The 56401-nt window shown below is 71.4% G+C and carries 55 protein-coding genes and 2 pseudogenes (1 of these 57 cut by a window edge); 34 read left to right on the forward strand and 23 right to left on the reverse strand.

Going from position 1 to position 56401, the window contains the following annotated elements; all coding sequences use genetic code 11:
• The first annotated feature begins 104 nt into the window (after positions 1–104).
• The 5 genes from BN2279_RS00005 to BN2279_RS00020 all read left to right on the forward strand — a co-directional run bounded on the left by BN2279_RS00005 (position 105) and on the right by BN2279_RS00020 (position 3020).
• Complete coding sequence (locus tag BN2279_RS00005; protein ID WP_059005606.1) at positions 105–662, forward strand: NADPH-dependent FMN reductase; 558 nt, start codon at positions 105–107, stop codon at positions 660–662.
• A gap of 65 nt (positions 663–727) precedes the next feature.
• Positions 728–1756 (forward strand): NADP-dependent oxidoreductase, encoded by a 1029-nt coding sequence (locus BN2279_RS00010; RefSeq protein ID WP_059005607.1) that lies wholly within the window; start codon positions 728–730, stop codon positions 1754–1756.
• A 4-nt stretch (positions 1757–1760) separates the two neighbouring features.
• Positions 1761–2351 carry an NAD(P)H oxidoreductase gene (locus tag BN2279_RS00015; RefSeq protein WP_059005608.1) on the forward strand — a complete coding sequence of 197 codons (591 nt, stop codon included), beginning with the start codon at positions 1761–1763 and terminating at the stop codon, positions 2349–2351.
• A complete protein-coding gene (locus tag BN2279_RS28955) occupies positions 2348–2509 on the forward strand; it encodes a trypco2 family protein (RefSeq protein ID WP_159037004.1) in 162 nt (53 codons plus the stop codon). The genes BN2279_RS00015 and BN2279_RS28955 overlap by 4 nt, the downstream gene beginning before the upstream one ends.
• Positions 2510–2639: 130 nt before the next feature.
• The gene (locus BN2279_RS00020; protein WP_059005609.1) at positions 2640–3020 is read left to right on the forward strand and encodes a hypothetical protein; all 381 of its coding nucleotides are present in this window, start codon (positions 2640–2642) and stop codon (positions 3018–3020) included.
• Positions 3021–3100: 80 nt separating this feature from the next.
• Here BN2279_RS00020 and BN2279_RS00025 read toward each other — a convergent pair whose 3' ends face one another.
• Positions 3101–3472 carry an SH3 domain-containing protein gene (locus tag BN2279_RS00025; protein WP_059005610.1) on the reverse strand — a complete coding sequence of 124 codons (372 nt, stop codon included), beginning with the start codon at positions 3470–3472 and terminating at the stop codon, positions 3101–3103.
• 289 nt (positions 3473–3761) lie between these two features.
• On the opposite strand from BN2279_RS00025, the gene BN2279_RS00030 reads away from it, so the two are divergent.
• Positions 3762–4751, forward strand: coding sequence for a sensor histidine kinase (locus tag BN2279_RS00030; protein ID WP_059005611.1), 990 nt, complete (start codon positions 3762–3764; stop codon positions 4749–4751).
• A complete protein-coding gene (locus BN2279_RS00035; RefSeq protein WP_059005612.1) occupies positions 4748–5422 on the forward strand; it encodes a response regulator in 675 nt (224 codons plus the stop codon). Before BN2279_RS00030 ends, BN2279_RS00035 begins: the two co-directional genes overlap by 4 nt.
• A 29-nt stretch (positions 5423–5451) precedes the next feature.
• Here the strand turns inward: BN2279_RS00035 and BN2279_RS00040 are convergent, their stop codons facing one another.
• From BN2279_RS00040 to BN2279_RS00065, 6 genes are all read right to left on the reverse strand, one after another.
• Positions 5452–6300, reverse strand: a complete 849-nt coding sequence (locus tag BN2279_RS00040) for an alpha/beta hydrolase (protein WP_059005613.1) — start codon at positions 6298–6300, stop codon at positions 5452–5454.
• 143 nt (positions 6301–6443) lie between these two features.
• Positions 6444–7151, reverse strand: coding sequence for an ABC transporter ATP-binding protein (locus BN2279_RS00045; RefSeq protein ID WP_059005614.1), 708 nt, complete (start codon positions 7149–7151; stop codon positions 6444–6446).
• A gap of 2 nt (positions 7152–7153) precedes the next feature.
• A complete protein-coding gene (locus tag BN2279_RS00050) occupies positions 7154–7867 on the reverse strand; it encodes an ABC transporter ATP-binding protein (RefSeq protein WP_059005615.1) in 714 nt (237 codons plus the stop codon).
• Complete coding sequence (locus BN2279_RS00055; RefSeq protein WP_199827576.1) at positions 7864–8874, reverse strand: branched-chain amino acid ABC transporter permease; 1011 nt, start codon at positions 8872–8874, stop codon at positions 7864–7866. The genes BN2279_RS00050 and BN2279_RS00055 overlap by 4 nt, the downstream gene beginning before the upstream one ends.
• Position 8875: 1 nt before the next feature.
• A complete protein-coding gene (locus BN2279_RS00060; protein WP_059005616.1) occupies positions 8876–9736 on the reverse strand; it encodes a branched-chain amino acid ABC transporter permease in 861 nt (286 codons plus the stop codon).
• Positions 9733–10980, reverse strand: coding sequence for an ABC transporter substrate-binding protein (locus BN2279_RS00065; protein WP_079031678.1), 1248 nt, complete (start codon positions 10978–10980; stop codon positions 9733–9735). Before BN2279_RS00065 ends, BN2279_RS00060 begins: the two co-directional genes overlap by 4 nt.
• 358 nt (positions 10981–11338) lie before the next feature.
• Here BN2279_RS00065 and BN2279_RS00070 point away from each other — a divergent pair, with 358 nt between their 5' ends.
• From BN2279_RS00070 to BN2279_RS00085, 4 genes are all read left to right on the forward strand, one after another.
• Positions 11339–12850 carry an FGGY family carbohydrate kinase gene (locus BN2279_RS00070; protein WP_059005617.1) on the forward strand — a complete coding sequence of 504 codons (1512 nt, stop codon included), beginning with the start codon at positions 11339–11341 and terminating at the stop codon, positions 12848–12850.
• Between the two features lie 258 nt (positions 12851–13108).
• Complete coding sequence (locus tag BN2279_RS00075; RefSeq protein WP_199827577.1) at positions 13109–13828, forward strand: response regulator; 720 nt, start codon at positions 13109–13111, stop codon at positions 13826–13828.
• Between the two features lie 385 nt (positions 13829–14213).
• Positions 14214–15035 (forward strand): alpha/beta hydrolase, encoded by an 822-nt coding sequence (locus BN2279_RS00080; RefSeq protein ID WP_407702172.1) that lies wholly within the window; start codon positions 14214–14216, stop codon positions 15033–15035.
• Positions 15036–15227: 192 nt separating this feature from the next.
• Positions 15228–16130, forward strand: a complete 903-nt coding sequence (locus BN2279_RS00085) for a poly(ethylene terephthalate) hydrolase family protein (protein ID WP_059005619.1) — start codon at positions 15228–15230, stop codon at positions 16128–16130.
• A gap of 88 nt (positions 16131–16218) precedes the next feature.
• Here BN2279_RS00085 and BN2279_RS00090 read toward each other — a convergent pair whose 3' ends face one another.
• Positions 16219–18150 carry an AMP-dependent synthetase/ligase gene (locus tag BN2279_RS00090; protein ID WP_059005620.1) on the reverse strand — a complete coding sequence of 644 codons (1932 nt, stop codon included), beginning with the start codon at positions 18148–18150 and terminating at the stop codon, positions 16219–16221.
• Positions 18151–18323: 173 nt separating this feature from the next.
• Here BN2279_RS00090 and BN2279_RS00095 point away from each other — a divergent pair, with 173 nt between their 5' ends.
• Positions 18324–19733: a carboxylesterase/lipase family protein gene (locus tag BN2279_RS00095; RefSeq protein ID WP_059005621.1), complete on the forward strand. Its 1410-nt coding sequence runs from the start codon at positions 18324–18326 to the stop codon at positions 19731–19733.
• 49 nt (positions 19734–19782) lie between these two features.
• On the opposite strand, the gene BN2279_RS00100 is transcribed toward BN2279_RS00095, so the two are convergent.
• The 4 genes from BN2279_RS00100 to BN2279_RS00115 all read right to left on the reverse strand — a co-directional run bounded on the left by BN2279_RS00100 (position 19783) and on the right by BN2279_RS00115 (position 23572).
• Positions 19783–20727 carry an alpha/beta hydrolase gene (locus BN2279_RS00100; RefSeq protein WP_059005622.1) on the reverse strand — a complete coding sequence of 315 codons (945 nt, stop codon included), beginning with the start codon at positions 20725–20727 and terminating at the stop codon, positions 19783–19785.
• 186 nt (positions 20728–20913) lie between these two features.
• The gene (locus tag BN2279_RS00105) at positions 20914–21585 is read right to left on the reverse strand and encodes an AIM24 family protein (RefSeq protein WP_059005623.1); all 672 of its coding nucleotides are present in this window, start codon (positions 21583–21585) and stop codon (positions 20914–20916) included.
• 67 nt (positions 21586–21652) lie between these two features.
• Positions 21653–22468, reverse strand: coding sequence for an SDR family NAD(P)-dependent oxidoreductase (locus BN2279_RS00110; protein ID WP_059005624.1), 816 nt, complete (start codon positions 22466–22468; stop codon positions 21653–21655).
• Between the two features lie 114 nt (positions 22469–22582).
• Positions 22583–23572, reverse strand: coding sequence for an alpha/beta hydrolase (locus tag BN2279_RS00115; protein ID WP_199827578.1), 990 nt, complete (start codon positions 23570–23572; stop codon positions 22583–22585).
• A 176-nt stretch (positions 23573–23748) separates the two neighbouring features.
• Between BN2279_RS00115 and BN2279_RS00120 the strand changes: the two genes are divergently transcribed.
• The 9 genes from BN2279_RS00120 (at position 23749) to BN2279_RS00160 (ending at position 32505) form a co-directional block, all read left to right on the forward strand.
• Positions 23749–24495 (forward strand): MerR family transcriptional regulator, encoded by a 747-nt coding sequence (locus BN2279_RS00120; protein WP_059005625.1) that lies wholly within the window; start codon positions 23749–23751, stop codon positions 24493–24495.
• Positions 24496–24698: 203 nt separating this feature from the next.
• A complete protein-coding gene (locus tag BN2279_RS00125) occupies positions 24699–25919 on the forward strand; it encodes a helix-turn-helix domain-containing protein (protein WP_059005733.1) in 1221 nt (406 codons plus the stop codon).
• A 147-nt stretch (positions 25920–26066) separates the two neighbouring features.
• On the forward strand, positions 26067–27269 hold the full coding sequence (locus tag BN2279_RS00130; protein WP_059005626.1) for a helix-turn-helix domain-containing protein: 1203 nt from the start codon (positions 26067–26069) through the stop codon (positions 27267–27269).
• An 854-nt stretch (positions 27270–28123) separates the two neighbouring features.
• Complete coding sequence (locus BN2279_RS00135) at positions 28124–29299, forward strand: cytochrome P450 (RefSeq protein ID WP_059005627.1); 1176 nt, start codon at positions 28124–28126, stop codon at positions 29297–29299.
• A gap of 296 nt (positions 29300–29595) precedes the next feature.
• Positions 29596–29787 (forward strand): hypothetical protein, encoded by a 192-nt coding sequence (locus BN2279_RS00140; RefSeq protein ID WP_059005734.1) that lies wholly within the window; start codon positions 29596–29598, stop codon positions 29785–29787.
• A complete protein-coding gene (locus tag BN2279_RS00145) occupies positions 29771–30295 on the forward strand; it encodes a DUF6879 family protein (protein WP_059005628.1) in 525 nt (174 codons plus the stop codon). Before BN2279_RS00140 ends, BN2279_RS00145 begins: the two co-directional genes overlap by 17 nt.
• Positions 30292–31122, forward strand: a complete 831-nt coding sequence (locus tag BN2279_RS26885) for a helix-turn-helix domain-containing protein (protein WP_079031680.1) — start codon at positions 30292–30294, stop codon at positions 31120–31122. The genes BN2279_RS00145 and BN2279_RS26885 overlap by 4 nt, the downstream gene beginning before the upstream one ends.
• Before the next feature lie 147 nt (positions 31123–31269).
• Positions 31270–31752 carry a hypothetical protein gene (locus tag BN2279_RS00155; protein ID WP_059005630.1) on the forward strand — a complete coding sequence of 161 codons (483 nt, stop codon included), beginning with the start codon at positions 31270–31272 and terminating at the stop codon, positions 31750–31752.
• A 90-nt stretch (positions 31753–31842) separates the two neighbouring features.
• Positions 31843–32505 (forward strand): class I SAM-dependent methyltransferase, encoded by a 663-nt coding sequence (locus tag BN2279_RS00160; protein WP_059005631.1) that lies wholly within the window; start codon positions 31843–31845, stop codon positions 32503–32505.
• A gap of 71 nt (positions 32506–32576) precedes the next feature.
• Here the strand turns inward: BN2279_RS00160 and BN2279_RS00165 are convergent, their stop codons facing one another.
• A complete protein-coding gene (locus tag BN2279_RS00165; RefSeq protein WP_059005632.1) occupies positions 32577–33731 on the reverse strand; it encodes an acyl-CoA dehydrogenase family protein in 1155 nt (384 codons plus the stop codon).
• Positions 33732–33894: 163 nt separating this feature from the next.
• On the opposite strand from BN2279_RS00165, the gene BN2279_RS00170 reads away from it, so the two are divergent.
• Both BN2279_RS00170 and BN2279_RS00175 read left to right on the forward strand, forming a co-directional pair.
• Positions 33895–34569: a TetR family transcriptional regulator gene (locus BN2279_RS00170; protein ID WP_059005633.1), complete on the forward strand. Its 675-nt coding sequence runs from the start codon at positions 33895–33897 to the stop codon at positions 34567–34569.
• Between the two features lie 97 nt (positions 34570–34666).
• Positions 34667–35527, forward strand: a complete 861-nt coding sequence (locus tag BN2279_RS00175) for a 3-hydroxybutyryl-CoA dehydrogenase (RefSeq protein WP_059005634.1) — start codon at positions 34667–34669, stop codon at positions 35525–35527.
• Positions 35528–35566: 39 nt separating this feature from the next.
• Here the strand turns inward: BN2279_RS00175 and BN2279_RS00180 are convergent, their stop codons facing one another.
• Both BN2279_RS00180 and BN2279_RS00185 read right to left on the reverse strand, forming a co-directional pair.
• Positions 35567–36811: an ABC transporter substrate-binding protein gene (locus BN2279_RS00180; RefSeq protein ID WP_059005635.1), complete on the reverse strand. Its 1245-nt coding sequence runs from the start codon at positions 36809–36811 to the stop codon at positions 35567–35569.
• 380 nt (positions 36812–37191) lie between these two features.
• Positions 37192–38655, reverse strand: a complete 1464-nt coding sequence (locus BN2279_RS00185) for a DUF6882 domain-containing protein (RefSeq protein ID WP_059005636.1) — start codon at positions 38653–38655, stop codon at positions 37192–37194.
• Between the two features lie 144 nt (positions 38656–38799).
• Between BN2279_RS00185 and BN2279_RS00190 the strand changes: the two genes are divergently transcribed.
• Positions 38800–39267, forward strand: a complete 468-nt coding sequence (locus tag BN2279_RS00190; RefSeq protein ID WP_059005637.1) for a Pycsar system effector family protein — start codon at positions 38800–38802, stop codon at positions 39265–39267.
• Between the two features lie 27 nt (positions 39268–39294).
• Here BN2279_RS00190 and BN2279_RS00195 read toward each other — a convergent pair whose 3' ends face one another.
• Positions 39295–39684 carry a VOC family protein gene (locus tag BN2279_RS00195; RefSeq protein ID WP_059005638.1) on the reverse strand — a complete coding sequence of 130 codons (390 nt, stop codon included), beginning with the start codon at positions 39682–39684 and terminating at the stop codon, positions 39295–39297.
• Between the two features lie 125 nt (positions 39685–39809).
• Between BN2279_RS00195 and BN2279_RS00200 the strand changes: the two genes are divergently transcribed.
• The gene (locus BN2279_RS00200; protein WP_059005639.1) at positions 39810–40091 is read left to right on the forward strand and encodes a hypothetical protein; all 282 of its coding nucleotides are present in this window, start codon (positions 39810–39812) and stop codon (positions 40089–40091) included.
• Positions 40092–40177: 86 nt separating this feature from the next.
• Here the strand turns inward: BN2279_RS00200 and BN2279_RS00205 are convergent, their stop codons facing one another.
• On the reverse strand, positions 40178–40699 hold the full coding sequence (locus tag BN2279_RS00205; RefSeq protein ID WP_159037005.1) for a hypothetical protein: 522 nt from the start codon (positions 40697–40699) through the stop codon (positions 40178–40180).
• Positions 40700–41006: 307 nt separating this feature from the next.
• Here BN2279_RS00205 and BN2279_RS00210 point away from each other — a divergent pair, with 307 nt between their 5' ends.
• Genes BN2279_RS00210 through BN2279_RS31295 form a run of 5 tightly spaced genes read left to right on the forward strand, consistent with a single transcriptional unit; the run spans position 41007 to position 48038 of the window.
• A complete protein-coding gene (locus tag BN2279_RS00210) occupies positions 41007–43142 on the forward strand; it encodes an ATP-binding protein (protein ID WP_159037006.1) in 2136 nt (711 codons plus the stop codon).
• Positions 43143–43181: 39 nt separating this feature from the next.
• Positions 43182–43949 (forward strand): alpha/beta hydrolase family protein, encoded by a 768-nt coding sequence (locus BN2279_RS00215; RefSeq protein ID WP_059005642.1) that lies wholly within the window; start codon positions 43182–43184, stop codon positions 43947–43949.
• Complete coding sequence (locus BN2279_RS00220) at positions 43928–45658, forward strand: SUMF1/EgtB/PvdO family nonheme iron enzyme (protein WP_159037007.1); 1731 nt, start codon at positions 43928–43930, stop codon at positions 45656–45658. The genes BN2279_RS00215 and BN2279_RS00220 overlap by 22 nt, the downstream gene beginning before the upstream one ends.
• Entirely contained in the window at positions 45655–46971 is a 1317-nt protein-coding gene (locus tag BN2279_RS00225; RefSeq protein WP_159037008.1) for an aspartate aminotransferase family protein, read from the forward strand. Before BN2279_RS00220 ends, BN2279_RS00225 begins: the two co-directional genes overlap by 4 nt.
• On the forward strand, positions 46968–48038 hold the full coding sequence (locus BN2279_RS31295; RefSeq protein WP_079031682.1) for a Gfo/Idh/MocA family protein: 1071 nt from the start codon (positions 46968–46970) through the stop codon (positions 48036–48038). The genes BN2279_RS00225 and BN2279_RS31295 overlap by 4 nt, the downstream gene beginning before the upstream one ends.
• Positions 48039–48084: 46 nt before the next feature.
• Here the strand turns inward: BN2279_RS31295 and BN2279_RS00230 are convergent.
• A pseudogene (locus BN2279_RS00230) lies at positions 48085–49104 on the reverse strand (ABC transporter permease); the annotation flags it as partial.
• A 61-nt stretch (positions 49105–49165) separates the two neighbouring features.
• Here BN2279_RS00230 and BN2279_RS00235 point away from each other — a divergent pair.
• Entirely contained in the window at positions 49166–49609 is a 444-nt protein-coding gene (locus BN2279_RS00235; RefSeq protein WP_059005645.1) for a MarR family winged helix-turn-helix transcriptional regulator, read from the forward strand.
• A 45-nt stretch (positions 49610–49654) separates the two neighbouring features.
• Here the strand turns inward: BN2279_RS00235 and BN2279_RS00240 are convergent, their stop codons facing one another.
• Together BN2279_RS00240 and BN2279_RS00245 are read right to left on the reverse strand one after the other, a co-directional pair.
• Positions 49655–50647, reverse strand: coding sequence for a glycine betaine ABC transporter substrate-binding protein (locus BN2279_RS00240; RefSeq protein ID WP_059005646.1), 993 nt, complete (start codon positions 50645–50647; stop codon positions 49655–49657).
• 60 nt (positions 50648–50707) lie between these two features.
• Positions 50708–51472: an ABC transporter permease gene (locus BN2279_RS00245; protein ID WP_059005647.1), complete on the reverse strand. Its 765-nt coding sequence runs from the start codon at positions 51470–51472 to the stop codon at positions 50708–50710.
• A 116-nt stretch (positions 51473–51588) separates the two neighbouring features.
• Here BN2279_RS00245 and BN2279_RS00250 point away from each other — a divergent pair, with 116 nt between their 5' ends.
• Positions 51589–52353, forward strand: coding sequence for an ABC transporter permease (locus BN2279_RS00250; RefSeq protein WP_059005647.1), 765 nt, complete (start codon positions 51589–51591; stop codon positions 52351–52353).
• A gap of 60 nt (positions 52354–52413) precedes the next feature.
• Positions 52414–53406, forward strand: a complete 993-nt coding sequence (locus tag BN2279_RS00255) for a glycine betaine ABC transporter substrate-binding protein (protein WP_059005646.1) — start codon at positions 52414–52416, stop codon at positions 53404–53406.
• Positions 53407–53451: 45 nt separating this feature from the next.
• On the opposite strand, the gene BN2279_RS00260 is transcribed toward BN2279_RS00255, so the two are convergent.
• Positions 53452–53895 carry a MarR family winged helix-turn-helix transcriptional regulator gene (locus tag BN2279_RS00260; protein WP_059005645.1) on the reverse strand — a complete coding sequence of 148 codons (444 nt, stop codon included), beginning with the start codon at positions 53893–53895 and terminating at the stop codon, positions 53452–53454.
• A 4-nt stretch (positions 53896–53899) separates the two neighbouring features.
• On the opposite strand from BN2279_RS00260, the pseudogene BN2279_RS30065 reads away from it, so the two are divergent.
• Positions 53900–54970 (forward strand): annotated as a pseudogene (locus BN2279_RS30065) (ABC transporter permease); the annotation flags it as partial.
• Positions 54971–54987: 17 nt separating this feature from the next.
• Here the strand turns inward: BN2279_RS30065 and BN2279_RS00275 are convergent.
• Positions 54988–56037, reverse strand: coding sequence for an ABC transporter ATP-binding protein (locus BN2279_RS00275; protein ID WP_079031683.1), 1050 nt, complete (start codon positions 56035–56037; stop codon positions 54988–54990).
• A protein-coding gene (locus BN2279_RS00280; RefSeq protein WP_059005651.1) for an ABC transporter permease crosses the window boundary here: on the reverse strand, positions 56034–56401 show its 3' portion. Its footprint extends 277 nt past the window's final position; 368 of the gene's 645 nt are visible here — the last part of the coding sequence; its start codon lies off the right edge, out of view; its stop codon occupies positions 56034–56036. Before BN2279_RS00280 ends, BN2279_RS00275 begins: the two co-directional genes overlap by 4 nt.

Genomic DNA, 56401 nt, shown 5'->3' on the forward strand with positions numbered 1-56401 from the left:
CGAAGGAGAATGAGGAACGGACCCCCAGGAAATCGTGCGCGGGCCCCGGCAGAGTGCGCCGTGTCGAGACCGATCCCGGACCGAACGGCGAGAGGAACAGCCGGATGAACGAGCACCGCACACGGGTCGTGATCATCGTCGGCAGCGTCCGGCGCGGCCGGTTCGGCCCCACCGTGGCCGACTGGTTCGCCTCCGTGGCCCGCCGGCGCGGCGACATCGAGGTGGACGTCGTGGATCTGGCCGAGGCGTGGCTGCCCGGCGTGCTGCCGGAGGACGGCGGGCCCGTACCGGCGGCCGTGCGGGACCTGGGCCCGTGGCTGGCGGCGGCGGACGCGTTCGTGATCGTGACGCCGGAGTACAACCACAGCTTCCCCGCCGCCCTGAAGAACGCCATCGACTGGTACCGCGAGGAGTGGCGGGCCAAGCCCGTCGCGTTCGTCTCCTACGGCGACGCGGCGGGCGGGGTCCGGGCCGTGGAGCAACTCCGGCTGGTGTTCGCCGGCCTGGAGGCGGTGACCGTCAGGGACGCCGTCCGCTTCCACGACTGCCGCGCCTGTTTCGCCCCCGCCGCCGCCGGTCCGGCCGCCGAGCGGATGCTCGACCGGCTCCTGTGGTGGGGACGCGCCCTGCGGCCCGCCCGGAGCGTCCCCGTCACCGCATAGCGATCCGTCGCCCCAGGCAGACAACTCCGGGCCGCCGCCCGGACATCACCGAGCAGGAGATCACCATGTCCGTTCCCACCCACCGCACCGTCACCAGCCGCGAGATCCGGCTGGCCGCCCACTCCGCCGGCGAGGTCGGCCCCACGGCCTTCACGCTGGCCCGTGCCGAGGTGCCCCCGCCCGCCGAGGGGCAGATCCTCGTCCGCAACACCTGGATGTCCGTCGACCCGTACATGCGGCAGCGGATGATCGACGCCCCGTCGTTCCTCCCGCCGTTCCGGCTCGGCGCCGCCCTGGAGGGCGCGGCGGTCGGCGAGGTCGTGGCCTCCGCCGCCCCGGCGATCCCGGTCGGCACGACCGTCACCCACTTCCTGGGCTGGCGCGAGTACGCCGTGCTGGACGCCGCCGAGGCGACCGTCGTCGACACCCGGCTCGCGGCGCCGGAGGACTACCTGGGAGCCCTGGGCACCACCGGGCTGACCGCCTACGCGGCGCTGACCGAGGTGGCCCCGGTCCGGGAGGGCGACACCGTGTTCGTCTCCGCCGCGGCGGGGGCCGTGGGCAGCGTCGCCGGGCAGGTGGCCCGCAAGCTCGGGGCGGCCCGGGTGATCGGCTCGGCGGGCGGCCCGGAGAAGAGCGAACGGCTGCTGACCCGGTTCGGGTTCGACGCCGCGATCGACTACCGGGCCGGTTCGGTCGCGAAGCAACTGGCCGCCGCCGCCCCCGAGGGCATCGACGTCTACGTGGACAACGTCGGCGGCGACCATCTCGTCGCGGCGATCGACGCCCTGCGCCACGGCGGCCGGATCGCCATGGTCGGCGCGATCAGCGCCGCCAACGCCACCGAGCCCGTCCCCGGCCCCCACAACCTGTTCGCGCTGGCCCCCAAGGACGCCACCCTGCGCGGCATGCTGGTCAACTCGTACTTCCCTCTCTTCCCCGAGTGGATCACCAAGGCCGCGGGCTGGCTGGCGGAGGGCTCCCTGGTCACCGAGTTCACCGTCGCCGAGGGCATCGAGCGGGCGCCCGCCGCGTTCCTGGACATGATGCGCGGCGCCAACGTCGGCAAGATGCTCGTGCGGCTGGGGAGGTGACGTCGTGACACCGAGGACGCGCACGGCGCTGCTGGTCGTGGCCCATCCCCGGTCGCGTTCGCTCACGGCGCGGGTCGCGGCCCGCGCCCGGGAGCGGCTGGAGGGGGCCGGCTTCGCCGTCGATCTGCTCGATCTGCACGCCGAGGGATTCGACCCGAGGATGACGGTCGCGGACGAGCCGGACTGGGGCGACCGCGACAAGACGTACTCCGCCGGGACCGAGACGCACATGCGGCGGCTGGCGGCGGCCGACACGATCGTCGTCGTCTTCCCGGTCTGGTGGTTCGGCCTGCCGGCCATCCTCAAGGGCTGGATCGACCGGGTCTGGAACCACGGCTTCGCGTACGGCGGCGGCCGGTCCCGGCTGCGCGGCAAGCGGCTCCTCTGGCTCGGACTGGCCGGCTACTCCGAGGAGCGCTTCACCGCCGGCGGCTGGGACACGTTGCTGACACGGCAGCTCACGCAAGGCATCGCGGGGTTCTGCGGCATCGAGGACGTGACCGTCCGGCTGCTGTACGGCACGGTCCCCGAAGGCACCGCCGGCGACGACCACGTCAAGGCCGTCCTCACCGCCGCCGACGCGGCACTGCCGTGACCCCACGCCCGGATCGGTCCGCGCGCGGCGTCCGGGCGGGGCTGCGGATCGGCGTTCTCACCGCCGATGTCGGCGGCGGCGTGGCGCGGGACACCACGCATCGCGTGCAGGTCGAACTGCTTCCGGAGGGCGGCATGCTGCTCGTCGGCCGTTCTTGAACCGGGGACGATCGCCGGGCCGGGTACCGGAGTTAACGGGTCGGCAATTCGCTTGCGCCGTCGCGCCCGACGCGGATCATGGTCGGGGGTGTCGGCCGGAACGCGGCACGGCAGCGACCGAGGGGGATGCATGAGGAAGCGTGTACTGGGTGTCGCGGCGGCCACCGCCGCGACGGTGCTGGGCGGTCTGGCGACAGCGGCTCCGGCCCATGCCACCGGCCACGGGCCCGGCAACTACGGCGTCTGGGCGTCGAACGTCAACGTCCGCGACAACTGGGGCAACCCGGCGGCCTGCGAGAACTATCCGTCGCCGACGAACTGCCCCAACGTGCTGGTGAAGCTCAGCCCGCCCGCGCAGGTGTACGTGCAGTGCCAGACCGTGGGCCAGACCGTCGGCGGCAACCCGTACTGGGTGCGGGTGTTCGTGTCCTCGGCCTCCGAGACCGGGTACATGGCCAGCTACTACATCGACAACGCGACGAACTGGATCGACGGCGTGCCGGCGTGCTGAGCGCCGCGCCCGACCAGCGGCCAGGTTGACGGTCTCCCGCCGCGTGGCGCGTGCCGCGCGGCGGGAGAGCGGTCGTACGGCTAGCAGCCGTTCAGCGGGGCCTCCCGGTACACCAGCGAGGACGACACCCATCCGGTGACACCGGTGGTGTTGTCGGTCAGGTAGTACCAGGAGTGGTTGGGCTCCGGTGCCACGAAACAGTGGACCGTCACCGAGTGGTTGCGGTAGCCGAGACCGGCGACCCCGTACTGGAGGCCGGGGCCGGTGCGGATCCGGACACCGTCCTCGCGGAACTGGCCCCAGATGGAGGCGGACACGTCGGTGGCGGTGACGTCGGTGGCCACCTGCGTGGGCGCGGCGGGCGCGGCGGCCTGCGCGGTGCCCGCCCCCAACAGCGCGACGGGTACGGCCAGGCCGATGGCCAGGACGAGACGCGAGACATGGCGTCGCATGGAGAGATCCCCTCGTGATGGGTGAAGCCGGTCGGCCGCTGGAACTGCTCGCAAGACGGTGCCCCTGGATCCCTCATTGTTCGCCATCGCGACGGCCGACGAGCCGGTCGGGCCAGAGCATAGACGCCAAGTCACCCCAGAGCACCACCTCTTACACCAATCCCCTCATCCAGGCAGGAATCCCCACAAGGGGAATGCCCCCTTCTCCCTCGCGAAGGGACGCGACGCCGGGCTGTCACCGCTCGTCGGCTTCGGGGTCGGCCCGCCTGGGGGCGGGTTAGCATCCGGCATGCGGATCTTGGAGATGCTGGACGGGCTCGGTGACGGAGCGTTCGTCGTCGATCGCGCGGGGCTTGTCCTGGCCGCGAACGAGACCGCCGGCCGGCAGGCCGGGGCGGGTCCCGCGGGCATGGCCGGCGTCCCGGTGTGGCGGTTCGGGGGGCCGAGCGCGCTCCAGTACCGGGCCGCGGTCACCGCCGCGGTGCGCGGGAAGCCGGCCGGCGGGATCGTCGCCGCGTGCGGCGAGCGGTGGCTGGAGGTCGTCTGCCGCCCCCTTGAGGACGGGGAGGTGCTGGTCGTGCGGCGGGACGTCACCGCGCGGGTGGCGGCGCAGGAGGAGGCGAAGTCGCTGCGGACCCGGCTGCTGACGGTGCAGGACCAGGAACGGTCCTCCGTCGCCCGCGACCTCCACGACGACGTGGGGCAGAGCATGACGGCGCTGCTGATGGAGCTGCGGTCGCTGGAGGGCCCGTTGGACGAGGCGGCACGGCTGGAGCGGGTGCGGTCCGCGACGGGGCTGGTCCGGGCCGCGATGCGGGGACTGCGCCAGGTGCTGTACCGTCTGACCCCGCCCGCGCTGGAGACGACGCCGCTGCCGCAGGCCGTCGAGGACTACGGCCGCGCGTTCGGCTCGATCAGCGGGTTCGAGGTGTCGGTGCGGGCCTCGGAGCTGCCGCACCTGACGCTGGACCAGCAGCGGGCGCTGTACCGCCTCCTTCAGGAAGGGCTGAACAACGTGGCCAAGCACGCTCAGGCGTCCAGCGCCCGGGTGACCCTGGGCGCGGCGGGCGACCGGGTCAGCCTGGAGATCGCGGACGACGGCCGGGGGTTCGACCCGGTCTCGGCCCGGGCCCGGGGCACCGGCCTGGGGCTCAACGGCATGGCCGAGCGATTCCGGGCACTGGGCGGGCGGCTCGACGTCGAGGCCGCGCCCGGCGAGGGCGCGCGGCTGCGCGGCACGCTGCCGGTGTCCGGCACGGCGGAAGCGGGTGTCCGGTGACCGCCGTCCCGGTGCTGGTCGTGGACGACCACGCCGTCGTGCGGGCGGGCGTGGCGCGGCTGATCGGCGACCACCCGGAGCTGGAGGTCGTGGCGGAGGCGTCCGACGCGGAGTCGGCGCTCGGCGCGGCGGCCCGTTTCGCGCCGCGCGTGGTGGTGCTGGACCTGTCCCTGCCCGGCGGGCCGCAGCCCACCGCGGAACGCGCCGACCCGGCGGTCGGGCTGCGCACGATCCGCGCGCTGCGTGACCTGCCCGAGGGCGCGCCGGACGTGGTGGTGCTGTCGATGCACGGCGAGCCGGCGGTGGTCCGGCAGGCGCTGGCGGCCGGCGCGGTCGGCTATGTGATGAAGCAGTCCGTGACGTCGGAGCTGCTGGCAGCGGTGCTCGCGGCGGGGCGCGGCAGTGTGTACCTCAGCGCGGAGGTCTCCCACGTGCTGACGGGGGGGGTGACGCCCGGCACCCGCACGGCGGCGGACCGGCTGTCCGCGCGGGAACGGCAGGTCGTCGCGCTGATCGTCGAGGGGCACTCGACGCGGGAGATCGCGGCCCGGCTGGCGGTGAGCCCGAAGACGGTGGAGAAGCAGCGCCGGGACGCGATGCACAAGCTGGAGGTCACCAACGTGGCGGGGCTGGTGCGGGCCGCGCTGGAGGCCGGTCTCGGCGACGCCTGAGCGGCCCCGGACGCGGGGCCGCCGGGCCGTCAGGCGGTCACGCGGTTGATCCAGCGGGTCAGGTCGGCCACGACCTCGTCGCGGTTCAGCTCGTTGAGGACCTCGTGCCGGGCCTCCGGGTAGACGCGGTACGTCAGGTCGGTGAGCCCGGCGTCGCGGTAACGGCCGACGACGAGGTCGCTGAGGGTGAGCCCGGCGTTGAGGGGGTCACGGTCGCCGACGACGACGTACAGCGGCAGGTCGGCGGGGATGCCACGCGGCTGGGCGAGTCGCTGGGCGGCGGTGGCGAGTTCGGCGGTGCCCTCGGGGTCGAGGGTGAAGCCGCACAGCGGGTCGGCGAGGTACGCGTCGACCTGCCGTTCGTCACGGCTGAGCCAGTCGAACGGGGTGCGCACGGGGTGGAACGCGTCGTTGAACCGCGCGAACAGGTCCTCGTCCCGCGCGGGGGCGTCCGGGTCGGCGAAGCGGCGGTCGGGCGCGGTGGTGCCGGAGAGGGCGGCGCCGGCGAGGAGGTCCGCGTTGTCCAGCAGGTACTGCTGGAGCGCGAACGATCCCATGCTGTGGCCGAGCAGGATCAGCGGCAGGCCGGGGTGGCGTTCCCGGGCGGTGCGCGAGACGGTGACCATGTCCTGGACGAGGAGGTTCCAGCCGTCCTTGCCGAGGCGTCCTGGGCCGGCGTGCATGCTGAGACCGTGCCCGCGGTGGTCGTTGGCGTAGACGATGTAGCCGGTGGCGTTGAGGGACTCGGCCAGAGGCGCGTAGCGGCCCGCGTGCTCACCCATGCCGTGGGCGATCTGGACGATGCCGCGCGGCGCGATCCGGGGGTGCCACTCGTGCACGTGTATCCGGACGTCGTTCTCGCTGGTGAATTCGAACATCGAAGCTTCCTTCAGGTGTGCTGCCCGGCGGACGGCACCGGCCGGGGCCGGCGCCGTCCGGGTACGGCGGGCGCGGAGGGCTTCCGCGGCCAGGGCCTGTCTTCTGGATCTGCGTGGCCCCGCGGAGATCCAGAAGAGAGGCCCTACGCCCCGGTGCCGAGGTAGGCGTCCGACACGGCGTCGGCGTCGAGGAGTTCGGTGACCGGGCCGCTGGCCGCGACCTGGCCGTGGGCCAGCACGTAGGCGGTCGAGCAGAGCTTCTCGACGAGCCGGACGTTCTGTTCCACCAGGAGCATCGCGGTGCCGTCGCGGGCGATGTCGCGGAGCGTCTCGCCGACCTCGTCGACGGCGACCGGTGACAGGCCGCTGGAGGGTTCGTCGAGGAGGACGAGCTGCGGGTCGGACATCAGGGCGCGGGCGATGGCCACGGTCTGCTGCTGGCCGCCGCTGAGCCGCCCGGCGGCCTCGGCGCGGCGGTCGTGGAGCCAGCCGAACCGCTCGTAGGCCCGCCCCAGCCGCTCCTGCCGCGTCTTCCGCCCCTGCCCGTAGGCGCCGAGCAGGAGGTTGTCCTCGATGCTCATGTTGGGGAAGAGCCTGCGGTTCTCCGGGCACAGGGCGATGCCCGCGCGGACGAGGGCGCCGGTGCCGTGGTCGGTGACGTCGTGGCCGTTGAACACGATCCGGCCGCTCTGCCGCGGGACGCGGCCGAGGATGCCGAGCAGGGTGCTCGTCTTGCCGGCGCCGTTGGCCCCGAGGATGCCGGTGACGGTCCCGGCCTCGGCGCGCAGGCTGACGTCGCGGACCGCGACGGTGGGGCCGAAGGCGACGGTGAGGTTCTGGACGGTGAGCATGGTCAGGCTCCTCCCAGGTAGGAGGCGATGACCGCCTTGTCGGATCGGTTCTCCTCGGGGGTGCCGGTGGCCAGCACCTTCCCGGCGGCGACCACGAGGACGGTCTGGGCCAGCGGCATGAGGAACTTCATGTTGTGGTCCACGACGATGACGGCGACGTCGAGTTCGCCGGCGACCCTGCGGACCGCCTCGGCGAGCGCGCCCGCCTCGTCGCGGTCCATGCCGACCGCGGGCTCGTCGAGCAGGAGCACGCGGGGGCCGGTGGCCAGGGCGAGGGCGATCATGGACAGGCGCTGGGCGGCGCTGGTGAGACTGGCGCAGGGCCGGTCCAGCATGCCGTCGATCCCGAGCAGGGCCGCCAGTTCCTCGTCGGACCAGAACGGGCGGTCGTCCTTGCGTTCCCCGTGGGCGAGCCGCAGGCTCTCGCGGAGCGTCCAGGTGGGGAACAGGCGGGTCGTCTGGAAGGTGCGGGCGATGCCGGCGCGCGCCGCGCGGTGCGCGCCGCGGCCGGAAGCGGTCTTCCCCTCCAGGGTGACGGTGCCCTCGGTGGGCGCGAGGGTGCCGGCGAGCATGCTGAGGAGCGTGGTCTTGCCGGACCCGTTGGGGCCGATGAGGCCGAGGATCTGGCCGGCGTCGAGGGTGAAGGACACCCCGTTGACGGCGGCGACCCCGCCGAACTTCTTGACCAGCCCCTCGACGGTCAGCAGCGTCGTCATGACGTCGCCTCCTTCGGGCGCAGCCGCCGCCACAGAGCGGCGAGACCGCCCAGGATGCCGTTGGGGACGACAAGGGTGACGACGATGAACAGGACGCCGAGCACGATCTGGCTGACGCCGGGACCGAGGTCGATGAGCTGGGTGAGGCTCAGCACCACGGCGCTGCCGACGACGGGGGCCAGCAGCCGCCCGTATCCGGCCAGTCCGATGGCGACGAACATCAGGAAGCTCTGCGCGTAGGTGAACTGGGAGGGTGCGACCACGCCGTTGTACTGGGCGAACAGCACACCGGCCCAGGCGCCGAAGCCGGAGGAGATCACGATCGCCATCAGCTTCACGCGCGCCGTCGGCACGCCCACGTGCTGGGCGAGGTCCTCGTCCTCGCGGATGGCCCGCAGCCGGGCCCCGAACCGGCTGAGGGACATCGCGTAGAACAGGGCCAGGCCCACGGAGAGGGAGGCGGCCAGCAGGACCAGCGTCTGGTCGAGCGAGTAGCCCAGATCGACGGGGCGCCCCAGGGGGCCGCCGGTCCACTCGGCCGCGTTGGTGAAGACCAGGGTCATCACCGCGGTGAAGAAGAGCGTGCCGATCGCGAAGTACTGACCGCGCGTGCGGCTGAAGACCAGCGCGACGACGAGGCCGCCGAGCATGGTCACCACCACGGCGAGGGGCGCCGCGAGGCTCATCGGCATCCCCTTCTCCAGGAAGATCGCCGAGAGGTACGCGCCGCCGCCGTAGAAGGCGGCGTGCGCCAGGCTCGGGTATCCGCCGAGCCCCTGGACCAGGTTGAGGCCGGTGAGCGCGATGGTCCACACGACGGCCAGCAGCGCGACCTGCGCCTGCTCACCCTCCAGACCGGTCAGGAGGGAGTGCGCCAGGATGCCGAGGGCGACGATCCCGGCCAGGACTCCGCCATGCCGCGCGGCGGCGTTCGGCGTCACCCGGATCCGCCGCTCCGGCTTGGCCGCCGGCGCGGACGCCTCGGCCGGGGGTGCGGTGGTGTGCACGTCAGGCCACCCTTCTGGCATTCGTGCCGACGAGCCCGCCGGGCCGCAGCACGAGGACGATCACGAGCAGGAGGAATCCGAAGGCGCTCTGGTAGGCGGAGCTGATGTAGGCGGCGCCGAGGCTTTCGACGACTCCGAGCACCAGCCCGCCGGCGACTGCCCCGGCCACGCTGCCCAGGCCGCCGAGGACCACGACGACGAACGCGCTGAGCAGCACCTCGTCGGCCATGTAGGGCGAGACCTGATAGGTCGGGCCGTACGCGACGGCGGCGACGCCGGCGAGGAGCCCGGCGATGAGGAACGCCAGGGTGTACTGGCGGCGCATCGGGATGCCGAGCATCGCGGCGGCCTCCCGGTCCTGGGCCACGGCCCGCATGGCGCGGCCCAGGGAGGTGCGGGAGAGCACCAGGTGGAGGGCGATCAGGGAGAGGACGGCCAGGACGATCAGGGCGGCCTTCACCCCGGACAGGGAGACCCCGGCGAACTCCAGCAGGACGTCGTCGTAGGGGGTGTCCAGCGAGCGGCCCTCGCCGCCGTACATGTTGAGCGCGGTGTTCTGGAGGACCAGCATCAGGCCCAGGGCGACGGCGGGCGCCGCCCAGGGTTTGTCGATGATCCAGCGGTAGGCGACGACTTCGGTGATCACCGAGACCACGCCGCCCGCGGCGACGCCGGCCAGGGCGGCCAGGGCGAACGGGGCTCCGGCGTCGGTCGCCCACCAGGTGGGGTAGGCCGCCATCACGATGACGCCCGCGTGCGCGAAGTTGGGGACCTCCATCACCCCGAAGACCAGGGTGAGGCCGACCGCGACGACCGCGAAGAGGCAGCCGAGGAAGACGCCGTTGACGAGAACCTGACTCATGCGCAGGGTTCCTCGTTCAGGACCGCGTCGACGACCTGGCCGTTGTCGTCCACGTCGAAGGTCATGACGCTGCCGAGGGTCCGCTCCTCGGGGCACCAGGTGGTGACCTCGGAGGCGGTACGGGCCATGCGCTCCTCGAAGAGGCGGCCGTCCTCGCCGGGCAGCCAGCCGCTGACGGTGCCCTCGGGGACGCCGATCTCGTGCAGGGCCTCCAGGATCGCGTCACGGTCGCTGGTGGTGCCGGCCTGCGTCATGGCCTCGGCGACGATGAACGGGAAGTCGTAGGCCCACATGGTCAGGTCCTGCGGGTACTCGTTGTACCGCTCCTGGTACTCCTCGGCGAAGGCGGTGGTGGCCGGCTCGCTGGAGGTGGCCGGCAGGGTCCCGGCGCAGTCGTAGTTGTTCTCCATGATGGAGTTGAACCCGCTGCCGAGGATCGCCTCGGCCTGCTCGGGGTTGACGCCGCTGCTGTGCAGGACCGGGCCGTCGTAGCCGGACTGGCGGAGCTGCTTGAGCACGGGCAGGATCACGGCGGTGACGCTGCTGAGGTAGATCGCGTCGGGGTCGGCGGCCACGGCCTCGTTGATCGCGTTGCTGTAGTCGGTCGCGCCGAGCGGGAACTCGCTGCGGGCCGCGATGTCGATGCCCTCGCGCTCGGCGGCCTGGCCGACCAGCTCGGTCAGGCCCTCGCCGTACGCCTCGCCGGCGGCGGTGATGACCGACACGGACTGGATGTCCAGCTCGTTCTTGGCGTAGTTCAGGCAGCCCGGGACGTAGGTCGGGGAGTCGCCGCGGGTGCGGAAGTAGTGCTCGTCCAGGTCCAGGATGCTGGGGTAGACGCTGTCCAGGATATTGATCATCGGCAGCGGCGTGCGCTCGACCTGCGGGACGTAGGTGTCCGCGCCGAGGCCGAAGGCGACGACCGGCACATTGTCCGACTGCACCAGCTCGCGCAGCGCGGCGACACCGGTGGTGGCCGCGTCGGACTTGTCGTCGGCGTACTTGATCCGCATCTCGTAGTGCTCGCCGTCGACGGTGAACCCGTTCTCGTTGAGCGCCTCAAGACCCATCTCCATGGCGTTCTTCTCGGGCGGGCCGAGCGTGGAGTAGATCCCGGACATGGACAGGATGGCGCCGACCGTGACGGTCCCGCCGTCGCCGCCGGAACCACTGTCAGCGCTACAGGCGGCCGTGGAGGCGAGCAGCGCGCCGGCGATCAGCGCCGACGTGGACTTGAGATACATGGTGCGTCCTTTGTCAAAAGGGGATGAAGTGGTGCCGAACTCTAGGTCCGTGGCGAGTAGTGGACAAGAAGATCCGTTCGGCCGGGAGTGGCCCAGATCACCGTGCAGATGCACACACATATGACAGCCGCGTTGTCGATCGGTGAACAGTCGGGAAGCCCCTACGCCCCGGACTCCTTTGGCGCGATCCGGTGAGCCGATGGCGTACGAGGCGCCCTTGGGGGCTCCTATGGAGTACTCCGAAGGCTTATATCCCCTTCGTTGCCCGGCGGCGGGCGACGGCCTAGGCTCCGGACAGCCCCGCCCGGCACGGCCGGAGGACGCGGGCGGGCGCCTTCCGGGTGAGGAGTGAGCGGACGTGGGTCGGTATGTCCTGGGTGTCGATCAGAGCACGTCGGGGTCGACGGCACTGATCGTCGACCGGGATGTCCGGGTGCTGGCGCGCGGGCAGGCGCCTGTCCCCCGGTACCTGCCCCGGCCCGGCTGGGTGGAGCAGGACGCCTGGGAGCTGTGGGCCGCGACGGAACGGGCGGTGCGTCTGGCGCTCCAGGACGCGCGGATCCCGCCGGACGAGATCGAGGCCATCGGGCTGAGCAACCAGCGGGAGACCACCATGGTGTGGGACCGCGCCACGGGTGAGCCGGTGGGCCGGGCGATCGGCTGGCAGGACCGGCGGACCCAGCCGCTGTGCGACCGGCTGAACGCGGAGTGCGGCACGGCCGTGGGCGAGCGCACCGGGATGCTGATCCTGCCGAACTGCGCGGCGTCCAAGCTGCATTGGCTGCTGGAGAACGACCGGGGCGCGCAACGGCTCCTCGCCGCCGACCGGCTGCTGTACGGCACCATCGACAGTTGGCTGCTGTGGAACCTGTCGGGCGGCAAGGAGCACGCGACGGACTGCTCGAACGCGTCGGTGACGCTGATGCAGAACGCCCACACCCTGGCGTACGACGAGTTCGTGCTGGACCGGCTGGCGATCCCGCGTTCGGTGCTGCCCACGATCCGGGGCTCGGCCGAGCTGTTCGGCTACACCGACCCGGAACGGTTCTTCGGGCAGCGGGTGCCGGTGGCGGGGATCGTCGGCGACCAGCAGGCCGCTCTGCTGGGCCAGGGCGGCATCCGCCCTGGCATGGCGAAGAACAGCTACGGATCGGGCGCGTTCCTGGTGATGAACCTCGGCCAGGAGTTCGTCTCGCCGTCGCCCGGCCTGTTCTCGCCGGTGCTGTGGGCGGTGGACGGGGAGATCTCCTACGGCCTCGAGGCGATGTCCGACGTGGCCGGCGCCGCGCTGCGCTGGCTCCAGACGGGTCTCGGCCTGGTCCGGGACAGCGCCGAGGCGGCGATGCTGGCCGAGCGCGTCGAGGACGCCGGGGGCGTGTACTTCGTCCCCGCGTTCGTCGGGATCGGCGCCCCGCACTACGACGCGCTGGCCCGGGGCACGATGTTCGGCATCACGGAGCAGACCACGCGCGGGCACATCGCGCGGGCGGCGCTGGAGGCGATGGCGTACCAGACGCGGGAGGCGGTGGACTCGATGCGCGCCCAGACGGGCGTGCCGATGGACGTGCTGCGCGCCGACGGCGGCGCGGCCCGCAGCGACTTCCTGCTCCAGTTCCAGGCGGACATCCTCGGCGTCCCGGTGGAGCGCCCGCAGGTGATGGAGACGGGCGCGCTGGGCGCGGCGATGCTGGCCGGGGTGCAGGTCGGGTACTGGGACTCGCTGGAGGAGACCGCGAGCCACTGGACCCTGGGCCGGCGCTTCGAGCCGCGCTGGTCGGAGAGCCGCCGCGACGACATGTACGCCGGATGGCTGGAGGCCATCGAACGCTCCGCCGGCTGGGGCGCCGCCCGGCCCGGCGGCCGGCCCTGAGCCGTCCGTCCTCGCGACGGCGGCGGCTCCGGGCGGCCACGGCCGTTCCGCACCACCCGTATCGCCGTAAGGCCAGCTCATCGGCATGACCGGACACCGGGCCGGGTCGAGGGCGAGAATTCATTTAGTGTTCGGCATTGTCGAACGCAGTTCGGAGTTGTACGGTTCCGCCGTGCCCGGTAGCCGTGACAGCGAAGGAGGGGCCATGACACGAGTCGTCGCCGGCGGGCCGTCCTCCGGAGCGGAAAGGGGCGTCGCGTGATCCGCGTCATGATCGTGGAGGACGACCCGACGGCCGCCGAGGCCCATCGGCGGTACGTGGAGCGCGTGCCCGGCTTCACGGTGCGGCACACCGCGCACACCGCGGCCGACACCCAGCGCCTGATGGCGCGCACTCCGGTCGATCTGCTGCTGATGGACCTGTACCTGCCGGACGGTCACGGCCTGGGCCTGGTGCGGTCGTTGCGGACCGCCGGGCACGACACCGACGTGATCGCGGTGACCTCGGCCCGGGACCTGACCGTCGTCCGGGAGGGCGTGTCCCTCGGCGTCCTCCAGTACGTGCTGAAGCCGTTCACGTTCGCCACCCTGCGCGACCGGCTGGTCCGGTACGCGGCCTACCGGGCCGCCGCCGGGGAGGCGGTCGGCCAGGAGGACGTGGACCGGACCCCGGCCGCGCTGCGCTCCCCCGAGCCGGCCGCCCTCCCCAAGGGCCTGGCCGGGCCGACGCTGACCTCGGTCACCCGGGTCCGGCGGGACGCGGCGGGGCGGGGCGTCCCCGCGGGCGCGGCCGGGGGGGCCGTCGGCATCGCCCGCACCCCCGCCCGCCGCTACCTGGAACACCTGGTCGTCACCGGCCGCGCCGAACGCGCTCCCCGGTACGGGCAGATCGGCCGGCCCGAGATGATCTACCGCTGGCTCGCCGAGCGCTGCGACACCCCCTGGACCAGGGACCACCGCGGCGGCTGTCTCCTATAAACATCTGACGCTGCCGACGAAGAGGATAGTGTCGGTTTCCGAGGACGCTCGACTCTTACACCGTAGGCTTTCACCTTAGCATAATCCTCCCTCATGGGTGCACTTTACGCCCTGTCCAGTCGATATATCCCTAGTACGCTTACGTCCTAAGTATTACCGCTGCTGATGGCACTTTTTTTTTTTTCAAGCAGAAGACGGCATACGAGATGTCTGGCTGTCTCGTGGGCTCGGAGATGTGTAAAAGGGACAGGACATCAACGGAGATATCCCTATGAACCGTCGTACTCTGCTGACCGCGGGAACCGTCACCGCCACGGCCCTGACCGTCTCGAACATCACCACCGCCCAGGCCACGGGCGGGGGCCGGGTCAGGGAGAACCTGCGGATGCCCAGCCGCGTCCTGGGCACCGACACCCTGTACTCGGTCTACCTGCCCCCGGGCCACAACCCGCGGTCCTCGCGCACCTACCCGGTGCTCTACCTGCTGCACGGCGCCACCGGCGAGAACACCGAGTGGCTGCGCACCGGCAACGCCAAGGAGATCCTGGACCGCGCCATCGCCCGGCGCCGGATCCCGCCGGTGGTCGTGGTGATGCCCGACGGGCGGCCCGACGTCTCCAAGCCGTCGATCGAGCAGGCGCTGGGCTACTACATGAACTCCGCGGACGGCACGTTCCGCTGGGCGGACATGTTCGTCCAGGAGCTGGTGCCGTTCGTCGAGGGCGAGTACCGCGCGGGCGGCTCGAAGGCCCGGCGCGGCATCGGCGGCCTGTCGATGGGCGGTTTCGGCGCGCTGTCGTTCGCCATGCGCCACCCGGACCTGTTCACCGCCTCCTTCGGGCTGAGCGCCGGCCACCGCACCGACGCCCAGCACGTCGCGCTCGACATGGCCGGATACAACTGGCGCTTCGGCCGCTCCTACGGGTTCGACCTGGCCGGCGAGGCGCGGCTCAACGACGCCTACCGCTACTGGAACCTGCTCGACACCATCAAGCGCGTTCCCGCGGCCGACCTCTCGCGCACCGCCTGGTACCTGGACTGTGGCTCCTACGACGAGTTCTTCGAGGCCAACGTGGGTCTGCACCTGGAGCTGACCCGCAAGCAGGTCGAGCACCGCTTCATGGCCCGCGAGGGCATCCACGAGTGGCAGTACTGGATCGACGGGCTGCCCGGCGCGCTGGAGTTCCTGGCCGACAACCTGGGGTGACATGGGGTGGGCGAGCGTGCGCCAGTCACTTTTCAGCCATCCAACGCCATTCTTCAGCCGAATGAATGGTAAGTAGCTGCGCATGAATAGGGCGAACGTCTCTTTCCTGTCGAGATGTCCGTCATGCAGACTCACGGCTCGAAATCCCCCACCGGGCGCACGCACGCCCCACCGCATGTGAGGAACCACCTGATGCACCACCGCACCCGTCACCGCTCCCTCCGGGTACGCCTGAGACACGCCGTCGCCGCCCTCCTCACGGGAGGTCTGCTGCTCGGCGCCGTCGGCGTCACGGACGCGACCGCGGCGACGGCGCAGCAGGAGTACCGGCGCGGGCCGGACCCGACGCTGTCCTCTCTCCAGGCAGCGCAGGGTCCGTTCTCCTACGCCAAGGTCTCCGTCGCCGCGCAGACCGGCTTCGGCGGCGGCACGATCTACTACCCGACCGACACCAGCCAGGGGACGTTCGGCGCCATCGCCATCTCCCCCGGCCTGAACGAGAACCAGTCGGCCGTCTCCTGGTTCGGGCCGAAGCTGGCCTCGAACGGTTTCGTCGTCTTCATCATCAACAACCTGAACACCGCCGCCGACCAGCCGCCCGCCCGCGGCCGGCAGCTCCTGGCCGCGCTGGACTACCTCACCGGCAGCAGCACGGTCGCGAACCGCGTCGACAAGAACCGGCTGGCCGTGGCCGGCCACTCGCTGGGCGGCGGCGGCGCCCTGAACGCCGCGGCGGCCCGGCCCTCCCTCCAGGCGGCCATCCCGCTCACGCCGTACGTGTACGACAAGTCCTGGACGAACGTGTACGTCCCCACGTTCGTCGTGGGCGGTGAGACCGACAACGTCGCGCCGGTCGCCGACCACGCCGAGCCGATCTACCAGACGCTGACGAACGCCCCGGAGCGCGCCTACCTGGAGATGAACGGCCGCGGCCACGCGGTGGCGAACTCCTACAACACGACCATCGGCCAGTACACGCTGGCGTGGCTCAAGCGGTATGTCGACAACGACACCCGCTACGAGAAGTTCCTCTGCCCGCCGCCGGCGCCGAACAGCGTGATCGCCGAGTACCGCAGTTCCTGCCCCGGCTCCTGACCCGAGCCCCGGAGTCCCTCCCGCCCGCCGTCAGCGTCGACGGCGGGCGGGAGCGTTTTCCCCGCGCGGCACATCGCGACGGACGGGCTCAGCTTCCGTACAGCTCCTCGATGTCCTTGGCGTACGCCTCCGTCACCGCTTTGCGCTTGACCTTCAGCGACGGGGTCAGCAGCCCGTTCTCCTCGGTGAACTCGCCTTCGACAAGGATGAACTTGCGGATGGACTCGGCGCGGGAGACGGCCTCGTTGGCGTAGTCCACGGCCCGCTGCACGTCGGCCAGGAGGTCCTTGTCGTGCTTCAGCTCCTCGAACGGCGTGTCCCTGGGGCGCTTGCGGACCGCGAGCCAGTGCTCCAGCGCGTCCTGTTCGAGGGTGATGAGCGCCCCGATGTAGGCGCGCTGGTCGCCCACGACGACGCACTGGCCGATGGGCGGGCGGCTGCGGAGGCGGTCCTCCAGGACGGCGGGCGAGACGTTCTTGCCGCCGTTGGTGATGATGATGTCCTTCTTGCGGCCGGTGATCTTCAGGTACCCGTCGTCGTCCAGGGTGCCCAGGTCGCCGGTGGCGAACCACTCGCCGTCCAGGGTTCCGGCGGTCGCCGCCGGGTTGTTCCAGTAGGAGGTGAAGACCGTGCCGCCCTTGATCAGGACCTCGCCGTCGTCGCCGATGCGGATCGCCATGCCCGGCAGGGGCTGGCCGACCGTGCCGGGCCGGGGGGTGAGCGGCGGGATCAGGGTGGCGGCGGCGGTGGTCTCGGTGAGGCCGTAGCCCTCGTAGATGATGATGCCGCAGGCGAAGAAGAACAGGTTCAGCCGGGTGTCGAGGGGTGAGCCGCCGCTGATGGCGTAGCTCATCCGGCCGCCGAGGGCGGCGCGGATGCGGCGGTAGACCAGCAGGTCGTAGAGGAGGCGCGCGGCGGCGAGCCCGAGGCTCGGGCCGGGGCCCTTGCCGAGGTACTTGTTGAGCGCGGCCTCGCCGTACTTCACGGCGATCCGGTCGGCGCGTTCGAACGACGAGCCGCGGCCGATCTTCTCGGCGGTGGCGCGGCCGGTGTCGTGGATCTTCTCGAACAGGGAGGGGACACCGACCAGGAACGTCGGCTTGAACGCGGCCAGTTCGGGGCGCAGTTCGTCGGGCTTGATGCTGGGGCAGTGGCCGATCTCGATGCGCCCGGCCAGGCAGGCGATCTGGATGGTGCGGCCCAGGATGTGCGCCAGCGGCAGGAACAGCAGCGTCGAGGCGGTCTGCTTGGTGACCTCTTCGAAGACGGGCTTCAGGAGTTCGACCACGTTCGCGGACTCGGCGTGGAGGTTGGCGTGGGTGAGCACGCAGCCCTTGGGGCGCCCGGTGGTGCCGGAGGTGTAGACGAGGGTGGCGATCGTGCCGGGGTCCATCGCGGCGCGGCGTTCGGTGACCTCCGCGTCGGCCACGTCCCGGCCGAGCGCGGTGAGCTGGGCCAGCGCCCCGTCGTCGATCTGCCACAGGCGGGGACGCGGCAGTTCCGCCGGGAGGGCGGATATCGCGGTGTCGGCGGTGGCGGCGTGGTCGGCGTTCTCGACCACGATGAACGCGGTGCCGGAGTCCCGCAGGATCCACTCGATCTGCTCGGCCGAGGAGGTGGCGTAGATCGGCACGGTCTGGCCGCCCGCCGCCCAGATCGCGAAGTCCAGCACGGCCCACTCGTAACAGGTCCGCGCCATCACCGCGACCCGCCCGCCGGGCACCAGACCCGCCGCGATCAGCCCCTTGGCCACATCCGTGACCTCACGCGCGAACGCCACCGCCGTCACCGGCACATACCGGTCACCGACCTTCCGGCGCACCGCCACACTGCCCGGCGCCTCGGCCGCATTGGTGAACGGGATGTCCGCGATACTCCCCGACGTCGGCGGAGCCACCAGCGGCGGCACCCGCACCTCACGGACCACCCCGTTCTCACGGATCACTTCCGGCCGGACGCGGGTGGACAGATCCCCGCGTTTCTTGGCCCGCCTCATGTCCTGGAGCACCCGCGCGTACATGTCAGCTCCCTTGCTGGCAGTCTCGCCTCACCCGACTGCTCAGTAGGCTTACCGTTTGGTAAGAAAAAAGCAATGCCTGTGTCCACTGACGTTGCGTGGGGCCTTTCGTGTGACGGACACCATGCCCGTGCGACCGGTCCGGAGCCCCATATAGCTGTGGTATGCATGGGTCCGTGGATCCCATAGCGCAGACGACGCACGGCGCCGTGCGTGGCAGGACCGGCGACGGTTTCGTTTCCTTCAAGGGCATTCCGTACGCGGCCCCGCTCGACGGCCCGGCCCGGTTCGCGGCGCCGGCCGAGCCGGAACGCTGGGACGGCGTCAGGGAGGCGGACCGCTTCAGCGCCGACACCCCGCAGGTCACCCTCTTCCCGGACAGCGCCTCCGCGTGGAGCCCGGACGACTCCACCGACAGCCTGAGCGTCAACGTCTGGACCCCCGACCTCGGCGGGAGCGGTCTGCCGGTCATGGTCTGGATCTACGGCGGCGCGTACATCCTGGGCACGTCCCGCGCGTCGGACTACGACGGCGCGAACCTCGCCCGGGGCGGCGTGGTCGTGGTCAGCCTCAACTACCGCGTCGGCTTCGAGGGCTTCGGCTGGCTGCCGGACGCCCCGCGCAACCGGGCGTTCCTCGACCAGCTCGCCGCGCTGCGCTGGGTGCGCGACAACATCGCGGCGTTCGGCGGCGACCCGGACAACGTGACGGTCTTCGGCGAGTCGGCGGGCGCCGCCTCCATCGCCGCGCTGACGGCGGCCGAAGCGGGCCGGGGCCTGTTCCGGCGGGCCATCGGGCAGAGCATCGCGGACGGGTTCCAGACCGAGGACCGCGCGCGGCGCACCGGCGAGCGCATAGCCGGCGCCCTCGGGGTGCCCCTGACGACGACGGGGTTCGCCGGGGTCGCGTCGGAGGCGATCCACGCCGTGCAGAGCGTCGCCGGGCAGCTCACGCCCTTCGGGCCGCTCGTCGGCGGCGACGACCTGGTGCCGGAGCTGCCGTGGCGGCGGCTGCGCGGCGACGTGGACCTGATCGCCGGGTTCAACCGCGACGAGTACGAGCTGTTCGCGCTGTTCGAGACGCCGGAGCGGCAGCTCCCGGCGGCGGCGGCACAACGGCTCGGCCTGCCGCCGGAAGCGCTCGACCAGTACCGGGCGGCCCACCCGGGCATCTCCGACCGCGACCTGTACGTGCTGATCCTGTCCGACGGCATCTTCCGCATGCCGTCGGTGTGGAGCGCGGCGAACCACCCGGGCCGGAGCTGGTGCTACGAGCTGACCTGGGCCAGCCCCGCGATGGACGGGGTCCTGAAGGTCTGCCACGCCCTGGACGTCCCGCTGGTCTTCGGCAACCTGACCGGCCGGCCGCTCGGCGGCCTGCTGCTGGGCGACCCGGCCCCGGCGGAGGCGGAGATCCTGTCGAAGGAAATCCGCAAGGCGTGGATCGCGTTCGCCACCACCGGCGACCCGGGCTGGCCGGAGTACCGGAAGGGCGAGGCGCTCACGCGCGTCTGGGACCTCCCGGTGTCGGTGGTGTCCGACCCGGTGGCCGCGTCCCGGCGGATCTGGGAACCCGTAAGCGGCTGAACGCTCCCCCGCCGTGTCCCCGGGCGCCCCGGGGACACGACCGCCCGGGTCAGACGTGGGCCGCCGCGGCGAAGGCGCGGACCAGACGCCGGGCCGCGTCGTCGATCGCCTCCTCGGCCCGGGCGAGGACACCGACCTGCGGGAAGAAGCCGTGGAAGACGCCCGGGTACCGCGTGACGACGGCCTCCACGCCGTCCTCTCGGAGCCGGTGCGCGAAGTGCTCGCCGTCGTCGCGTATCGGGTCGTAGGCGGCGGTGACGACGAACGCGGGCGGCAGGCCGCTCAGGCTGGGCGCGGTGGCGGGCACGGCGAGCGGGTCGGCGCGGTCGGCCGGGTCCCGCAGGTACTGGTCCCAGAACCACAGGACGTCCCCGGTGGTGAGCAGCGGCCCGTCGGCGTAGGCGGTCCAGGAGGGGCGCGGCACGGCGTACTCCGTGGCCGGGTAGACCAGTAACTGGAAGACGGGGAGCGGCTCCCCCAGGTCGCGGGCGAGGAGACAGACGGCGGCGGCGAGGTTCGCGCCCGCGCTGTCGCCGCCTATGGCTATCCGTCCGGCGTCGGCGCCGAGCGCGGCGGCGTGGCCGGCGACCCACGTCAGGGCGGCGTGGCAATCCTCCAGCGGCTCGGGGAACTTGTGCTCGGGCGCGAGCCCGTACTCGACCGACAGCACCAGGCAGCCGGCCCGGTTCGCCAGTGTCCGGCACAGGGGGTCCACCCGGTCCACGCCGCCGAGCGTCCAGCCGCCGCCGTGGAGGTAGACCAGCACCGGCAGCCCGTCCCCGGGGCACGGCCGGTACAGCCTCACCGGGACCTGTCGCCCGGCGGGTCCCGGCACCACATGCTCGGTGACCCGGTGCACGGGCGGCGGCGGGGTCGCGGCGGCGTGCGCGCGGGTCCAGGCGCGGGCGCCCGCGACGCCCAACTCGTGCAGCGGGCGCGGCAGAAGCACCTTCAGCAGGTCGGCCGCCGCCTGCGCGTCGGGATCGAGATCCACGGTTCCTCCCGGGGGTCGGGGGCGGGACGTTCCGCCCTCACCCGGGACCGTGACCCCGCCCGGCGCCCGGAAAACTCCGCCGGGCCCATCCCTCACGGGATGCCGTCCTCACGGGATGCCGTCCTCGCGGGACGCCGTCCTCGCGGGACGCCGCACGCGCGGGCGCGGTCACGGGCCGGCCGGGGCTCACTTCTCCGCGGGCGGCTGCTGCTCGCTGGGCTGGACGACGACGAACCCGTCGCCCTGGAGCATGAGCTGGAACGCCTCGCCCGAGCCGCCGCGCAGCATCGACTTGAGACTCTGGCCGCGGTGCAGCGAGGTCCGCAGGTGGCTGGTCCAGCCGACGACCGCGTCGGTGTCGACGTAGACCGGCGCCTGCGAGGTGACCGGGATGACGATCGGCTCGCCGTCGGAGATGAGACCGATCCGGCCCTGCCCGGCGAACTGGCAGTTGAACAGCCCGCCGCCGGCCATCCCGGCGCCGCTCACCATCTTGATGTCGTAGCTGAGCGTCGGATCGAAGCACAGCACGTTGCGCCCGTTGATGGTGAGCGCGTCCTGCGGCTCCAGCTCGATGACGAAACAGCTCTGCGCGTTGTGCGCGAACCACACCTCCCCCTGGCCGCGCACGGCCATCAGGGAGAGCCCCTCGCCGGTGACGGCGCGCTTCAGGAAGTTCCCCACCCCCTGGGACTTCACCTCGAACTGGAGATTGCCGCGGTAGGCCACCATCGAACCCTGGCGGGCGTGGCACTCGCCGTTGACGACGTACCTGATCGCCTTGGAGTGCTGGAGGGACATCCCGGAGGCGGTGGCGGCCTGCGCCTGGTACTCGGTTTTGAAGAGATCGCTTCGCACGGCGCGATCATAGGGGTTAACCCGTTCGAGTGAGCACGAATCGCCCGGCCGACCGCGCCGCGGTGTCTCAGCGGAGGGTGATCACATTGCCGGTGACGAGTGCCGCCTCGTCGGAGGTGAGGAACGCGATCGTCTTGGCGACCTCGGCCGGATCCGCGACGTGGAACGTCGCGGGGCTCGACGCGACGAACTCACGTACCTCGTCCGTGACCCAGCCGGTGTCGGTCACGGGCGGGTGCACCACGTTGGCGGTGATGCCCAGGCCCGCCAGCTCGGCGGCGGCCGACAGGGTGTAGTTGGTCTGCGCGGCCTTGGCGGCGCCGTAGGACACCTCGCCGGGGAAGCCCAGCTCGCCGCCCGAGGTCAGGCCCACGATCCGGCCCCAGTCCGCGCCGCGCGCCCGGTGGCGGCGGGCGAGTTCGCCGATCAGCAGCGCCGGCGCGAGCGCGTCCACGGCGAACTGCCGGGACCAGGTCGCGGGGGTGACGGGTCGCAGCGGCCGGTCGAACCGGTCCACCGGATCGGGGGTGAAGGTGTCCTGGATCCACCCCGACGCGTTGTTGACGAGGATGTCGACCGGCCCGAGGCGGTCCTCGGCGACATCGAAGAGCCGCTCCGGGACGGCCGGATCACTGAGGTCCGCCTCGCACGCCTCGGCCCGCCCGCCGGCCCGCCGGATCTCCTCGGCCACCACGTTCCCGTCGACGGAACGCTCCCGGTGGTACCGGTCGCCGTCCTCCGCCTCGCCCGGGGCGGGCAGCCGCAGGTAGGCGCAGAGCACCGCGACCCCCCGGGCGGCGAGCAGCTTCGCCGTCGCGGCCCCGATCCCCTGGTTCGCCCCGGTGACGATCGCGACATGACTGGACTTCGATCCGGTTCGCACCCGTCAGTAGTAGCAAAGTGAGCGGGCCTGGGGCAGGCGATTACCCGTTCCGGCGTCCGGAGGCACCGGGGCGGGGGTCGCCCGCCCCGGTGGGCTGTGCGGCTCGGGGGTGGGTCAGGCTTTGCGGAGGCGGGCGATGATGCCGTCGATGTCGATGGCGAACATGTCCGGGCGGAAGACGTGGCCGCCGGGCCGTTCGTGTCCCTCGTGGGGGATGCCGGCGTTGGTGAGGAGAGTGCGGAACTCCCGCTGCCCCGCGAGGACTTGCGTCTCCTGAACGGTGTCGAACCAGTCGACCGGTTCGGGGCTGGTGCCGGCGACCAGGAAGATCCGCTTGTTGCGGTAACTCTCCAGGCGCTCCACCGGGTTGTCCGCGCTGACCCGGGCCTCGTCCCAGAACGGCGCGCCGTAGACCGTGCCGCCCGCCAGGTCCACGGTCGCGGAGGACAGGTTGGCCCAGTGGACGACCAGGCCGCCGTCGCGGCGCAGGCTGGCCGGGCCGGAGTAGGCGCTGACCGAGGCGAAGTGGCCGTAGTACTTGGCCGCGTACTTCAAGGCGCCGAAGCCGCCCATCGAGAACCCGGCGACGGCGCGCCCGTCGTACTCGGCGTACGTCCGGAAGTTGGCCTCGATCCACGGCCTCAACTGGTCGATGTGGAACGTTTCCCAGTTCCGCGGGCCGGTGTTGGAGCTGACCGGGTTCGAGTACCAGCCGGCGTGGCCGCCGTCGGGCATCACGACGATGATCGGCTTGCCGGCGGTCAGCTCGCGGATGCCCAGGCGGTCGAAGGAGATGAAGTCCGCGCCGGTGCCGCCGCCGTGGAACAGGTAGAGGACGGGGTACGTGCGCCCGCTGGTGTGATAGCCGTCCGGGAGCAGGACGTTGACGCCGGGGTCCCACTCGATCGCGTCGGTCGCGAACCGGTAGTACCACATGCGGGCGTCGCTCTCGTTGCGGTCCACGATGCGCAGCCCGTGGCCGTCCTGCACCGCGTTGGCGGCCGACGCCGTCCCGAGGATGGTCGCGCCGCTGAGGGCCGTCGCGGCGGTGATCCCGCCGGCCGCGCGCAGCAGACCTCTGCGGGTGGGGTGATAGATGTTCACGATGCTCTCCTGGTCAGGAAGTTGCACGCTCTCGACCGCGACGACGCGGCCGCCGACCAAGATAATGGCATTATCCGACTGGCGTCTCCCCCACTGCTGGTGAAAGCGCGGTCACTTCACGTTCTCCGCAGAACGAGCTTGACCTTTACGTAACGTCAACTTCTACCGTTCTTCTCATGGAGTGGTCGATCCAGGACATCGCGCGGCGCGCCGGCACCACGAGCCGGACGCTGCGGCACTACGACGATCTGGGCCTGCTCGTTCCGAGCCGGGTCGGGGCCAACGGCTACCGCTACTACGGCCAGGACGAGCTCGTGCGTCTCCAGCGGATCCTCCTGCTGCGGCAGCTCGGACTCTCGCTGCCCGCCATCGCCGAGGTCCTGGCGGGACAGCGGGAGACCGCCGCCGCCCTGCGGACGCACCTGGAGCTGCTGGAGCGGGAACGCGAGCGCATCGGCCGGCAGATCGCCGCGGTGCGGACCACTCTCGACAAGACGACGAGAGGAGAACGGCTCATGCCGGAGGAAGTACTCGACGGGTTCGACCACACCGAGTACGAGCAGGAGGTCACCGAACGCTGGGGCCGCGACGCCTACGTCAACGGCGACCGCTGGTGGCGGTCCCTGACGGAGGACGAGAAGCGGGACTTCAAGGCGGAACAGGCCGCGATCTCCGCCGACTTCGCCTCGGCGTTCCGGGCCGGGAAGGCACCGGACGACGACACGGTGCAGGACATCGCCCGCCGCCACTGCGACTGGCTGTCCGGCCCGGTCCGCGTCAGCCGCTCGTACGTCATCGGGCTGGGCGAACTCTACGTCGCCGACCCCCGGTTCACCACCCTGTACGACCAGCACACCCCGGGCACGGCCGAGTTCGTCCGCGACGCCCTGACGGTCTACGCGGAGCGGCACCTGACCGACTGACGAGGGGACACCACCAACCGGCAACCGGCGGGGGCGGCGGACCCTGGCTCCTCGTACGGGGGCACGCACGGAGTCACTCGCTGTTCCCCCGGCGGAGGCCAGGAGTACCGTCCTGAGTGCTACCGCAGGACAACGATGGAGACCAGCATGCCCGAGGGCACTCCCCCGCACCTCATCATGTCCGGACGACCGGTGAGGTGACGATGAACGAGGCACTGAGCATCGGTCAGCGGATGCGCGCCGCACGCCTTCGGCTCGGGCTCACCCAGGCCGATGTCGCCGCCGGCCTCGGCTACACCCAGGGATGGGTGTCCAAGGTCGAACAGGGGCTCATCGAACTGGACCGCACGAGCGTCATCAACGCCATCGCCGGTGTACTGCACATTCACCCCAACGAGCTGATCGACCGCCCCTACGACGGCACCCCGGCGGCCAATCAATGGCAGGTGTCGGCGGCGTCGATCATAAGAGAGCTGCGCCGTTACGATCTGGCGCCGGTGTTCGACGGGCCACCCCGGTCGGCCCAGGCCCTGTGGGCACAGACGGCGCGGCTCCACGAACTGCGCGACAACGCGCAGAACACGAGGATCCTGACCGCGTTGCCCGACCTGCTGCGCGAGGCCCGCGCCCTGGCGGAAGCCTCCTCGGGCCACGAACGCGAGGAGGCGTACGCGATCTACGCCATCGCCTGCAAGTTCGGCCACACCGCGTCCCACGCCCTGGGACATCCGGAACTCGTCGCCATGACCTGCGAACGGGCGGCGTGGGCGGCCGAGCGGTCGGGCGACCTCCTGATGCCGGCGGTGGCCGACTGGATGCGGGTGTGGGACATGTGGGCCACCGCGGACTGGGCCGACGCCGTCGCCCTGTCGGACAAGGCGCTGCTGACCATCGAGCCCGAGTACCGCCGGGGCGACCCGTTGGCCGTGCGGGTCTGGGGAGCCCTGCACCTCCGCGCCGCGGTCTCCGCCGCGCGCGGCGCACGCGAGGCGGAAGCCCGGCACCGCATCGCCCAGGCCCGCGAAGCCGCCGACCTGGCAGCGCGGCACACCCCCCGGTTCGACCGGCACAGCCTCACCTTCAGCGCCGCGAACGTCGCCATCCACGGCGTCAGCGTGGAGCTGGAGATGAGCCACCAGGACGAGGCGCTGCGTCAGCACGAGCAGATGGACACGTCAGCGGTGCGGACACTGCCGAAATCCCGGCGCGGTCATTACCAACTCGACCTCGCGCGGGCCTACCTCTGGACAGGGCAGCGCGCACGCGCGCTGAGAGAACTGGAGAAGGCGGAGGCAACCGCCCCACAGCTCATCCGGAACCACCCGATCGCACGAGCGACCCTGCGCACGATCCGAAACAGCGAACGACCGAGCACGTCCGAACAGCTCCGCCGGATGTCGGACCGCTTCCATTTGCACGACTGATTTCCCTTCCCTGACCCGCGCTTGTTCCTGTGATGCGCGCACAGCCGTCGTGCTCCTTCGGGGCCGGGGCAACGTGGGGTTGTCCGCTGTTCCGTCCCCGGGGGGAGGGGTACCGTCCTGAATGCCTAGTTCGGAACGGAGTTCAGCATGCCTCACCCTGCTGACGAGCACACCGGGGCGCGCATCGCCGACTACCGGAAGCTCCGGCAGCTCACTCAAGCCGGCCTCGCGCAGCGGGCGTTTCTCGCTCGTGGCACCATCGCCAAGGTGGAAGCCGGGCTCTCCCCGGCCACGCCGACCATCGTCGCGGCTGTCGCCCGCGCGCTCGAAGTCGACATCGCCGTGCTCAACGGGCAGCCGTACATGGACGAGTTGCGGCAGGACCGGCTCGACCGCATGGTGGCCCCGCTGTCCGACGCGCTCGACATGTACGACCTGGGCCCGGACCCGGACATCACGCCGCGCCCGCTGGACGTGATCGCGGCCGACGTCGACGCGCTGTGCGCGCAGACGTGCGCCACCGAATACAAGGGCGTCGGCGACAAGTTGCCGGGCCTGCTCGGTGAACTGACCACCGCCGTGAGCCTGCTCGACGGCGCGGAGCGGCAGCGGGCGGCCGGGGCGCTGTCGTGGCTGTACTGGGTGGCGTACGAGTTCGCCTACCGCCTCGGCTACCACCAGCTCGCGGCCATCGCGCTGGAACGCATGGGCTGGATGGGCGAGCAGGCCCAGGACCCGCTGCTGCTCGCCACCCGGCTGACGAAGCGCTCCTCCATGCTGCTGCGCCGAGGCGAGAACGTCATGGCCCGCCGGGTCCTCGACCGCGGGCTGCACCTCGTCGGGCAGCACGACACCCCCAAGGGCGTCCCGGCCCTCGCGGTGGAGGGCAGCCTGCACCTGGCCGGGGCGATCGCGGCGGCGCAGGCGAAGGACAGCGACACCGTCGAGGGATACATGGAAGAGGCGAGGCGTACCGCGAGGGCGATCGGCCACGATGTCCCGCACGTCTACTGGGGGTCGTTCGGGCTGACGAACGTGCAGCACTTCGCGGTCGCCACGGCCGTCGAACTCGGCCGCCTGGGCGACGCGATGAAAGAGGCCAGGGACCTGCGCTTCCCGCCCCGGCATCCCAGGATGCGGGTCGGTCGCTACCACATCGAGATGGCGCGGGCCTACGCCCAGATGGGCCGCCACCCGCAGGCGGAGAAGGCGCTGCACCGGGCTCGGGAGGTGGCGCCGCAGCAGGCGCGCTATCACCCGCTGATGCGCGAGACCATCGGCGTACTGGTGCGCCGTCAGAGGCGGGCCCCCCAGGGGCTTTCGGCTCTGGCGGCCTGGGTGGGCATGTAGCGCGAGGCGCCGCCGGGAATGTTCCCGATGCGAGAACACCAGCGGCCTTGCCCTCCGCCAGTCTGGTGACTGTCAGTGCACGACAGCTCACTGGAGAGCAGGGATATGGTCGCAGCTCAGTTCTTCCCGGGGTCCGGCCGGGGTTCGTTCGTGTCTTGTCCGGCGTGGATGCCGGGTGAGGGGGATGGGGTGCGGACGTTGCCGGCGGGTGCCTTCTTCGATGCCGTGGTGGTGGTGCGGTGTCGGGGGCGGCGTGCGTGGCGGGGCGGGGGGGGGGGGGGGGGGGGGGGGGGGGGGACGGGGGGGGGGGGTGCGCGGGTGTCGTGGTCCTGCGCCGGGGGGAGGCGGTGGCGGTGCCGCCGGCCGGGTGGCGTGCGGGTGAGCCGCACTGGCTCACCGCCCCGGCCGGGTCGTGCCTGACCGATACCGCCCTGCTCCACCGGGCCCTGGCCCGGGTGCCGGGCAGCGGGTGCGCGTTCCCGCCCGGTCGCGTAGAAGCCCCCTCGTGCCGGCGCCCGCGGAGTCCGCTCGAACCGCTCCGCCCCGCGCGCCCGTACGAGGGCTGCCCGTCCCGGTAGCTGACAACCCCGGGACGGAAGGCGGCCGTCCGACCGGTAACCGGACACGCCGCGAGGGGACCCGGCCGCCCACCGCTGCCAACCGGCGGCCGGGACCCCGCCATGGTCAAGGAGACGGGACGGCGTTCGCACCCGCGAGTGGTTTGAAACGCTCTTCGTATCGCGCGATCAAGCCTCTCGTTGTGCGGGTCAGAGCGGGAACGTCCGACTCAACAGCCGTCGATGCAGGCGGAGTTGGCGTATCCCTGGGCCGCTGCGGAAGAGAGGGACACCGCGATGTCCGAGACAGAAGAATTCCTCACCCATGCCGCGGTGCAAGGGGTGGTCCATTACCCGGCGGCCCGCATCCATCGGCTGACGAACGGGCATCCGATCCAGCGCATGTCCGGACCCGACGGGCACCCGGGCTGGCTGGTCACCGGATACAGCACCGCGCGCGCCGTACTCGCCCACCCCCACCTCAGCTCCCGGGCCGAGCTGCGAACCCCGCCGGAGCCGGCCGGGCCGCCCGGCATGTTCGCTCTCCACGACGGCGCCGAGCACCTGCGCTACCGGCGTCTGCTCACGGGCCAGTTCACCGTGCGGCGGATGCGCGCACTGACCGAGTGGATCGCGCGGGTCACCGAGGAGCACGCCGACCGCATGCGGCAGGCCGGCCCCCCGGCCGACCTCCTGGAACACTTCGCCCTGCCCATCCCGGCCCTGGTGATCAGCGAGTTGCTCGGCGTCCCCGCCGCCGAGCGGGAGACCTTCCGCCACGACGCCACCATCTGGGACGACGGTACGACCTCCGCCGACGGGCGCGCCGCCGCGTTCCGCCGGCTGTCCCGCTACCTGGGCGAACTGGTGGTGAGGAAGCGGGCGGAACCGCGCGACGACCTGCTCAGCGGACTGGTGCACCACGAAGCCCGGCTCACCGACGAGGAGTTGACCTCCCTCGCCTTCCTGCTGCTGATCGCCGGCCGCGAGACGACCGCCCACCAACTCGGCCTCGGCGTCTACACGCTGCTGACCAACCCCCCACAACTCGCCGCGCTGCGCGCGGACCCCGGGCTGATCGGCCCGGCCGTCGAGGAACTCCTGCGCTGCGTGAGCGTCGTGCGGCACGGACCGGTGCGCACCGCCCTGGAGGACATCGAGATCGACGGCCACACGATCCGGGCCGGCGAAACGGTGACCGTCAGCCTCGCCGCCGTGAACACCGACCCCGGCCGCTTCGACCGGGCGGACCTGCTCGACATCACCCGGCCCCGCACCACGTCCCACCTGGCGTTCGGCCACGGCGCGCACCAATGCCTGGGCCAGCAACTGGCCCGCGTCGAGCTGCGGCAGATGCTCTCCACGCTCCTGGCCCACTTCCCCCACCTGCGCCTGGCCGTCCCCGCCGACGACATCACCCTGGCCTACGGCACCCTCACCTGCCGCGCCCTCGAACTCCCCGTCACCTGGTGACGGGGAGTCCGGGAGAACAGGCATGTGGTCAGGGCAGGTTGCGGGCCAGGTTGGCGCCTTCGCCCTTCCCGGAAGGGGCCTCCCCAACACTTCCCCATGCTCGTCGGTGGTCTGCCCAGGTAGGGGCCGCACCGGAAGCACCGTCATCGGCCGCGCGGCAGACCAACAGGCTGGGGGCAGTTCACGCGGTTTCCTGTCCCGTCAACCGTGATCGCTTGACCCATGCGCCCGGCCCTCGGGAGCATCAGCACAGGGTGCGGGGTACTGGCAACGGCATGGGAGAGGGAACCCAGACCATGAAGGTCACCAAGCTGGTCAGCACATGCGATATCAAGGACTGCCCGACGATCTACGCAACGGATCGCGGCACCCTCCTGGTACAGGGTGAGACGCCGACGAACCACGGGCTTCGGATTCCCGCTCACGAGAGCCTGGTCGAAATTCCGATGGAACTGATCCAGAAGGCCATCCGTGACAACCTCGTCTAAAACCCTCGGCGACCTGTTCGACTCGTTCAAGCGTGAGGCATTTCGCCTGGAGACCCTGGACGACTACAGCAAGTCCGGGAACGTCGACGCTTATCGCGCATTCCTGGCCGGGGAGCCGCAGCCGGACGACTACAACGAAGGCTGGGTGGAGGAACTCCGCTCCCATACCGAGAAGGGGAGGCGCATTTACCGGGTGCACATACTGTCGCGCCCACTCACAGAATATCTTAGCTTCGAGCTGGGATGGGGCTACTGGAAAAATATGACAGGGGGTGAGGAGTTCTTCATCCTTGACACCACCGGTAAGCCCAACCCGCTGGAGAACGTCCCGGACTTCTGGTTCTTCGACTCCGAGTCCGTGGCCGTGATGCACTACGACGAGGCCGGCAAGTACCTCGGCTCGGAAGTACTGCGGCCGGAAAAGGCGACTGAATTCACCAGGTTCCGTGACACGGCACTCGCGCACGCGGAACCGTTCACCGAATGGTGGGCCAAGCACGGAGCGTGAACAGGGCACAGCTTGGGGCCGCGCTGCGGGCGCTGCGAGTGGCATCCGAAAAGGAAGCCAAGGCGGTGGCCCGCAGCGCTCTCATGTCTCCGTCCAAACTGTCCAAGATCGAAAATGCGAAGCTGGCGCCCAGCGCGACGGACGTAGAGCGCATCCTGACCGCAATTGGCGTCTCGGACGAGGTCAAGGCGGAGTACACGGAGGCCGCACGCGCGTCAGCGACGGAGGCGACAGCATGGCGTCTGCTCAAGCGCATGGGGGTGCACAAGGGCCAGCAGGCCGCCCAGGCCTTGGAAGCCCAGATGTCAACACTGCGACTGTTTCAGCCCGCACTAGTTCCGGGACTTCTCCAGACCCCCGAGTACATCCGGGCGATTCTGCGACGCCATGATCTCAGTGAGGACGCACTTAACCGAACAGTCAATGGCCGACTTGAACGGCAAGAAGTTCTCTACGACAACACAAAATCACTGCGGTTCATCATCACGGAACCAGTTCTGCGCTGGCGCATCGTGCCACCTCAGATGATGGCTGCACAGCTCGACCGTGTCGCTTCCCTTTCACGACTCTCCCATGTGGATATCCGTGTAGTTCCCCTGGAGGCTCAGCAACAGGACATCGCCAACCATGCGTTCGTCATCCGCGACGATCGCATGGTGACCGTGGAAACAGTTCACGCCGAGGTCGTCGTCACTGATCCACGAGACGTGGATCTTTACGTTGACAAGTTCGAAGGTTTTCACCGGGCAGCCCTGGTCGGCGAAGACATGCGGAATCTCATCGAAGACATCCGCGACAACTTCTTGCAGGAACAGGAAACAGGCTAGAAGCTCAGCCACAGCTCGCGGAACATGGAGACCACGGTGAGGGACAGCGGGGCTCACAGAGCCGAAGCGGCTGATCACATGGACAGCGGTGACGCCCACCAGTTCCTGTCCCGGCACGCACTCCACAGCAGCAGGAGGCGACACAGCATGAGCACAGCAGTCCAGACGCGGATCCGCGATCCGCGCATCATCCTCAACGCGGCACAAGGCCGTGTCCCGCATCTGGTCACGGACGTGGGCGTGCCCGACCTGTGGGAGCGCGAGGTGGCGCTTCTGCTCCGGGACAGCGTGGCCGTCCGCAGTCTGGCCGAGCGCATCCTCGGCCAGGGCATCGCGTACCTGATCACCGCCATGGAGAATCCCGGAGTGGACATGGGCGTGGGGTACACCGTGGACATCGGTGTCCATCAGCTCATCCTCGACACGCCGCTGTACTTCGCCCTGTGCGAGGAGTACAACGGCGGGCGGTACAAGCATCACGCCCCGCTGATCGAGCGTCGCAGGGACGGCACGGTGACGCGCACGGCCGAACTGCTGCGCGGGAACGGGTTCGCCGTGGATGACGAGCTGTGGGAGGTGGACGCGTCCGACTGCTCACCGTGTGACAGCAAGGTCCCCGACAGCCACTGACATGGGACCGGCACGCCCCTGTCCCGCCCCCAGCTCCGCGCGAGGGGCGGGGCACCCGCCGGCCCACTTCGACACAGAGGAAGCCCTCCGTTGCCCGCACGACACAACATCGACAGCGAACGTGAACTCTGGGACGCCTTCGCGGAGAGCAGCAGAGAAAAGGTGTTCGACTCCGATCCCGTTTTCTGCTGGACGCAGTACGCCGGGCACGGGCCCGGTCCCGAAGTGCTGGGCGATCCGGCAAGCTCCCTGGAACTCGGATGCGGCACCGGGCGGGCACTCGCTCATCTCGTGCGGCAAGGCGTGAAGGGAACGGGCGTCGACCTCTCACCCGTCATGGTCGCGAACATCACTGAGCGGTGGGGGCCGTTGGGAGCACGGTTCGTGTGCGCCGAGGTGCTGGAGCACCTGAGCACCGAGACGGAGACTTACGACGCCGTTTATTCGATCTTCGGGGCGGTGTGGTTCACCGATCCGGCGAGGCTACTTCCTTTGATCGCCGCGCGATTGAATCCCGGTGGCGTGCTCGCGTTCTCGCAGCCCCCGGCCATCCCGGGCGCGTACGGCCCACAGGGCATGTACAAGGGGGGATTCGCGGGCAAGGCCATGTACACCTACCGGTACAGCTACACGCCCCGGAAGTGGCAAAGCCTCCTGCTCAAGGCCGGATTCGCGGAAGCCGACGTACAGATCCTGGAGGCTCCGCGGCAGGATCACATCGGCACTCTGCTCGCCCGTGCGGTGGTGCCCTGAAGTACGGCCCGAGCACAGCGACAAGACCCCGCCCCGGTCCGTACCGGGACGGGGGTCTCGCCCTGTGTGGCCTATGGGAGGTTGCGGGCCATGACGATGCGCTGGACCTGGTTGGTGCCTTCGTAGATCTGGGTGATCTTGGCGTCGCGCATCATGCGTTCGACCGGGTAGTCACGGGTGTAGCCGTAGCCGCCGAGCAACTGGACCGCGTCGGTGGTGATCTCCATCGCCACGTCCGACGCGTAGCACTTGGCCGCCGCGCCGAAGAACGTCAGGTCACCGTCCTCGCGCTGGGACTTCGCCGCCGCCGCGTACGTCAGCTGCCGTGCCGCCTCCAGCTTCATCGCCATGTCCGCGATCATGAACTGGATCCCCTGGAAGTCCCCCACCGGCTTGCCGAACTGCCTGCGCTCACGCACATACCCCTTGGCGTAGTCCAGCGCGCCCTGCGCGATGCCCAGCGCCTGCGCGGCGATCGTGATCCTGGTGTGGTCCAGCGTCCGCATCGCGGTGGCGAACCCCGTGCCCTCCGCGCCGATCATCCGGTCCGCCGGCACACGCACCTGGTCCAGGTACACCTCACGCGTCGGAGAGCCCTTGATGCCCAGCTTCTTCTCCGGCGCCCCGAACGACACGCCCTCGTCCGACTTCTCCACCACGAACGCCGAGATCCCGCCCCGGGTCCGCTTGTCCGGGCCGGTCACCGCCATCACGGTGTAGTACTCCGACACGCCCGCGTTGGTGATCCACCGCTTCACGCCGTTCAGCACGTAGTGGTCGCCGTCGCGGACCGCGCGGGTCTTCATCCCGCCCGCGTCCGAGCCGGCGTCCGGCTCCGACAGGCAGTACGAGAACATCGCCCCGCCCGCCGCCAGCGGCGCCAGGTACTTCGCCTTCAGCTCCGGCGACCCCGACAGGATCACCGGCATCGACCCCAGCTTGTTCACCGCCGGGATCAGCGAGGACGACGCGCACACCCGCGCGACCTCCTCGATCACGATCACCGTCGCCAGCGCGTCCGCCCCCGCACCCCCGAACTCCTCCGGCACATGCACCGCGTGCAGATCAGCCGCCACCAGCGCGTCCAGCGCCTCCTGAGGGAAACGCCCCTCCTCGTCCACCTCCGCCGCGAACGGAGCGATCTTCGCCTCCGCCAGCGCACGGACCGACTCCCGGAGCAACTCATGCTCCTCAGCCGGACGGAAGAGGTCGAATTCCTGGTTCATGCGAGGCTCCGGGGCGACGAGGGTATACAAGGCATGGATGGCACTCAGTACCCCCGATTATGCACACTGAGTGCCATCGTGTCATTCCCGGTGTTATGTTCCCCCCATGAGCGACACGCGCGGCCGGAGACAGGAGACGGGGAACGGGGCGCCGAAGCCGCCGATGCGGGAGGCCATCGTCGAGGCGGCGTTCGAGCTCTTCCTCTCGCGCGGGTTCGAGCAGACCACCATCGACGACATCGTCACCCTCGCGGGGGTCGGCCGGCGGTCCTTCTTCCGTTACTTCCCCGCCAAGGAGACCGTGGTCTTCCCCGACCACGAGCGGTGCCTGGCCGACATGACCCGCCTGCTCGGCATCGACCCGGACGAGGGCGCGCCGGTGGACCGGGTCTGCGACGCGGCCCGTCTGGTGCTGCGGATGTACGCCGAGAACCCGGACTTCTCCGTGCGGCGTTACCGGCTGACCAAGCAGGTCCCCGGGCTGCGGGCGCACGAGCTGTCCGTGGTGTGGCGGTACGAGCGCATGCTCGCCGAATACCTGCGGGCCCGCTTCGCCAACCGGCCCGACGGCGCGCTGCGGGCCGATGTCGTGGCGGCGGCCGTGGTCGCGGCGCACAACAACGCGCTGCGCTCGTGGCTGCGTTCGGGCGCCACGGTGGACGCGACCGCCGCCATGGACGAGGCGCTGGCGTTCGTGCGGGAGTCGTTCGGCTGCGCCGAGGCGCCCGATGACGTGGTGGTCGTGGTCTCGCGGCGCGGGGTGCCGATGTGGCGGGTGGTGCAGGAGATCGAGAGCGCCACCGCGGCCGGGAGCGGGAGCCCCCCGGAAGGGAACTGAGTGCGTTCTTTTTCAGCACTCGGTGCCATATGCTGAGGGCGCCGGTCTCCGGCGGCGGCGCGACCGCGCCCTTTCCTTTCAACCCCACGGAGAACCCATGGAATCCGTCTCTCGTCTCGGTGTCGTCGGCGGCGGTCTGATGGGCTCCGGTATCGCCGAGGTCGCCGCCCTGCGCGGCATCGAGGTGCTGGTCGCCGAGGCCGCCCCCGAGGCCGCCGACACCGGGCGCGAGCGCGTCGGCGCCTCCCTCGACCGCGCGGTCGCCCGGGGCAAGATCACCGAGGAGGAGCGGGACGCCGCCCGCTCCCGGCTCCGCTTCACCCACGACCTGGGGGACATGGCGGACCGGCAGTTCGTGATCGAGGCCGTCGCGGAGAACCCGGGCATCAAGACCGACGTCATCCGCACCCTGGACAAGGTGGTCGAGGACCAGGACGCCATCCTCGCCACGAACACCTCCTCCATCCCGATCGTGGACCTCGCCGTCGCCACCCACCGCCCGGACCGGGTGATCGGGATGCACTTCTTCAACCCGGTGCCCGTGCAGCGGCTGGTGGAGCTGATCCCCGCGCTGACCACCAGCCGGGACACGCAGGAGCGGACGCGCCGCCTGGCCGTCGAGCAGTTGGGCAAGGAGGCGATCCAGGCCGCCGACCAGTCCGGCTTCGTCGTCAACGCGCTGCTCATCCCGTACCTGCTGTCGGCGGTCCGGATGCTGGAGTCCGGCGTGGCGCGCGCCGAGGACATCGACCGCGGCATGGAGCTGGGCTGCGCCCATCCGATGGGCCCGCTGCGGCTGCTGGACCTCATCGGCCTGGACACCGCGCAGGCCGTGGCCGAGTCGATGTACGAGGAGTTCAAGGAGCCGCTGTACGCCGCTCCCGCGCTGCTGCGCCGGATGGTCGCGGCCGGGCGGCTGGGCCGGAAGACCGGCCGGGGGTTCTACTCCTACGCCTGACGTTCCGCGTCCGGCGGCGGCCGGGTCCGGCGGCCGGGCTCAGCCGCAGGGGTCGTTCATCACGATCGGCGAGTCGACCCGGCCGTCCCGGACGCGGAAGATCATGGCGCTGGCGAGGCTCTGGTCCGCCGGACACCAGGTGGTGACCTCGGAGGCGGTACGGGCCATGCGGTCGGTGAACAGGTGGCCCTCCTCGTCCGCGATCCAGCCGCTGACCGTGCCGAGGGGGATGTCGATCTCGTGCAGGGCCGCCAGGATCGCCTCCCGGTCGGTGGTGGTGCCGGCCTCGGTCATGGCCTCGGCGACGATGAACGGGAAGTCGTAGGCCCACAGCGTCAGATCCTGCGGGTACTCGTCGTACATGATCCGGTAGTCCCGGGCGAACGTGGTGGTGGCCGGGTTGGTGGAGGTGTCCGGCAGCGCGCCGGCGCAGTCGTAGTTGTCCTCCATGATCGAGTTGAAGTCGGCGCCGAGAATGTCCTCCGCCTGGTCGGGGTTGACGCCGCTGCTGTGCAGGACCGGGCCGTCGTAGCCCGACTGGCGCAACTGCTTGAGCACGGGCAGGATCACGGCGGTGACGCTGCTGAGGTAGACCGCGTCCGGGTCGGCGGCCACGGCCTCGTTGATCGCGTTGCCGAAGTCGGTGGCGTCCAGGGGGAATTCGGCGGTCGCCGCGATCTCCACGCCCTCCAGTTGCGCGGACCGTGTGACCAGTTGGGTCAGGCCCTCGCCGTAGGTCTCGCCGGACGCGGTGATCACCGAGAGCCGTTCCACGCCCAACTGGTCCCGGGCGAAGGACACACAGCCCGGGACGTAGCTCGGGGAGTCGCTGCGGGTGCGGAAGTAGTGCTCGTCCAGGTCCAGGATGCTGGGGTAGGCGCTGTCCAGGATGTTGATCATCGGTAGCGGTGTGCGTTCCATCTGCTCGGCGTAGACGTCCGCGCCCAGCCCGAAGGCGACGACGGGCACCTCGCGGACCTCGATCATCTCCCGGAGTTCGGCGAGCCCCGCGGTGGCCGCGTCCGACCGGTCGTCGGCGTAGTCCACCTGCATCTCGTAGCGCTTGCCGTCGACCATGAATCCGGCCTCGTTGAGCGCCTCGACCCCCATCACCATGGCGTTCTTCTGCGCGGGACCGAGCGTCGAGTAGATCCCGGACATCGACATGATGGCGCCGACCGTGACGGTCCCGCCGTCGCCGCCGGAGTCGTCGCCCAGGCCACAGGCGGTCGCCGAGACGAATATCGTGGCGGCAGTCAGCGCCGCTGCTGACTTGACGTGCATGGTCGCGTCCTTCGTCGGAGGGGGTGAGGAGATGCCGAACTCTAGGTGTGCGCGAGATCACAGGCAAGAGTTGTGTTCGGCATCGCCGACTCACCACCCGGCGGCGGATCCGCGGCGTGGGCGGTACGGGCGGCGGGGTGCCGGGCGGGCCGTTGCGGGAGGGAAGCACCTTGACCTGGGCGGACGCCGCCGGTTCCGGGCGCTCCGGCGGGCGGGGAGCGCGGCGCCCGCGCCGGAGGACCAGGGTGGGCGGCAGAGGCAATCCGACCCATGTTCGATAATGTCGGACGGTGCGGGGCGGTCGGCGCCGTTCGTGTCCGCTCCCGGTCGTGCCTGCGACGGGCGGGCGCCGTACGAACCGGCCACGGGGCCGGGTGCCGTCAGGCGCGGGGGGCCATGAGCATGCCCCAGGAGACCTCGGTGATCGTCCCGTCCGGCGCGAAGAACACCCGCACCTCGTACAGCCCGAGCACCCCGCTGAGGAACTCCGGCCGACCGTAGTGCCACACCGGGCGGCCGAGCCTCTCGAAGTACGCGGTGGCCATCGACCGCATCGTCTCCTCCCTGACCCCGGCCTCCGTGATGCCGTGCAGCCAGCTCGCGCCCGCCTGGACCTCCTCCGTCGCGGCCTGCGGATCGGTGTCGGGCACGGCGGGCAGCCGTTCGTCCGTCACGGCGAAGAACTCGTTGCCGAGTGAGGTGAACGTGAACCCGGAGGCGTTCGCCGCCGTGCGGGCGAGCGTGACCGCGACGGACTCGCGCGCCGCGTACGGCGTCAGGTCCAGCCGCCCGCCCGCGAGTTCGGGCAGCTCCTCCCCGGTTCCGGCCTCCTCGCGGAGCCGGGCGCGCAGATCGTCCGTCCCCGGCGCCCACGCGAACCAGCGCTCCTCCAGGTCGTACGCACCCAGCCGCCGTGCCGCCACCCCGCCTCCGGGGAAGAGGAGTTCCCCCGCCTCCTCGTCCCACCGGGGCGGCTCGCCCACCATCCCCAGATGCTCCCGGGCGTACGTGACCATCGCCCGCGTGCGCCGGATGGAGAGCGCGATCTCGCGGGCGGCGACCGGCAGCAGCGCCGCCGGGAACAGCCGCTCCGGCGCCCCCCGCGCGGCGCGCGGCGCGATCAGCTCCTGCTCCCCCGCCGCAGCCGACCGGGGCAATCCCCCGTCGGCACCGGTGAGTTCCACGCCGGTCACCTCGTCCCCCTCGATCCCGACCACCAGCCGGTCGCCCGAGGCCAGCGTGCCGGCCACCCGCCCGGGACCGTACTCCGGCTCGACGCCGTGCCGACGGAACCAGCCCTGCACCGGCTTCAGCGCGGGCCCCGGCAACAGGGCCGCCCCGTTGCGCAGTCCGCGTTCCAGCCTCCGCGGCCTGGGCTCGGCGCGCGGCACGGCCGGGTCGTCCACCACCATGAACATCCGCCCGCGCTCGCTGAACGCGCAGATGGTGCCGCCGAGTCCGTCCAGCAGCCCGATGCACGCGATCAGCATGTGGTCGGCGGCGAGGCGGGGGTTGTGGAAGGGGGTGAAGTCGAGCATGGCGTCGGTCAGTTCCGGCACCCCGGCCCGTTCGCCGATCTCCCTCAGCTCCCGCGCCCTGGCCGCGGCGGGGGTGTCCTCGTAGTGCTCGTTGCCCCAGGCCCACAGCCAGGTCCCGTCCAGGGCGTACGTGCCGATCATGTGGGCGCGCAACGTCACGCCGGATCGGGTGACGGAAGGTTCCTGGAGGTCGAAGGAGGTGGTCCCTATGGGCACCAACGACTCGAAGAGATCGAGCTGTTCACAGGCCCAGGCGAGGTGCGGGCGGACGAGCGCGAGGAACGGGTCGCTGAAGGAAGCGGTCATCAGGGGCAATCCGTTGGCAGGAGGGAACAGTTACTCACCTCATGACTCCCGAGCCGCCGCACCGGTTCCTCCCGTTCCGGGAACGGACTTCCGGCTGCTGCAATGGGGGCCGACAGTGACCGGCACCAGGGAGAGGACCCACCGATGGCCACCACTCCACCCGGACCCCCGCCGGAGGGCGCCTACGACCGTGTCCACGGCGCCATTTCGGTCCTGCACGGCGATCTGGCCCGCTCCGACAGCAAGGCCGGTCTCCTGCTGGCGCTCACCGGGGCCGCGCTCGCGGCCCTGGTCTCGGCCGCCGCGAGCCTCGACCTGTCCGTGGTCGCCGCCGTCGCCGGAACGCTCAGCGCCGCCGCGCTGCTGACCGCGACCGCGATCCTCCTGATCGCGGTCCGCCCGGACCTCGGCGGCACGGGCTGGACGAGCTGGCCGGAGCTGAGCAAGGAGCAACTGCGCGACCGGCTGGCCACCGGCCATCTGCTGGAGCACGCCCAGCAGATGGCCGCCCTGGCCACCCGGAAGTTCCGCCGTATCCGCACGGCGGTCGACTGCATGCTCGTCGGCCTCGCCCTGCTCGCCCTCACCTCACTCCTCGCCGTGACCACCTGACACCCGCCCGCGCCACCGTCGTGACGCCTACGGGTCCTGCCGGAACAGGCAGAACTCGTTGCCTTCCGGGTCGGCGAGCACGAAGTGCTCGTCGTGGCGGGCGAGAACCGATGCCCCGAGGCCGGCCAGACGGGCTGTCTCGGCCTCCACGTCGATGGCGCGAAGGTCGAGGTGCGCCCGGTTCCGCACCCGCTTGCGCTCGGGCACGAGCTGGAACCACAGGCGGGGGCCGGCCCCCGCCGGCTCGACGAGCACGGTCGGGTCGTCCTCGGGTCCGCTGATGCCCAGCGCCCGCAAGCGGGCGAGTTCGGCCTCGTCGTACGGGGCAACGGCGTACCCGTCCAGCGCCGCCGCCCAGAACCGGGCCGCCGCGGCCGGGTGGGCGGAGTCGAAGACGATGTCACGAAGAAGCGCCACCCGCTCATCCTCCGCGCCAACGGCGCCCGCCGTCACGGCGATTCCCCACTACGACCGGCGACGCGGGTGGCGAGAACCCGCCGCGACAGAAGGCCGGGGGCGGGGGCCCGACTTAGGGTGTCGGGATGGACGCGTTCTTGGCGTTGTCGGTGTTCGTCGCCGTACTTGCCGTCGTCATGGGGTTCTTCACGTGGGTGGCGTCCCTCGTCCGGCGCCGGGGCCTCGCGGGAGCGGCCATCGGGGCCGCGATGGCCTCCTACGACGAGGCGTTCCGGCCGACCGCGCACGACTCCCACTACGAGATCCGCGCCGAGGTCGAACGCCGGATCCCGATCCCGTCACCCGGCGGCGAAGCCGACCGTCTAAAGCCTTTCGTGCCTGTCGCGGGGGCTCGGAGATGGGTATAAGAGCCCCCCCCCCCCCCCCCCGCCGAACCCGCCGCTCCTGGCTCCACCCCTGGCGACACGGCCACTGACAAGCCGTCAGTCACCCCTCACACCGCCGGAAGAAGCACGACCGCACGCCACCCCGTCGCCCCCCGGGCGCGCCGGGAACGCGCGGCGCCGGTCTCGGTGACGACGAGGACCAGACCGGCCTGTTCCACGGCATGGTGTAGCTCCGGTGACAGCGGCTTGCCACTGCGGCTCGTGAAGCGCAGCGCGGGAACGGTGTCGTCGTGCGCCTCGATCGCCAGATCATCTGCCCTGCGCCACCCCGGGGTTCCGGCCGGGCCCGCGGCGACGTACACGGCCGGCCGTTCCCGGGCCGCGGTGTCCGGACCCGTTGCCGCGTCAGCCATGGCGGCCACACCACGGAGCCGGGATGTCAGGGGGAGCCGGGCGTGGTAGCCGGCCGACGCGACGACATGTGCCTCCACTTGGCCGGCCGTGACGGTCCGGCCGCCGAGCAGCAGGGTGTACGCCCTGGTGGTGGGGGTGTCGCGTCGCTTGCGGCGCAACCACGCCCATGGCTTGACCGACCGCCGTCGCTGTGCGGCGGTGTCCGGTGTCGACACTGTCAGCTCCGAGTCTCGCGCCGGCACACGGCGGCCGGCGATGTACGCGGTAGATGCCGGAACCCGTGATCATCCGGTCGAATCATGCATATACCCCGAGCGCGTGCCCCTTACGCGCGGGGGCCGGCTCCCTGGTTTTCGGTGAGTCCAGGACGGGGTACTTCTCCATTGTCACCGTACCAACCATATTGAGGCGACGGACAGTTCGCTTTCACTGCGTGACTCACCGGTTGATGACTGACATCTGATGTTAGCCTGGCGGGCCGTACACCTGAGTGCCGCATCTCGTGTCCGCGTGGGGGGAAAAGTGCTCGTCGCCGAAGGCATGGCCGATGCCGTTGACTGGATCGGTCTTGCCACGGCCCTGTGCGGCGCGGCAGGTGCCGCGTTGGGCCTGCCACCGTTGCTCGCTTCCCGGCGTGAGCGTCGGGCACAACAGACCGCCGATTCACTCGGCCCCCGGCTGATTCTTCCTTCGCGTGTGCCACTCGTGGATCGCGTCGACGAAGTAGCTCAGGTGTTGCGTCATCTCGCCAGCGGTGAATACATGGTCACTCTTGAGGGTGGCATCGGCGTCGGGAAGAGCGCGCTGGCGACGGAGGTGGGTCACAGACTGGCCACGGGCGAAGGGATGGGGAGGCGCCGGAGAAAACCCGCAGTTCCGTTTAAGACTCTGATTTGGGTGGATGCTGCCAACCAATGTCCGACTTTGGTCGACTTGGCCAGAACTTTGTCGCTGATGACCGGCGAACGATCTCTTTCGGCCGTGTCCGCCGCCGACAAGCCCGATGCCATCCGCTCCTTTCTTTCCTCACATCCGTGCGTGCTGATCCTGGACAACTTACGCGTCCCGGACGGCGCGCCCGCTCAGTTGCCGCCGTTCCTGCGCACGCTGCCGCCCGGATCGCTCGCGATCGTGAGCGCCAACACCGCCGGCGCGGTGGACGGCCCCCGCGTCGAGGTCCGGGAGCTTCCGCCTGCCGATGCCCGCGCGTTGCTGGAGCGCGAGGCGGCCCGGCGCGGTGTCACGGCCTTGGTCCAGGCGGACGGCGCACAGCTCGACCGCGTCCACCGGCTGGTCGGTGGTAACCCGCGCGCGATCGGCCTCCTGGTCCTTGCCTGCTCCCGCTTCCCGGGCCCGCTTCCCCAGTTTCTGCACGAGCTGGAGAGCGGACTGGGCCAGGTGACGACCGCGCTGTACGACACGGTGTGGTCGGAGATGCCGGCCGAGCGCAGGTCCGTCCTGACCGCTTGCGCGTATCTCGACGAGGGCACTGACGCGAGTCAGGTCGCCGCCGCGCTCGCCATGCCGGAGCGCGACGCGCATCCCGCGCTCGCCGCTCTGTGGGCGGACGGATTGCTCACCTCGACCGGGCACCCGGACCGGACGGCTTACAAATGCTCGGCGCCCTTACGTGTCTTCGTCCGCAGCCGGGCCGACCGTAGTTTACTGACCGCGGTGAGAACCCAGTTGGCCACCTACCTCGCCGAACGCTTTTCGACGGACTGGGAGGACGCCGCCGGAGCTGCCGGGCATGTGCAGGCGATTCGCACGCTCATCCGTGAATTGGATGCCGTTGGCGAGTACAGGTTGTGCCTCGACCTCTTCGACGCGGTGTACGACATCCTCTTCACCCTGGGCTTGTTCGACGACCGGATCGAACTCGGCTGGACCGCTTATCACGCGGCCGAGGAGCTGGGTCTTCCGGAGGAGCAGTCACTCGCGCTGTCGGTCGTCTCCTCCACGCACGCGATCCGCGGCGAAAACCAGCAGGCGGCGCAGGCGGTCCAATTGGGCCTGGCCATCGCGCGGCGGGCCGGGTCGCCCCGGGAGATCGCGCGGCAATTGCGGTGCGAGGCGTTCCGCTTGTTCCGGGCCAATCAGGCGGCCGAGGCACTGGCGGTCGTGGAGGCGGAGAATGCGGCCGATATGGCGCGGGACGCCGGCGACCCCAACAACATGATCGACATTCTGTCTCTTATCGGCGCCGCCCACTGGCATCTCGGCGACCTGGACGCGTGTGAGGCGACAGTTCTCCGGTTTCTTGACGAGTGCGAACAGATGCCGTGGGAGCGCGGGAAAGCTTACGCCCTCCGGGACTTGGCAGAGGTCCGGTTGTTGCGGCGGGACAGTGGAGAGGCCGAGGCTTTGGCACAGCGTGCGCATCGCATCGCGGAGGAACACCGGGACGTGCGCCAGCTCGCCCGTATCGGCCTCACCCAGGCCCGCCTTCACCTGTTCGGGGGACGGATGCGTCAGGCCCGGGACACCGCGCGCCAAGCCGCCGCGGACGCGCGGGCACTGCTGCTCACCGGCGAACGGGCCGAGGCGGACGCGGTGCGCCTTCTCGCGACCCGCTGCCTGCGGATGCCGTGGCTGCGGCGGGCAGTCGTGGGGCGTCCGCGGACCAGGTTCACCGAGATGACCGTCGGCGGCGACTGATCAACGCCCCCAGGGCACGACAGGAGGAAGAGCTTGTCAGTGGACGATCTCAAGGAAGAACGGCTCCGCATCCCGGTGGACGACGACGAACTCGACGCCGTGGCGGTGTCTCCGTCGCAAGGGACACACCGGTGGGCGATCCTCGTGCACGGCGGTCCGGGTGGGGTGAAGGACGGACCCGCCGACCTGTACCGGGACCTGGCCGGGGTTCTGGCCGCGCAGGGCATCGGATCGCTCCGCTTCGACGTGCGAGGAGCGGGCCAGAGCACGGGCGCGTACCGCGACATGACTCTCGCCAGGCAGGTGCGGGACCTGAGAGCGGCGCGGGAACTGCTGGCCGAGCGTTACGCGCCGCGACGGACCGCCCTGATCGGTGAGAGCCTCGGCGCGACGATCGTGCTCGCGGGTCTGGACGGTGAGGAGGACACCCTGGTCCTGCTGTGGCCGGCCATCTGGCTGCTGGAGGACGTCTTCGACAGCTACCTGACCGAGGAGAGCCTCGCCGAAGCCAGTGAGCGGGGCTTCATCGTCCGGGACGGCGAGGAGATCGGCCTGCCCTTCCTGAACGAACTGCTCGCGACGCGCGACGTGGCCGGCCCGTTGCGGGGATCGCGGACGCCTCTGCTGCTGGTGCACGGCGACGCGGACACCGAAGTCCCCGTCGAGCAGAGCGCGCGGGCGGAGGCCCTGGTGGCCGGGCCGGTGCGGCGGGTGGTGGTGCCCGGTGGCGAGCACTGTCTGGAGCGCCCCTCGGAGCGGGCCGTCGTGAATCGGGAGACCTCGGCATGGCTGGCGGCTCATCTGTGACGGTGCTCGCCGTGGTCGCCACCCTCGGGCCCTATGAGCATCTGCCCCGGATACCGCTCTTCCCCGAGGTCGAGGCGGGCCTGGTCGCCGAGTTACGGCGGGGCTACGCCGCGGATGTGACGGTGCTGCGGCGGCGGCATCTGACGTCGCCGCGCACCGTGGTCCGGGCCGTCGCGGCGGCCCTCGCCCGGCCGGGGGACGTGCCGCTGCTGACCGTGCACGCCGGAGCCCACTGGTTCGCCCGGGACGGGGGACGTTGGGCCCTGGGGATCCCCGGCAGCCTGCCCGGCCGGCGACGCAGCATGCTGCCGGTCGGGCATCTGATGGCCGCGGCGGCGGACGCGGCCGGTGAACGTCCCCTTCTGGTCTGTCTCGACGCGGTGCTCACGCCGGGGCAGAACGCCCCCGCGGCGAGTCTCGGCGCGGCGATGGGCGTTCCGTCCCGCCGCCCGGTGGTGCTGGTCGCCGCGGCGGCTCCCAGCGGCGGGGCGGCGGCGACCGCGCGGCACGGCCTGTGGCGGGCGCTCGCCGCGGCCACCGCGTCGGCCGGGGACGACGGCGTGGACCTCGACGCGGTCGTCGGCGTCGCGGCGGAAGCCGCCCGGCGGCACGGGGCCGACGTGCACTGGACGTACGGCGGCAGGGCGCGCCTGGTCCCGGCGCTGCCGTCCGCGGTCCGGGCCGACCTGTTCAGCGCGGACGAGACGTCCCGCATCGACGCCGCCGTCGAACTCGCCCGGCTGGCCGCCACCGGTGACGCGGGAGCACGGGCCGAGCTGGAACTGCTGGCCGCGCACGACGACGCCCCGGCGGTCCGCGGCTTCGCGAGTCGGCGGCTCCGGCCGGTCTCGCAGCCGTCGCTGCGGGAGTTACGGGCCGCGGGGAAGATACCCGGCGACGTGATGGCGGCGGCCGGGGCCGGACTGTTCGTTCCCGACCTGGTAGCGCACCCGGGCGGGCTGGTCACGATAGGGGTGGACGCGCCGTACGGCCAGGCGGCCGGCCGGCCGCGCCACCGCGTCGGCATCGCCCCGTTCCTGATCGGCCGCACGCCCGTGACGAACCGCCAGTACCTCGGGTATGTCGTCGCCTCCGGCGCACACTGCCCGGACCACTGGGCGTCGGAACCCGATCTGTGGGACGAGGGCCGGGACCGCCCGGTCGTCAACGTGTCGTTCCTCGACGCGGTCCGCTACTGCGACTGGCTCACCGGCCACCTGCGCGGCACGGGACGGCTGCCGCCCGCCGCGACCGTCTCGCTGCCGAGCGAGGTGGAGTGGGAAGCCGCCGCCGGCAACGGTCGGGGGGACCCGCATCCGTGGGGCCGGGACCCGGACCCGGCACGCGCGAACATCCGGGCCACCGGGGCCGGACGGCCGACCCCGGTCGGCAGCTTCTCCCCGGCGGGGGACAGCGTCCTCGGCTGCGCGGACCTGATCGGCAACGTGTGGGAGTGGACCCGCAGCACATGGGGCGTGTCGATACGGGCCGCTCACCGCTATCCCTACGTGCCCGGCGACGGCCGCGAGGATCCCGGCGGGCCAGGGGTCCGGCACGTGGTGCGCGGCGGGGCGTTCTACTACGCGACGGAGTGCGCGAACAGCTACACCCGCAACCAGATGCCGCAGGAGAGCCGCCACCCGGGGGGCGGCTTCCGCGTCACCGTCCACGGCACGGAAACGGCGTGGGGAAAGGCGACCGCGTCGTGAGCGCGGGACAGGCCGAGCACTGGGCGGCCGAACTCTCCCTCATGGGACCGGGCATCTCCGAGGCCGTGGCCTGGGCGGGGCTCGTGATCGCACGGGCCGAAGGGGCCATGGTGACGGACACCGGGGGGAACAGCTATCTGGACCTCATGGGCGGCGCGGGGGTCAACCTGATCGGCCACAGTCATCCCGCCTATGTCGCGGCGCTGAGCGAGCAGATCGGCGCCTGGCTGATCGGGGCGCACGCGTCGGATGCCCGTCTCGGCGCTCTGCGCGAGCTGGCCGCGCTGCTGCCGGCCGACCTCGACCGCGTCCAGTTCTACAGCTCGGGCGCCGAGGCCGTCGAATCCGCCGTCCGGCTGGCCAAGTCGGCCACCGGCAAGTTCGAAGTACTCGCATTCTGGGGCGGGTTCCACGGCCGTACCGCCACCGCCCTCGCCGCGACGGGTGGCGCGCGAGCCGGTCTCGGTCCCGCGATGCCCGGCGTGCTCACGACCCCGTACGCGTCCTGCTATCGCTGCCCGCTCAGGGCCCGCTACCCGGAATGCGGCCTGGCCTGCGTGGAGTTCGCCCGCGACGTACTGCGGGAACAGTCGAGCGGCTCGCTCGCCGCGATTCTCGTCGAGCCCGTCCAGGGCCGTGCCGGCAACGTCGTCCCGCCGCGCGGCTTCCTCGGGGCCCTGCGCGAACTCGCCACGGAGTACGACGCGTTGCTGATCTCCGATGAATCCATGACCGGCCTCGGACGCACCGGTACCGTCCTCGCCTGTGCGCACGACGAGGTGGTGCCGGACATCGCGATTCTCGGCAAAGGGCTGGGGAACGGCTACCCGGTGTCCGCCGTCGTGGCGTCGGCCCGGCTCATGTCGGTGGGTCCGTTCGGCAGGCCGAGCGCCAGCTCCTCCAGCTTCGGCGGCTTCCCGCTCGCCTGCTCCGCCGTGTCGGTCGTCGCGCGCACCGTGCGGGAGCAGGGCCTCGCGGCCCGCTCGGCGGCGCTCGGCGCCGAGTTCCTCGACCGCCTGCGCGCGCTCATACCGGTGACCGGGATCGTGGGCGACATCCGCGGCCGGGGGCTCGCCGTCGGCATCGAACTCGTCACCGATCAGGCGAGCCGCACGCCGCTGCCCAAGTCCCGTCTACGGGCGGTGTTCACGGAGCTGCTGGCGCGCGGGGTGCTGGTGATGACCGGCGGCAGCACCCTGCGGCTGTATCCCCCGCTGACCACGACCGCGGACGAGCTGGACCGCGCCGCCGGGATCATCGCCGACACGATCGCCGGGACGTCGGCGTCCATCGGCGCGCCGGCCCGGCCGTGATCCGGCCGCTGCGGGTCGCGATCGCCGGGTACGGCACGGCCGGTGAGCTCCACGCCCGTCTCCTCGCCACCCGGCCCCGGGTCCGCGTCGTCGGGGTGGCCGACATCACGCGGGCGCGGCGGGCCAGGGCCTCGGCGGATCACCCCGGCGCCGCCGTGGCGTCCGGGCTCGACCGCCTGGAAACGGGGATCGACCTGATCGTGGTCGCGACCCCGCCCGTCTCGCACGAGGGCGACACCTACGTCGCGCTGACCCGGCACCGCGCCCACGTGCTCTGCGAGAAACCGGCCGTGCTGGACCCCGACCGTGGCCGCCGTCTGGCCGAACTGGCGAGCCGCTCCGGGCTGTCGCTCCACCCTGTGCACAACTATCTCCACGCGGCGGACTTCCGGCGTATGAGGGAACTGATCGGTTCCGGGGTCGTCGGCCGGGTCCGGAAGGTCACGGTGGGCGTCACCCGTACGGCGCCCGCCGCGGGGACCGGCGCCTGGATGCCGGCGTGGCGCGCCGATCCGGCGTTCGCGGGTGGTGTGCTCCACGATCACGGGCCGCATGCCGTCTATCTGGCGTGCCATCTGTCCGGCGGGCCGGTCGCGCGGGTCTCCTGCGCGACGGTCGCCGGGGAGCGGGGCGCGGACCGTACCGCCTCGCTCCGGCTGGATATCGCGGGTGGTGTCACCGCCCGGATCGGACTCACCTGGGCCGGGGGGCGGCGGAGCAACCGGTATCAGGTCGACGGCACGGGGGGAAGTCTGCTTCTCCAGGGCGGGCGGCTGCGCCTGGTCGCGGCGGGCCGGACGAGGGTCTGGCCGGCGGAGGATCCGGCGTCCGGCGGTCACGTCCACGCGCACTGGACCGACGCGCTCCACTCGGAGTTCCTGGCCCGGCTGGGGGCTCCGGAGTCGGGGCCGTGGAGTGCGGCGATCCATGTGGCGGACGTTCTGCGGGCCGCCGCTGTCTCGGTCCGGAACGGTGGTGACGCCGTGCCGTTGTCCCGGGTGTCGTCTCCGGGGCGGCGGAGGGGGGGGCGGGGGGCACCTGGGGCGGCGCACCCCTGGCGCATATGACAACATGAGCACGCCGACGCAGAGGGAGCGGCTGATGTTTATGGGTGGACTCTTCCATCTCTTCCTCGTTCGCCGCGCGCCGGTGGGCGGTCTCGGCGGGTGTGTGGCGGCGGGTGCGGTGGTGTTCGGTCAGGGCGGCAGCGGTGACGAGGGCCAGGCCGGTGGCCAGCCAGGCGGTGAGGACCGCCGCGTTGCGGGCCAGGTCGAGGCCGTCGAAGTAGACCAGGCCGCGCAGGCCCTCGACGAAGCCGGCGCCGTTCCAGAAGGAGTGGAGGGCGCCGAAGAAGCCGTTCTGCAGCTCGGGGCGGAACAGGCCGCCGGAGCTGGTGAAGTTCAGCATCACGAACAGCGCCATCACGGTCAGCGTCGTCCAGCGTTTGAGGAACGTGTGCAGGCCGGTGCCGATGAACAGGATGCCCGCCGAGTACAGCCACGACATCGCCCACACGCCCCACAGCCCGTGGTGCACGAGGTGGAACAGCGGTCCGGCGAAGGCGGTGCCGATCAGGCTCACCGCGAGGGAGACGCCCGCCACCAGCGCGGCCCTCACCCGCATCCGCAGCGCCGCGCCGGCCGCGCCGAGGACCGCGACGGAGCCGTAGGAGCCGATGCTGACGGCGATCATCAGGAAGAACAGGCCGCTGCCGGTCGGGTCGTCGTCCACGGGCGGGACGATGTCCGTCACCCGCAGGGGGGCGCCCCGCTCGGTGGCGACCGGGGTGAAGACCTGCTGGGCGGCGGTGGCGCTCATGTCGGACCCGGCCGACGCGATGAGCAGCTCGGGGCCGCTCCCGTCCCGGCCGCCGGCGGGGAGGTAGGCGCCGGTGATCTCGCGGTCCTTGAGCAGTTCGACGGCCTCGTCGCGGGAGGTCGCGGTGCGCACGTCGAGGGCGTCGCCGGCCCGGTCCTGGAGCGACCGTGCCAGGTCGGGCGCGTCCACGACGGCGACGGGCAGGTCGTGGGGCTCGGGAACGGTGAACGCGCCCAGGTAGGCGAAGCCCATCCCGGCGCACATCAGGAGCGGGATCACCAGATGGCCGAGGACATGGCGCAGCGGAGTGCTCATCGGAGGAACGGTCCTTTGGTTGGCTTCTACAACCTGATAGGTGTATCGTACAGCCATATGGATGGAGGTGCCACCTGTGCAGGTCGAGACCCGCGACGAGGCCATGACGGTGATCCAGCGTGAGCTGACGACCTTCGCGCGGCGCGCCAGGGCCGCCGCCGCCCGTCTGCATCCACGGCTGTCCCTGGTCTCCGCGACGCTGCTCACCCATGTCGCCGAGCACCCGGGCTGCCGCGCGGCCGATCTGGCGGCGCACTATCTCCTCGACAAGTCGACCATCAGCCGCCAGGTCGCCGCCCTTGAACGGCTCGGACTGGTCGAGCGCCGCACCGCCGAGGACGACCACCGCGCGCAGGTCCTCCACCTCACCCCGGCCGGTGCCGAGGTGCTGGCCGACTATGTGACGGCCCGCCGCCAGGCGTTCGAGCAGCGGCTGGCGGGGTGGTCGGAGGAGGACCTGCGGCGGTTCGCCATCTGTCTGACGCGTTACAACGACGGATTCTGACCGCGCGCGGCGACCGGTGGATCGGGCGCTCGGCCGATCCACCGGTCAGCCGATGAAGCCCTCCTGCTGGAGCCAGTCCCGGGCGACGTCGGCGGCGTCCTCGCCGTCGATGTCGACGCGCGCGTTCAGCCCTTGCAGCGCCTCGTCCGTCAGGGCGGGGGCGATCGCCGCGAAGACCGGCTCCAGGTCGGGGTGCTCCTCCAGCACGGAGGCGCGGACGGTGAGGGCGGGGTTGTAGACGGGGAAGAAGTGCTTGTCGTCGGTGAGAACGGTCAGGCCGAGGCCCTCGATGCGGCCGTCGGTGGTGGCCGCCTCGCCGAAGTTGCACGGGTCGTTGTCGGCGACGGCGTTGTAGATCGCGCCCTCGGCGAGGGTGGCCAGGTTGCCGCCCTCGACGTGGAATCCGTACGCCTCCTCCAGGCCCGGCAGACCGTCGTCCCGGCCGGCGAACTCGCTCGCGATGCAGAGCGTCGCCTGCCCGGGGTCGTCGGCGACGAGCGCGGCGTAGTCGGAGAGGGTGGCGACGCCGAGTTCCTCGGCGGTGCCCGTCTCGGCCACGATGGCGTAGGTGTTGTTGGCGGGCGCCGGGGTCAGCCAGGCGATGGCGTTCTGGTCGAGGTCCTCGCGCGCGGCGGACTCGTACTGCTCGGTGGGGTCGTCGATCGGATCGGTGTGGCCGAGGAAGTTGATCCAGGCCGTGCCGGTGTACTCCCAGTACATGTCGATGTCGCCCGACTCCAGGGCGCTGCGCGTGGTGTTGCTGCCCTGGAGGCCGCATTCCTGCGACACCTCCGCGCCGACCGAGGTCAGGGCGAGGGCGGTGATCTGGCAGAGCACGAGCTGCTCGGTGAACTCCTTGGAGCCCACGGTGAAGGAGGCGCCGTCCAGCGAGGCGTCCTCGGCGAGGCTGCCGGGCTCGGCGTCGCTGTCGGAGGTGTCCAGGGAGCAGCCGGCGGCGAGGACCGTCAGGGCGGCCACGGCGGCGGCAGCGGTCGCACCGCGGCGGGCAGGGGGGCGGGACAGGCTGAACGGACGCATGGCGGTCGGTCAACTCCTCGAAAGTGAAACGGTGTTCAGGCGACAGGGTTCAGGCGGACATCACAGGCCGCGGGGGCGCAGGTAGCGTTCGGCGAGGCCGACCAGCCAGTCGCAGGTCAGGGCGAGGACGGCCGTCAGGACGCTCCCGGTCAGCAGGACGGAGGTCCGGTTGAGGGCGATGCCGGTGCTGATGAGCCCGCCCAGGCCACCGGCGTTGGTGAACGTGGCGAGCGTCGCGCTGCTGACGTTGAGGATGAGCGCGACGCGGAGCCCGGCCATCATCACCGGGACGGCGAGCGGGAGTTCGACGCGGAACAGGACGGCCGTCCGGGTCAGGCCCATGCCCCGGCCCGCGTCGATGAGCGCCGGATCGACGCCGCGCAGGCCGACCATGGTGTTGCGGAGCACCGGCAGCACGGAGACGAGCACGAGCGCGATCAGGGCCTTGTCGAACCCGATGCCGACGGTGACCGCCAGCAGCACCAGGACGCCGATGGACGGCACGGCCTGGCCGATGTTGGCGAGCATCAGCAGCGGTGTGCCGAGCGCGCCGAGCCGGGGCCGGGTGAGCAGCACGCCCAACGGCAGGGCGATGGCGACGACCAGGCCGGTGGAGGCGGCGACGAGCCTGATGTGTTCGAGGAGTTGCTGGGTGATGACGTCGCGGTTGATCGAGCGGGACTCGATGCTGTCCAGGTCCTGGCCGCGCAGATAGAGGTAGAGCGCGGCGCACGCCGCGGCGAGCAGCAGCGGCGTGACCAGCAGGCCGAGCGCGGAGGAACGGCCCGAGGCGCGCGGCCCGCGGTCGATGAGCGCGTCGGTCACGACGGCCCCCCGGGGCTCTCCCGCGCGATGGCGGCCCAGGAGACCGTGCCGACCGGCGCGCCGGTCGGCACGGTCTCCTGGGCCGCCATCGCGCGGGAGAGCCCCGGGGGGCCGTCGTGACCGACGCGCTCATCGACCGCGGGCCGCGCGCCTCGGGCCGTTCCTCCGCGCTCGGCCTGCTGGTCACGCCGCTGCTGCTCGCCGCGGCGTGCGCCGCGCTCTACCTCTATCTGCGCGGCCAGGACCTGGACAGCATCGAGTCCCGCTCGATCAACCGCGACGTCATCACCCAGCAACTCCTCGAACACATCAGGCTCGTCGCCGCCTCCACCGGCCTGGTCGTCGCCATCGCCCTGCCGTTGGGCGTGCTGCTCACCCGGCCCCGGCTCGGCGCGCTCGGCACACCGCTGCTGATGCTCGCCAACATCGGCCAGGCCGTGCCGTCCATCGGCGTCCTGGTGCTGCTGGCGGTCACCGTCGGCATCGGGTTCGACAAGGCCCTGATCGCGCTCGTGCTCGTCTCCGTGCTGCCGGTGCTCCGCAACACCATGGTCGGCCTGCGCGGCGTCGATCCGGCGCTCATCGACGCGGGCCGGGGCATGGGCCTGACCCGGACGGCCGTCCTGTTCCGCGTCGAACTCCCGCTCGCCGTCCCGGTGATGATGGCCGGGCTCCGCGTCGCGCTCATCCTCAACGTCAGCAGCGCGACGCTCGCCACGTTCACCAACGCCGGTGGCCTGGGCGGGCTCATCAGCACCGGCATCGCCCTCAACCGGACCTCCGTCCTGCTGACCGGGAGCGTCCTGACGGCCGTCCTCGCCCTGACCTGCGACTGGCTGGTCGGCCTCGCCGAACGCTACCTGCGCCCCCGCGGCCTGTGATGTCCGCCTGAACCCTGTCGCCTGAACACCGTTTCACTTTCGAGGAGTTGACCGACCGCCATGCGTCCGTTCAGCCTGTCCCGCCCCCCTGCCCGCCGCGGTGCGACCGCTGCCGCCGCCGTGGCCGCCCTGACGGTCCTCGCCGCCGGCTGCTCCCTGGACACCTCCGACAGCGACGCCGAGCCCGGCAGCCTCGCCGAGGACGCCTCGCTGGACGGCGCCTCCTTCACCGTGGGCTCCAAGGAGTTCACCGAGCAGCTCGTGCTCTGCCAGATCACCGCCCTCGCCCTGACCTCGGTCGGCGCGGAGGTGTCGCAGGAATGCGGCCTCCAGGGCAGCAACACCACGCGCAGCGCCCTGGAGTCGGGCGACATCGACATGTACTGGGAGTACACCGGCACGGCCTGGATCAACTTCCTCGGCCACACCGATCCGATCGACGACCCCACCGAGCAGTACGAGTCCGCCGCGCGCGAGGACCTCGACCAGAACGCCATCGCCTGGCTGACCCCGGCGCCCGCCAACAACACCTACGCCATCGTGGCCGAGACGGGCACCGCCGAGGAACTCGGCGTCGCCACCCTCTCCGACTACGCCGCGCTCGTCGCCGACGACCCCGGGCAGGCGACGCTCTGCATCGCGAGCGAGTTCGCCGGCCGGGACGACGGTCTGCCGGGCCTGGAGGAGGCGTACGGATTCCACGTCGAGGGCGGCAACCTGGCCACCCTCGCCGAGGGCGCGATCTACAACGCCGTCGCCGACAACGACCCGTGCAACTTCGGCGAGGCGGCCACCACCGACGGCCGCATCGAGGGCCTCGGCCTGACCGTTCTCACCGACGACAAGCACTTCTTCCCCGTCTACAACCCCGCCCTCACCGTCCGCGCCTCCGTGCTGGAGGAGCACCCCGACCTGGAGCCGGTCTTCGCGGCGATCGCCCCCGCCCTGACGGACGAGGCGCTGCAAGGGCTGAACGCGCGCGTCGACATCGACGGCGAGGACGCCGCCGACGTCGCCCGGGACTGGCTCCAGCAGGAGGGCTTCATCGGCTGACCGGTGGATCGGCCGAGCGCCCGATCCACCGGTCGCCGCGCGCGGTCAGAATCCGTCGTTGTAACGCGTCAGACAGATGGCGAACCGCCGCAGGTCCTCCTCCGACCACCCCGCCAGCCGCTGCTCGAACGCCTGGCGGCGGGCCGTCACATAGTCGGCCAGCACCTCGGCACCGGCCGGGGTGAGGTGGAGGACCTGCGCGCGGTGGTCGTCCTCGGCGGTGCGGCGCTCGACCAGTCCGAGCCGTTCAAGGGCGGCGACCTGGCGGCTGATGGTCGACTTGTCGAGGAGATAGTGCGCCGCCAGATCGGCCGCGCGGCAGCCCGGGTGCTCGGCGACATGGGTGAGCAGCGTCGCGGAGACCAGGGACAGCCGTGGATGCAGACGGGCGGCGGCGGCCCTGGCGCGCCGCGCGAAGGTCGTCAGCTCACGCTGGATCACCGTCATGGCCTCGTCGCGGGTCTCGACCTGCACAGGTGGCACCTCCATCCATATGGCTGTACGATACACCTATCAGGTTGTAGAAGCCAACCAAAGGACCGTTCCTCCGATGAGCACTCCGCTGCGCCATGTCCTCGGCCATCTGGTGATCCCGCTCCTGATGTGCGCCGGGATGGGCTTCGCCTACCTGGGCGCGTTCACCGTTCCCGAGCCCCACGACCTGCCCGTCGCCGTCGTGGACGCGCCCGACCTGGCACGGTCGCTCCAGGACCGGGCCGGCGACGCCCTCGACGTGCGCACCGCGACCTCCCGCGACGAGGCCGTCGAACTGCTCAAGGACCGCGAGATCACCGGCGCCTACCTCCCCGCCGGCGGCCGGGACGGGAGCGGCCCCGAGCTGCTCATCGCGTCGGCCGGGTCCGACATGAGCGCCACCGCCGCCCAGCAGGTCTTCACCCCGGTCGCCACCGAGCGGGGCGCCCCCCTGCGGGTGACGGACATCGTCCCGCCCGTGGACGACGACCCGACCGGCAGCGGCCTGTTCTTCCTGATGATCGCCGTCAGCATCGGCTCCTACGGCTCCGTCGCGGTCCTCGGCGCGGCCGGCGCGGCGCTGCGGATGCGGGTGAGGGCCGCGCTGGTGGCGGGCGTCTCCCTCGCGGTGAGCCTGATCGGCACCGCCTTCGCCGGACCGCTGTTCCACCTCGTGCACCACGGGCTGTGGGGCGTGTGGGCGATGTCGTGGCTGTACTCGGCGGGCATCCTGTTCATCGGCACCGGCCTGCACACGTTCCTCAAACGCTGGACGACGCTGACCGTGATGGCGCTGTTCGTGATGCTGAACTTCACCAGCTCCGGCGGCCTGTTCCGCCCCGAGCTGCAGAACGGCTTCTTCGGCGCCCTCCACTCCTTCTGGAACGGCGCCGGCTTCGTCGAGGGCCGGCGCGGCCTGGTCTACTTAGACGGCCTCGACCGGGCCCGCAACGCGGCGGCCCTCACCGTCCGGCGGGCCACCGGCCTGGCCCTCGTCACCGCTGCCGCCAGGACCGAACACCACCGCACCCGCCCCCACCCACCCGGCGAGACCGCCACCCGGCCCGCGGGGAACGAGGAAGGGAGGGAGGCGGTCTACCATAAACATCAGCCGCTGCTGACGAAGCGGACAGTGCTGCCACAGGGGCTCGGGGCCTCCCGGACGAGGGCGGCGGCCGGGTCCGTGCCGGCGTCGGGCCGGGCGGGCGGGCGCAGCCAGCGGCGCGGCCTGCCGTCCGCGCCGACCAGGACGGCGCGCGGGGCACCGCCGGCGTCCTCCGCTCCGGCCCCGGCCGGGTCCTCGCGGGCCATGTCCTCGCGGGCCGGGTCGTCGCGGGCCGGATCCTCGGTGACCACGTCGACGGGGTCCAGCGGGAGGGTGCCGACGGGCACCAGGCGCAGTCCGCGGATCGCGGCTCCCGAACCGATGAACGACGCGACGAAGTCGTCGGCGGGGGCGGCGAGGATCGCGGCGGGCGTGTCGTACTGCGCGGTGCGGGCCTGCTCGCCGAACAGGGCGATCCGGTCGCCGAGTTTGACCGCCTCGGTCACGTCGTGGGTGACGAGCACGATGGTCTTGCGGATCTTGGCCTGGAGGTCGAGGAACTCGTCCTGGAGCCGCTCCCGCGTGATCGGGTCGATCGCGCCGAACGGCTCGTCCATCAGCATCACGGGCGGGTCGGCGGCCAACGCGCGGGCCACGCCGACGCGTTGCTGCTGGCCGCCGGACAGCTCCCTGGGATACCGGCGGCGGAACGCGGCGGGGTCGAGGCCGATCAGGTCCAGCAGGGTGTCGACGCGTTCGCGGATCCGTTTCTTGTCCCAGCCCAGAGTGCGCGGGACGAGGCCGATGTTGTCGGCGACGGTCAGGTGCGGGAAGAGGCCGACCTGCTGGATGACGTAGCCGATGCGGCGGCGCAACTGGTCGGGGTCGGCCTGGGTGACGTCCTCGCCGTCGAGGAGAACGCGGCCCGAACTGGGCTCGATCAGGCGGTTGATGAGGCGCAGGGTGGTGGTCTTCCCGCAGCCGGACGGGCCGAGCAGGACGACGATCTCGCCGGCCGCGATGTCGAGCGACAACTCCGAGATGGCGGGGGCCTGCTGGCCGGGGTAGTGCTTGCTGACCCGGTCCAGCCGGATCATCGGCTCGGCGCTCACGCGATGCCCCGCGAGGTGGTGAGCCGACCCACGACGACGAACAGCAGGTCGAGGGCGAGGGCGAGGAGGGCCACGCCGAGCGTTCCGGCGAGCGCGTCGTTGAGGGCGTTGGCGCCGCCGATGCGGGCCAGGCCGCCGAAGATCAGCTCACCGAGGCCCGGGCCGCTGACGGCGGCGGCGATGGCGGCGATCCCGACGCACATCAGGGTGGCGGTGCGCACCCCGGCGAGCACCACCGGCCAGGCGAGCGGGAGTCGGACGCGCCGGACGCGCTCCCAGCGGCCGAGCCCGAGGCCGCGCGCCGCGTCCTCGACCGCGCGGGGCACGGATTCCAGGCCGGTGACGGTGTTGCGCAGGATCGGGA

The sequence above is a fragment of the Streptomyces specialis genome (assembly GCF_001493375.1).
Taxonomy (GTDB): domain Bacteria; phylum Actinomycetota; class Actinomycetes; order Streptomycetales; family Streptomycetaceae; genus Streptomyces; species Streptomyces specialis.

Coding starts and splice junctions, on each gene's coding strand:
- BN2279_RS00005 (WP_059005606.1), top strand. CDS start 105: ATGAACGAGCACCGCACACGGGTCGTGATCATCGTCGGCAGCGTCCGG.
- BN2279_RS00010 (WP_059005607.1), top strand. CDS start 728: ATGTCCGTTCCCACCCACCGCACCGTCACCAGCCGCGAGATCCGGCTG.
- BN2279_RS00020 (WP_059005609.1), top strand. CDS start 2,640: ATGAGGAAGCGTGTACTGGGTGTCGCGGCGGCCACCGCCGCGACGGTG.
- BN2279_RS00025 (WP_059005610.1), bottom strand. CDS start 3,472: ATGCGACGCCATGTCTCGCGTCTCGTCCTGGCCATCGGCCTGGCCGTA.
- BN2279_RS00030 (WP_059005611.1), top strand. CDS start 3,762: ATGCGGATCTTGGAGATGCTGGACGGGCTCGGTGACGGAGCGTTCGTC.
- BN2279_RS00040 (WP_059005613.1), bottom strand. CDS start 6,300: ATGTTCGAATTCACCAGCGAGAACGACGTCCGGATACACGTGCACGAG.
- BN2279_RS00045 (WP_059005614.1), bottom strand. CDS start 7,151: ATGCTCACCGTCCAGAACCTCACCGTCGCCTTCGGCCCCACCGTCGCG.
- BN2279_RS00050 (WP_059005615.1), bottom strand. CDS start 7,867: ATGACGACGCTGCTGACCGTCGAGGGGCTGGTCAAGAAGTTCGGCGGG.
- BN2279_RS00060 (WP_059005616.1), bottom strand. CDS start 9,736: ATGAGTCAGGTTCTCGTCAACGGCGTCTTCCTCGGCTGCCTCTTCGCG.
- BN2279_RS00065 (WP_079031678.1), bottom strand. CDS start 10,980: ATGTATCTCAAGTCCACGTCGGCGCTGATCGCCGGCGCGCTGCTCGCC.
- BN2279_RS00080 (WP_407702172.1), top strand. CDS start 14,214: ATGCCCAGCCGCGTCCTGGGCACCGACACCCTGTACTCGGTCTACCTG.
- BN2279_RS00085 (WP_059005619.1), top strand. CDS start 15,228: ATGCACCACCGCACCCGTCACCGCTCCCTCCGGGTACGCCTGAGACAC.
- BN2279_RS00090 (WP_059005620.1), bottom strand. CDS start 18,150: ATGTACGCGCGGGTGCTCCAGGACATGAGGCGGGCCAAGAAACGCGGG.
- BN2279_RS00120 (WP_059005625.1), top strand. CDS start 23,749: ATGGAGTGGTCGATCCAGGACATCGCGCGGCGCGCCGGCACCACGAGC.
- BN2279_RS00125 (WP_059005733.1), top strand. CDS start 24,699: ATGAACGAGGCACTGAGCATCGGTCAGCGGATGCGCGCCGCACGCCTT.
- BN2279_RS00130 (WP_059005626.1), top strand. CDS start 26,067: ATGCCTCACCCTGCTGACGAGCACACCGGGGCGCGCATCGCCGACTAC.
- BN2279_RS00135 (WP_059005627.1), top strand. CDS start 28,124: ATGTCCGAGACAGAAGAATTCCTCACCCATGCCGCGGTGCAAGGGGTG.
- BN2279_RS00140 (WP_059005734.1), top strand. CDS start 29,596: ATGAAGGTCACCAAGCTGGTCAGCACATGCGATATCAAGGACTGCCCG.
- BN2279_RS00155 (WP_059005630.1), top strand. CDS start 31,270: ATGAGCACAGCAGTCCAGACGCGGATCCGCGATCCGCGCATCATCCTC.
- BN2279_RS00165 (WP_059005632.1), bottom strand. CDS start 33,731: ATGAACCAGGAATTCGACCTCTTCCGTCCGGCTGAGGAGCATGAGTTG.
- BN2279_RS00170 (WP_059005633.1), top strand. CDS start 33,895: ATGCGGGAGGCCATCGTCGAGGCGGCGTTCGAGCTCTTCCTCTCGCGC.
- BN2279_RS00175 (WP_059005634.1), top strand. CDS start 34,667: ATGGAATCCGTCTCTCGTCTCGGTGTCGTCGGCGGCGGTCTGATGGGC.
- BN2279_RS00180 (WP_059005635.1), bottom strand. CDS start 36,811: ATGCACGTCAAGTCAGCAGCGGCGCTGACTGCCGCCACGATATTCGTC.
- BN2279_RS00185 (WP_059005636.1), bottom strand. CDS start 38,655: ATGACCGCTTCCTTCAGCGACCCGTTCCTCGCGCTCGTCCGCCCGCAC.
- BN2279_RS00190 (WP_059005637.1), top strand. CDS start 38,800: ATGGCCACCACTCCACCCGGACCCCCGCCGGAGGGCGCCTACGACCGT.
- BN2279_RS00200 (WP_059005639.1), top strand. CDS start 39,810: ATGGACGCGTTCTTGGCGTTGTCGGTGTTCGTCGCCGTACTTGCCGTC.
- BN2279_RS00220 (WP_159037007.1), top strand. CDS start 43,928: ATGGCTGGCGGCTCATCTGTGACGGTGCTCGCCGTGGTCGCCACCCTC.
- BN2279_RS00235 (WP_059005645.1), top strand. CDS start 49,166: ATGGAGGTGCCACCTGTGCAGGTCGAGACCCGCGACGAGGCCATGACG.
- BN2279_RS00240 (WP_059005646.1), bottom strand. CDS start 50,647: ATGCGTCCGTTCAGCCTGTCCCGCCCCCCTGCCCGCCGCGGTGCGACC.
- BN2279_RS00255 (WP_059005646.1), top strand. CDS start 52,414: ATGCGTCCGTTCAGCCTGTCCCGCCCCCCTGCCCGCCGCGGTGCGACC.
- BN2279_RS00260 (WP_059005645.1), bottom strand. CDS start 53,895: ATGGAGGTGCCACCTGTGCAGGTCGAGACCCGCGACGAGGCCATGACG.